The following is a 56,684-nucleotide window of genomic DNA, read 5'->3' as shown; positions in this document are numbered from 1 at the left end:
CCGATCGCCACCTTGATCCGTTCCGCCACCTCGCGGCGCTTGACCGACTTAAGGTTCTCCAGCTCTTCTTCCAGACGCTTCAACCCGTCCGGGGTAAGAATAACTTCTTTATCGCTCATCTAACCGATTCTCCTGTCGTCTGCATAATGAAAAACACCATAACTATATGCGTATCCGGGGGGATCAGAACCCTCTTCCTGCGCTCTTGTATCGTATCTTCAAATTTATACTGTGAAATTATATGGGAACCGTTACAAAATGTCAATGACAGGGTGTAAAGCGTTCCCGCATCCACGGCAGCAGCAGATAAGGTCGGTCAGACGGCGGATAATCCGGATTCTTCATAGGTGGCGTACTCGACAAAATCACTCAAAATCCGCACCATTTCGTCGCGCTTCGTCTCTTCCATAATCAGGTCTTTGACGCGGGCAGCGCCTTTCAGACCTTTCAGGTACCAGGCCAAATGCTTGCGCATTTCTCGCACGGCGACCGCTTCTCCCTTGAGCGCGATCAGCCGGTCCATATGCAGAATGGCAACCTCGATCTTCTCCTGCGGCGACGGGTCGGGCAAAAGCTCGCCGGTGCTCAGATACTGCACCGTCCGGTACAGCATCCACGGATTGCCGAGCGCGCCCCGGCCAATCATAACGCCGTCGCAGCCGGTCTGATCCAGCATCGCCCGGGCATCCTGCGGCGTCTGCACATCACCGTTGCCGATGACCGGAATCGATACGGCCTCCTTGGCCTGGCGGATGTAGCTCCAGTCAGCATGGCCCGTGTAGAGCTGTTCCCGCGTGCGTCCGTGCACGCTGATGGCCTGGCCCCCGGCCCGTTCCACGGCGCGGGCATTCTCGACCACATAGATATGCTCGCTGTCCCAGCCGATCCGCATCTTGACGGTAACCGGCTTCTCGACGGCGTCGACAACGGCCGACACCATTTCGTAGATTTTGCCGGGGTCCAGCAGCCAGCGGGCACCGGCATCGCATTTGGTTACCTTAGGCACCGGGCATCCCATATTAATGTCAATAATGTCGGCGTTGGTCTCTTTGTCCACGACCTTGGCCGCCTCGACCAGCGACTGGCGGTCGCCGCCAAAGATTTGCAGACTGAGCGGCTTCTCCCGGTCATCGACGAACAGCATTTCCCGGGTTCGCTTGTTGCCGTGCATGATCGCTTTGTCGCTGACCATCTCGGCGCACACCAGACCGGTGCCGAACTCTTTGGCGATCAGGCGGAACGCCGGATTGCAGACGCCCGCCATGGGAGCCAGCACCACCTGATTCTTCAATTCAATATCGCCGATTCTCAGCATTGGGGTTCCCTTCCTTCTAGTTGGACGACCTATCGGACAGTTCTTCCGCAGTTATATCCAATACAGTCGCAATTTTATTTAAAATTTGTTCTTCAAGGCGCCGGTTGCCCCGCTCTACAGCGCCAAGCAGCGCCAGAGAAATACCGGCCCGATCGGCCAGTTCCTGTTGGGTATATCCCTTCAGCTTGCGGAATGAACGAACCCTCAGCCCCACACGCTTGGTGTCCACAGTTCCATTCCATCCTTTCCGTCCAGCCCTTGCAATGCTCCCTGCACCAGGGCACGCAGGCCGGTGGAATCGTCCCCCGGTACAATGTCCGCCAGCGGTACCATAACAAAGGCCCGTTCCCACATCCGCGGGTGCGGCAGCGACAACAGCGGCGTGTTCATGCGCCGCCCTTCCATCCACAGCAGGTCCAGATCGAGTGTTCGCGGACCATTGACAATCTGACGAACCCGGCCGAGCCGGTTCTCTGTTCTCAGCAGGGTCTTCAGCAGTTCTTCCGGCTCCAGCGGGGTCCGCAGGGCGGCCGCCATATTGAGGAAGCGGGGCTGGTCCAGGTAGCCGACGGGTTCGGTCTCATAGACCCCCGATGCCCGCAGCACGGTTAGACCCTCTTCGGCATCGAGCAGAGCCAGCGCCTCGCGCAGGGTCCCCAACCGGTCGCCCAAATTGGCCCCTAAAGCAATATAAGCCTCTGACGGCTCAGAGGTGGACAATGACTTCATCATGATTCTCGCTTTCTCGTTCTCCGCAGTTCTACGGTAACGCCTTCGAAATGAATGTCGAACGGCGGATGCGGCTTGGTCACTCCGACCAGGACCGCAGCAACTTCAGTATACGTGTCCAGCAGTACGGATGCAATACGTTCGCCCAGCGCCTCGATCAGCTTAAAGGACTCGTTCTCTACGATCGACCGGACCCGCTCATGAATTTCGGCGTAATTGATCGTCAGCTCCAATTGATCGGTCCGGCCTGCCGGAGCCAAATCCAGATCGAGTTCCAGGTCTACATAGAAGCGCTGGCCCAGACGGCGCTCCTCTTCAAATACGCCGTGACGGCCGTAGTATTCCATGCGGTGCAGCTTCATTTTATCCAAGTTAAGTCGGCTCCCTTCCTGCTGTTCCCCTGTCTCTTCAGTGAATCTCCGGCCGGCCGGCATACAGCATCGCGTCGCACATGGCCACCGTCCGTTTGATCTGCCGCACATCATGAACGCGCACAATCTGGCAGCCTTGGGCAATGCCGAAGGCCACGGTGGCAGCCGTTCCCTCCACGACATCATCTGCCGGAAGGTCCAGGACGGTGCGGATGAACTTTTTGCGGGAAGTGCCCAGCAGCATCGGATAACCGAGCGCTCCCAGCGCGTCCAGCTTCGTCATGGCCTGCAGATTCTCCTCATAATTCTTGGCAAAGCCGATACCGGGGTCCAGAATGATGCGGTCGGGTTGAACCCCCGCGTCCAGCGCAAGCGTAATGCTCTCAGCCAGATCCGTCTTCATATCGGTCTCCAGATCGGTATAGTTCCGGTCCTTGCGGTTATGCGTCAAAATAATCGGGCAGCCCGCCTCGGCGGCCACCCGCGCCATCCCTTCGTCGGCCTTACAGCCCCATACATCGTTGATGATATGGGCCCCCGCCGCCAGCGCCTGCCGGGCAACTTCCGCTTTGTACGTATCCACCGACAGCGGAAGATGCGGAGCCGCCCGGTGAATTCGCTCCACAACCGGGATAACCCGCCTTAATTCCTCTTCCAAATCCACCGGCTCATGCCCCGGACGTGTCGATTCGCCGCCAATATCAATGATATCCGCTCCTTCTCCCGCCAGCCGAAGCGCCTGCTCCACCGCCAGATCAGGGTGGTCCCACAGTCCGCCGTCCGAGAAGGAATCGGGGGTTACATTCAGTATTCCCATAAGGAGGGTTCGCGTTCCCAGCTTAATCCGGGCCTGCCCCATTCTATAATCGCGTGCATATAGGTTCGGTCTCATGGCTTCTCTCCCGTCTCAAGGTTGTATCTTCGCTGCAGTTCAAGCGTGATGGGCCCGGGTGCGCCCCGGCCGATTGCCTTCCGTGTGCCGCCTGTCCATACGCCGGTAACCGGCGTAATTCCCTGCACCGACCCGGTTATGAACATCTCCTCCGCCATCATCAAATATTCGGCATCATATAATCCGGTCTCTGCCTCGATCCCGGCCTGCCCGGCCAGCTCCAGCACCATTTCCCGGGTAATGCCCGGTAGGATGCCGGCGGATACATCCGGCGTATAGAGCTTCCCCTCCCGGACCCAGAACACATTGCTGACCACTCCCTCCGCCACATGGCCGCCTTGGGTAAGCATCAGCCCTTCGGCTCCCGAAGAGGAGGCGGGATGGAGATTCAGTTCCCTTTTGCCGAGAATGCTGTTCATATAATGAAGGCTTTTCCGTCGGACAGGGGCCTCGGGGGTATTGCGCACCGTATGAAGCAGCACGGCGTCCCGCACCGGGACCGCCGGCGGGAGCGCCTTGGCGAACAGCACCCGGTTGGGATTACGGTAATCGCCGGAAGGCAGGCCGAGCAAATCCTCACCGGCGGTCACGGTATACCGGATATAGGCCTCCTCCAAGCCGTTGGCAGCCATGAGGCTCGCGATCCATTCTGCCAGTTGCCCGGCACCTCCCTGGTACGGAATTCCCAACTCGCGGCAGCCCGCCTCCAGACGCTTCAGATGGCGCTCCAGCAGAAAAGGCTTGCCCTTATAGGTGCGGAACGTCTCGAACAAGCCCATCCCGTACAAAAAGCCGTGATCCCTGACGGACACCACGGCCTCTTCAGCGGCGCAGACCGCGCCGTTCAAGCCTATAAAATTCATGCCGGCTCTCCGGCCGTACGCTTCAGGAAATTGCGCAGCATCGTATGCCCGTGATCGGTAACAATCGACTCCGGATGGAACTGAACGCCTTCGATCGGATATTCTTTGTGGCGCAGCCCCATGATTTCGCCTTCCGCCGTCTCTGCGGTAATCTCCAGGCAATCCGGCAGGCTCTCCCGCTCGACGATCAGCGAATGATAGCGGGTAGCCGTGAACGGCGATTCCATCCCTTCAAAAACGGACTCGCCGCGGTGAAGAATCGGCGAAGTCTTGCCGTGCATCAGCCTTGGGGCCCGGATGACCTTCCCGCCAAAAGCCTGTCCGATCGCCTGGTGGCCCAAGCAGACGCCGAAGATCGGAATCCGGCCTTTGAAATGCCGGATCAGATCGAGGCTGATACCGGCCTCGGTCGGCGTGCACGGTCCAGGCGAGATCAGGATGTGATCCGGCGCGAGCCGCTCGATCTCCTCCAAGGTGATCCCGTCGTTGCGGAACACCCGGACTTCCTGATTCAACTCGCCCAAATACTGCACGAGATTATAGGTAAATGAATCGTAGTTGTCGATGACCAGGATCATGCGCTTATCTCTCCTTCTTGTCCGCCGCTTAAGCATTTGTCCGTATACCCCTATTAAATTCCATAACGCTGCTGCAGTCAATCCAGTCCGGCGGAATCCGGTTTGCCTGTCAGTATACGGCATGGGACATGCTTTTGGGAACCCCGCGCAGCAATTTCCTTCCCATGCCATTCCCAAGCCTTTCCCATGCCTCCCCAAGCAAAAGCCCCTGCCGCCCATTGGCGGTCAGGGGCTTGCAAAGCCGTTCGGCAGCCGGAGATCCGGCCGCCACGGCGATAGCAGCAGTCTTAAGCTTCGAAGTTATACAGCGGCGTGCTGAGGTAGCGTTCGCCGTTGCTTGGAACGATGGCGACCACACGCTTGCCGGCGCCCAGTTCCTTAGCGACCTTAATCGCGGCAAAGATGGCAGCGCCGGAGGAAATACCGGACAAAATGCCTTCTTCCTTGGCAACGCGGCGAGCCGTCTCAAAGGCCTCGTCATTCTCGACATGAATAATCTCGTCGTAGACATTCTGGTTGAGAATATCCGGGATGAAGTTGGCGCCGATCCCCTGAATCTTGTGCGGGCCCGGCTTGCCGCCGGCCAGAATCGGCGAGGCTGCCGGTTCTACCGCATAGATCTTGATGTCCGGATAGTTCTCCTTCAGCACTTCACCCGCACCGGTAATGGTGCCGCCCGTTCCGATCCCCGCTACGAATGCATCAAGCTTGCCGTCCAGCGATTCGATCGCTTCCACGATTTCCGGTCCGGTAGTCTCCCGGTGAATCTTCAGGTTCGCCGGATTCTTGAACTGTTCGGCGATGAAATAGTCCGGGTTCTCCGCCAGAATCTGCTCCGCTTTCTTAACCGCACCGTTCATGCCTTCCGATCCCGGCGTCAGCACCAGCTCGGCGCCGTAAGCGCGCAGCAGGTTGCGGCGCTCAAGGCTCATCGTCTCAGGCATAACGATGATCACCTTGTAGCCCTTGGCCGCGGCTACCAGAGCGAGTCCGATTCCCGTATTCCCGGAGGTGGCTTCCACAATGGTGGCGCCCGGCTTCAGGCGGCCCGCCTTTTCTGCTTCTTCCACGATGCTGATCGCGATACGGTCCTTGACGCTGGAGCCGGGGTTCTGGTATTCCAGCTTCACATAAACTTCGGCAGCGCCTTCCGGCACCACACGGTTCAGGCGAACCAGGGGCGTGCCCCCGATCAGTTCCGTTACGCTGTTGACCACCTTGGCTGAAGACGAGCGTGTTACGTTGGACATAATCAAAAACCTCCTTGAAGGAATATGGGATCGTCTAACCGCTAACCTGCCGACGCTATTTCCGACTAAATCGGTAGGTTTTACTTTACCCTCATCTTATCAATCCTGATCGTCCTTGTCAACCGTCAGATCGGCACCGTATTTCTTTCTCAGCTCCGCTTCTGCATCGGCCAGCGCCGGCGCCTGTTCAAGCGCCAGTTCCTGACGAATCTGCCGGCGAATCTCCTCGTCCCCGAGCGTCTTCGGAACGGTGATATGATCGGTGCGGATGACCGCGAACCCGTCGTCCAGCGCCAGCGGACCCGCCATATCTCCGGGGTTCAGCGTCAGCGCTGTCTTCAGCAATTCCTTGGGCCAGAACGGGTCGTCCTCTTCAATCGTGCCCATTCGGCCGCCGTTCTGTCTGCTGTCCGGGTCGGTCGATAATTCCCGGGCCAGCGTCTCGAAATCCTCTCCCCGGTCGAGCCGGTTCAACACGTCTTCGGCGGCTGCATAATCATCCAGCTTAATCAGACTCAGCTCGATCTGCCGCTTCGGCCGGAACCGGTCCGCATTCTCCTGGAGATAATCCTCAATCTCCTGATCCGACACCACGATACCGGATGTTGCAACGGCCTGAAGCAGAAGCCGATAGCGGGTATCGGACCGAACTTCCTCCCGGGTCAGGCCCAGTTCACTTTTCATCTGCTGATAATACTGCTCTTCGGAGCCATATCCGGCCGCCGTCTGCCGCAGTTCCTGATCCACCTCTGCCTCGGATACTTCTACTCCCAGACGCTGTGCCTCCTGCTCGACTGCAATCCGGTTAACCATAGACAGCAGCACCTCGCTGCCATACCTGCGCCGAAGCTCATTCTGCCACTCCGCCTGCGTGATCCCGGTCCCGGCGACCCGGGCAACCACCTGGTTCCCGCCGCCGTCCGGCTCCTTCTGTCCGCTTCGCATCCACTCCCGGCCGAGCAGCGCTCCCAGCAGCAGCGCAACGACGGACAGGGCTGCCACCGCCTTGCGGAGCGCCCGTTCCTGTCTGGTCATTTCCCCGCACTCCCGATTTTACGATTTGGCTTGGTCCAGAATGTGCTGAAGCTGGCTCTTGTCGAATGTATAGGCTTCATTGCAAAAATGACAGACGACCTCCGCCTGCTCATCCTCCTCGATCAGCCGCTCCAGCTCATGCCGGCCCAGACTGATCAGCGTCTGCTCGACGCGCTCGCGGGAACACTGGCACACGAAGGAGATGGGCATCTCATCCAGCACCTCCGCATCCGGGCAGATGCGGCGCAGCATTTCCTCCGGCTCAAGTCCGGCATCCAGCAGGGACGTGACCGACGGCATCGCGGAGATCGCCTTCTCGATGGTGCCGATTTCATCATCGCTGAGCCCCGGAAGGAGCTGGATGATGAATCCGCCCGCCACCTGAACCCGGTTGTCCGGATTGACCAGCACGCCGAGTCCGACCGCCGAAGGCGTCTGCTCCGAAGCGGCAAAATAATACGTGAAGTCTTCCCCGAGCTCTCCCGAGACAATCGGAATGCTGCCCCGGTACGGCTCTTTCAGACCCAGGTCTTTAATGACATGGATGAATCCTTCTGTTCCGACCGCTCCGGCCACATCCAGCTTGCCCTTCGCGTTGGCCGGCAGGTGAACATGCGGGTTCTGAATCATCCCGCGCACTTCGCCCCGGGCATTGGACTCGGCGGTAATCTGCCCGACCGGTCCATCCCCTTTTACCTGAATATTCAGCTCTTCCCGGCCCTTCAGCATCGCGCCCATCATGGCAGCGGCCGTGACCGTGCGTCCCAGGGCGGCGGTAGCCGTCGGATACGTATCGTGGCGGCGCTGCAGTTCGTTGACGAGGCCGGTTGTACGTACGGCAAACGCACGGACTCTGCCTTGCATGGCGGTTCCGCGCACCAGCCGGTCGCTAGTATTGTTCATGGGTGCATGCTCCTTTTGTTAATAAAATATCGTGGTTCTGCCTTTATTGATTGCGTTCATAAATAAGGCGCAAGCCTTCCAGCGTCAGCATCGGATTGATCTCGTCGATACAGTCCGTCTCGTCCGCTATCAGCGGGGCCAAGCCGCCGGTGGCAATCACCTTCAGATCAGGCGCCTTCATCTCGGTCTTGATTCGTTTGACGATCCCTTCCACCTGTCCTGCATATCCGTAAATGATACCGGCCTGCATCGCATGAACCGTGTTGCGGCCGATGACCTTCTTCGGCTTCTCGAGCTCAATGCGCGGAAGCTTGGAGGCGCGCTGGTAGAGCGCTTCCGTCGCAATCCCGATCCCGGGGACAATCGCTCCGCCCAAATAGTTGGCTGAGGCGTCAATGCAGTCGAACGTAGTGGCTGTGCCAAAATCGACCACGACCAGCGGACATTGATACCGCTCGACAGCGGCTACCGCATTCACAATCCGGTCGGCTCCGACCTCGCGCGGGTTCTCATAACGCAAATTAAGGCCGGTCTTGATGCCTGGCCCCACAACAAGCGGTTCAATTCCGATATATTTGACGCACATATCGACGAACACCTGGACAATGGGCGGCACGACCGAGGAAATGATGACGCCCTCTACTTCTTTAACGGAAAGGCCGGACATCTGAAACAAATTATGAATCCGGATGCCGTATTCATCGGCGGTGGACTGCCGGTCCGTGCTCAGCCGGAAGTGATGAAGCAGCTCCTGCCGGCGGTAGACGCCGAGTACAATATTCGTATTTCCGATATCGACAACCAGCATCATGCCGGAGCCCCTCCCTTCTTCGCGTTCAGATCCAGACTGATGTCCAGACTGTTGAACGAGTAGGTCAGACGGCCGACGGAAATAATGTCCACACCCGATTCGGCGATCGAGCGCACCGTCTCCAGCGACACATTGCCGGACGCTTCCGTCTTGACCCTGGGGGCTGCGGCCTTGATCCGGGCGACCGCTTCACTCATCAGGGCGGGCGGCATATTGTCCAGCATAATAATGTCGGCTCCGGCCTCCAGCGCTTCCTGGACTTGATCCAGATTCTCGGTCTCCACCTCAATCGTCATCGTATGTGGAATATTCGCGCGGGCCCGGCTTACCGCCTGGGCAATGCCGCCCGCGCCCTTGATATGGTTATCCTTAATCATGACAGCGTCATACAGGCCGAACCGGTGATTGCCTCCGCCTCCGATACGGACCGCGTATTTCTCAAGCATCCGGTGCCCGGGAGTGGTCTTGCGGGTATCGACAAGCCGGGTCGGCAGTCCTTCGAGCGCCTGAACGAACATTTGGGTTCGCGTAGCGATACCCGAGAGCCGCTGCATGAGATTCAGCGCCAGCCGCTCTCCCGTCAGGATGGCATGGGTGCTGCCCTCAACCTCGGCGATGACCGTTCCCTTGGCAATAGACTGCCCATCTTGAACATGGGCCGTGAACGACAGGCCCGGATCGACGATCTCAAAGACCAGCTCGGCGATCGGCACGCCGCAGATTACCCCGTCCTCTTTGGCATGAATAATGCCCTTGGACTGATGGCCGGCCGGTATTGTCGTCCGCGTCGTCACATCGCCGGAACCGACATCCTCCTGGAGCCAACCTCTTATGGACTGAACCAATTCTTCATTATATCCGTTAAACATCATGCTTCGTTCTCCTCCACTATACCCAGCTCCCGAATCTGGAGCAGGTGCTTCCGCCAGCACACATCGTCCCGTTGGGCAAAATCTTCACGGTAATGAGCCCCGCGGCTCTCCTGGCGGGCCAATGCAGACTCCGTGATGAGCAGGCCGCAGGTCAGCATATTGGCGAACTCCAGATCTTCCGGCGTTGTCAGCCGGGAAGCAAAGATCGGAAGCTGCCGTTTCAGCTCTTCCAGCCCCTTCGTCAGCGTCTCTTCGCTGCGCCGCAGACCGACTTGGCGCACCATGACCTTCTGCAGCTTGAGCCGCCGTTCCACTACCGCTTGGGATGGATGCTCGCTGCGGCCTTCATCGCAGCCAGCACTCGGCAGCGCTTCTCCAAGACCGGGAAGACTGCAGATGCGGTCTACAATCCGGCGGCCGTATACAATGGCTTCGGACAGCGAATTGCTGGCCAGCCGGTTCGCGCCGTGTACGCCCGTCGAAGAGACCTCTCCACAGGCGAACAGACGCGGGATGCTGCTCTCGCCGTTCAGATCGGTCTTGATCCCGCCCATCATATAATGCGCAGCCGGAGCCACCGGAATCCAGTCTGTCGTAATATCGAGTCCATAGCCGATGCAGGTCCCGTATATGGTCGGGAACCGGTGCTTCACTTTCTCGGCCGATTCGTGGGTAATATCCAAATACACAAACGTCGATTTGGTCGCTTCCATCTCGTCAATAATGGCCCGGGCCACAATGTCGCGCGGAGCCAACTCCAGCAGCTCATGATAGCGTTCCATGAACCGCTCGCCGTGGATGTTGCGCAGAACGGCGCCCTCCCCCCGAACCGCCTCAGAGATCAGAAAGCGGGGAGCGCCCGGATAACTCAGCGCCGTCGGGTGGAATTGGATAAATTCCATGTCGCGGATGTGCGCGCCGGCGCGGTAGGCAATCGCTACCCCGTCTCCGGTCGCCACCTCCGGGTTGGTCGTATAGCGGTAGAGCTGGCCGGCCCCGCCGGAACACAGAATCGTCGCATCGCCTTGAAGAAACAGCCGGCTTCCGTTCGGCCGCTGAACCAGTGCGCCGCGGCATTCGCCGTCTTCGGTAATCAGGTCGATGACATAGTGATCGTCCCAGACTTCAATCCGGTCATGGTTCGCAATCTGCTCCGACAACGCGCGCACAATCTCGTAGCCGGTGGCGTCGCCGTTAGCATGCAGAATCCGGCGGTGACTGTGCGCCCCCTCCTGAGTCAACGCCAGCACGCCGTCTTCCTTATCGAACTTGGTCCCGAGCCGAATCAGCTCCTGCACGCCCTCGGGCCCTTCGTTTACCAGTACCTCGACCGCTTCCCGCGAACACAGCCCGGCACCGGCCATCAAGGTATCCTGCAAATGAAACTCCGGCGAGTCATCCTCGGCGATTACGGCGGCGATGCCGCCCTGGGCATACCGCGTATTGCTCTCCATCAGCGATTTCTTGGTCAGCATCACGACCTTGCGGTCTTCGGCGGCACGGATGGCCGTGAACAGGCCGGCAATGCCCGATCCGATAATGATGCAGTCCGTGCGGACCACCGGCAGTTCACGAAGATCAAAATCAACCAAATATTGTGGAATCATGAGACCGTTTCACCTGTTTCAACGAAAGAGTAGCGCATGCTACTTGACTTGTAGCATGCGCTCTAAGGAGATTCTGGCCTTGTCGGCGATGGCCTGAGGCACATAAATCTGCGGCTTCATGGTCTCCAGACATTTGACCAGCTTTTTGAGATTGTTGACCTTCATGTTCGGGCAGACCAGGAATTTGCTTGCAAAATGGAAGCTCTTGTCCGGACTGTCCTTGCGGAGCTGATAACCGGTCCCGTCCTCGGTTCCGACGATGAATTCCTTCCGGTCCGACCGGCGGCAGTAATCAATGATAGCGGTTGTGCTTCCGACAAAATCGCCCAGGGCGACCACTTCCGGCCGGCATTCCGGATGAACGACAAATTCCGCTTCCGGGTACTTGGCCTTCATCTCATAGACATCCTTGACCGTCAGCATATCATGCGTGTTGCAATAGCCTTCCCAAATAATCATCTTCTTGCCGGTCTTCTCCTGAACGTAGCGGCCCAGATTCTTGTCCGGTACCCAGATGATCTCTTCGGCATCAAGGGATTCGATTACCCGAACGGCATTGGCCGAGGTGCAGCAAATATCGGTCTCCGCCTTGATCTCTGCCGACGAGTTGATGTACGTAACCACCTTGGCGTTCGGATGCTGCGCCTTCAGCTTGCGCAATCCGTCCACATTGACCATATCGGCCATTGGGCAGCCGGCACGTTCGTCCGGGATCAGGACGGTCTTGTTCGGCGCCAGAATCTTGGCGCTCTCTCCCATAAAATGAACCCCGCAAAAGACGATGGTCTCGGCGTCCGTCTCGGCCGCCTTCTGAGCCAGCAGGAACGAGTCGCCCCGGAAATCGGCAACCTCCTGAATCTCATCGCGCTGATAATAATGCGCCAGAATAATGGCATTGCGTTCCTTCTTCAGCTGTTCGAGCCGCTCGCGCAGTTCCCGGTTCTGCTCCTGCTTGTGCTCCAGCGCCAGAGCTTCCAATTCTCGTATCCCCCTTATGTCTCACGGCCGACAGCCATGCTCTATGCCGCACACCCATGATCGTGAAATGAGTAACATAATCGCGCGCTGCATAGTCTCCGGCAATCACCGACGATTCCGCTTCCCGGAATCTTCATATTCAGTCATTGTTAATCACTAATGTACACAACGGATTCTGCTGTGTCAATGAAAGCGGACGGGGAGTTACAGCAAATTTTAAGTATCAGAAGAAGAACTCCGAGGCTGCCAAAATAAAAGAGACGGCCCCGCCGCAAGTAGCCTTGCGGTCGTAACCGTCTCTTGAATAATGAGCAGCGCCCTTAGCTCAACGGGCCGCCGCTGCCATTGCCGTTGCCGTCATTGCTTCCGCCATCCTGCGGGCGGGTCGGAATGTCCTTCGTCACATCGCCGCCCGGCGTTGACAGCGGTTCTTCCGATTTGCCCTGGATGCGCACGCGCACATCGCCGACGTTGTCGATGACGGGTTCACCTGTCTCCGGAGCCGTCTCGGCGGAGGCCTCATCCGGCTTGCCGTCTTCGGACAAGTAGCCCTGCTCGATCAGTTCACGGATCTGGTCGAGTTCGAGCGTCTCCTTCTCGAGCAGCGTGTTGGCAATCAGGTGCATCTCATTGGCATGCTCTTCGAGCAGCTTGCGGCAGCGTTCATAGCAATCATTGATGAAACGCTGCATTTCCTGATCAATCTCGTAGGCGATCGAATCGCTGTAGTTCTGCTCGTGGCCGATATCGCGGCCCAGGAATACCTGGCCCTGGCTGGTGCCGAACTGCATTGGTCCGAGCTTCTCGCTCATTCCGTACTCCATAATCATGGAGCGGACAATCCGCGTCGCCTGCTGGAAGTCGCTGTAAGCGCCGGTGCCGATCTCGCCGATGAACATTTCTTCGGCGACCCGGCCGCCGAGGAGGCCTGTCACTTTATCCAGCAATTCCTGCTTCGTTACCAGCATGCGGTCTTCCTTCGGCAGCATGATCACATATCCGCCGGCACGGCCGCGCGGGATGATCGTTACCTTGTGGACCATATCGGCATTCTCCAGGTAATAACCTGCGATGGTATGACCCGCTTCGTGGTAAGCCACGATGCGCTTCTCCCGGTCGCTGATCACCCGGCTCCGCTTCTCGGTGCCGACGATCACACGGTCGATGGCCTCGTCGACTTCACGCATGGTGATATCCTTGCGGTTCCGTCTGGCGGCCAAAAGAGCCGCTTCATTCAGGAGGTTCTCCAGATCCGCGCCGGTGAAGCCGGTTGTGCGCTTGGCGATGACGTCAAGCTTCACATCCTTGGTCAGCGGCTTGTTGCGGGAGTGAACCTTCAGCACCGCTTCGCGTCCTTTGACGTCCGGACGGTCTACTGTAATCTGACGGTCGAAGCGTCCCGGACGGAGCAGGGCAGGGTCGAGAATATCGGCGCGGTTCGTCGCCGCTACGATAATAATGCCTTCGTTGCCGCCGAAGCCGTCCATCTCAACGAGGAGCTGGTTCAGCGTTTGTTCGCGTTCATCGTGACCGCCGCCAAGTCCGGCGCCGCGCTGGCGGCCGACGGCGTCGATCTCGTCGATAAAGATAATGCAAGGCGCGTTCTTCTTGGCGTTCTCGAAGAGGTCGCGGACGCGGGATGCGCCGACCCCGACGAACATTTCCACGAAGTCCGAACCGGAAATGCTGAAGAAGGGAACGCCTGCCTCGCCGGCAACAGCGCGGGCAAGCAAGGTTTTACCGGTACCCGGAGGGCCTACGAGCAGAACGCCCTTCGGAATGCGCGCGCCCACGGCAGCAAATTTGCGGGGGTCTTTGAGGAACTCAACCACTTCCACAAGCTCCTGCTTCTCTTCGTCGGCCCCGGCAACATCCTCGAACGTGACCCGCTTCTTCTCTTCATTGTAGAGGCGGGCTTTGCTCTTGCCGAAATTCATGACCTTGCCGCCGCCGCCCTGCGCCTGGTTGAACAGGAAGAAGAACAGAATGAACATGATTACGAGCGGAATAATGGAGGAGAGGAACGTCAACCAGATGCTGTCGCCTTCCATCTTCTTCTGGGAATATTCCACGCCGTTCGCCTCGCTGGCGTCAACCAGCTCATTGAGAGCCGTATCAGTAGGAGGAATGTAGGTAGAGAAGTTCTCGGATTTGGCCCCTTCGGGCTTCTCCTTGTATTTGCCGGTTACCTGGAAGGCACCGTTCTCCGCCTGTACGGTCAAGGTCTTAACGTTGTTGTTCTTGATCTCCTGGCGAAGTTGGTCGTATCTAGGGAAATCGGCGGCTTCATTTCCGTTGCTGACAAACTGGACGATGCCCACCACGACTAAAAATAAAATCAAATAAAAACCAGAATTTCGGATGAACCGATTCATCCCCTACCTCCTCTCACAACACTTAAGTTATTGTACCATAGCCTGTCGGAGCACCTCAAATAGAGGAACTTCGGGAAAATGAGCCGGACATCCGGTCTGTCAATAGGCTATTTGGAGTAAATTTCCGGCTTCAGCACCCCGATGTAAGGGAGGTTCCGGTATTTCTCGGCGTAGTCCAAGCCATAGCCGACGATGAACTCGTCGGGAATGACGAAGCCGGTATAATCGGCTTCCAGCTTAACGGTGCGTCCCGCCGGCTTGTCGAACAGGGTAACAACTTCAATTGAAGCCGTTCCGCGGGCTTGCAGCAGCTCGATCAGATAACTCAGCGTCAGTCCGCTGTCGATGATGTCCTCGACGATCAGAACATCCCGGCCGCTGACCGGCACGTCGAGATCCTTGATGATCTTCACGACACCGGACGACTTGGTCTCGGCCCCGTAGCTGGAGACGGCCATGAAATCCATCTCTACCGGTACTGTAATGACTTTAACCAGATCGGCCATAAAAATAAACGCGCCTTTCAGCACGCAAATGACAAGGGGAGTCCGCCCCTCGTATTTGGCACTGAGCTCGGCGCCCAGTTGCTTGATCCGTTCCTGGATCTCCTCTTCGCTGATCAGCACTTCCTGAATGTCATTCTGCAACTTGCGTACCTCCTAAGGTAATCTTATGCTTGCAATCCGTCACTCCTGTCGGAGCGCGTCCGGCGCATCATTCCCTTCCTCCAGAGACAGAAAAAGGACCGCTGCCGTGTGCCGGCCAACGGCGGCGTGAGCCGATCGCCGGACGCCGGGAATCCAGAGAATCTGGCCCAGTGCGTCGCAGACAATCGGAATGCGATGGCGTTCGGAAGAAGGTATTTTATCATCAATGTAAATATCTTTAACCTTTTTGCTTCCGTTTAATCCCATGATTCGCATGGTATCTCCAGGCAGGCGTGACCGAACGGTCAGGGGAAATGCCAGACCCTCCAGATCAAACCCCGCCGTCAGGCGGTTGCCTTCAACCTTCCGAGATGCCCAATCTTCCCTCTGCAGCACCGCAGCTGCGAGACTTCGGCCGATCTCCGGAATTTCCAGCCGGGACACAGGCATCTCCATCTCGTATGTATAGCTGGTCTGCTTCCCGGAGGGAGCAGATGTGAAGACAATCGTATCATACTGCCGCTTACAGGTTACCCCGCCGCCCAGATCCAGATTCCAGACTGTCGGACGGGCCTGCAGCGCCCCTCGTCGGACCGCTTCAATCTTGGGAAAATCCACCGCCGACGTGTCCGCCGACAGATAATTTAATATTAGTTTAATCAAACGCCGTTGTAAAGCGGACGCCTCGCCGGCAAATGCGTGCCGGTCGAACGATATCCGTTCTCCTTCCCTGCGCACGATCCTGAAGTACAGCTTCTCGGCGCTTGCTTCCATATAATCATCTTCGGCTGCTGCGATCTCGGCCAGCTGGTTAAGCGACTGTCCAAGCCTCGGGCTGTACTTCTCCAGGAAGGGCAGAATCTCCAGCCGTACCGCATTGCGGACATACAGGCTCTGAAGATTGCTGGCATCCTCGGCAAAAGGAAACCCCTGCTCGCGGCAGACTCCGACAAGCTCCGCCTTCTGTATACGGAGAAGAGGCCGCAGCAGTTCCACTTTTTTGTACGGACGTCTCCACCGCATTCCCGCGAGACCGGTCGGACCGCTTCCCCGCAAAAGCCGCAGCAGCACCGTCTCCGCCTGGTCGTCGGCATGATGGCCAAGCGCGATGCCCGTGGCCCCGTGCCGTGCGGCCGCTTCCGCCAGAAAGGCATACCGCAGCTCCCGGGCGGTCCCCTCCGGTCCAAGACCGCTCTCTGCCAGATGGGCCGGCACATGAAGCTCTGCCGTCTCCAGCGGAAGTCCCAGCTCGTCCGCCATCTTGCGGACCAGCTCGGCTTCCGCTCTGGATTCTTCCCGAAATCCGTGATCGGCATGCGCGCAAATCAGGCTCAGAGGGAGCGAATGCAGGGAAATATGGCGAAGAACATGCAAAAGAGCCACAGAATCCGGCCCTCCGGATACTGCGACCACAATCCGGTCGTTCGCCTTCCACAGCCCATGCTCGCCCGCCGCTTCCTCTACGGCCCGCACCAGCCGGTTCCACTGCTCCATATCGGCCCATCCTCTCCGCCTGCACCCATAGCTTAAGATCTATCATACCGCGTCAGAACCCGGCCATCCAGTACAGAGTGGCAGCCAGCACCAGAAGCGACAGCACAAAGGCGCCGACCAGCCAGCCCGGCGTTGCAACCCGGTCGTGGCGCATCGCCTCTCTCCCGGCGCGATACACCCGGGTCTTCCAAGCTTCTCTGGCCTCGCGGGAACTCGGAAATCCGCCCTTCAGCGCAAGCTTGAGCCATGAGGACAGACCGCGGTCCGGTAGCCGGACGGCCAGCTTCAGCAAATCATCGACGCTCCGGGTCTGGGGAAGTCCGGCCGCCGCCGTCTTCAATCCCTGCTCATCAAGCAGCCGCAGACACAGCACCGCAAAAGCAAACAGATCATAGCCCTCGTCGGCGCTGCGGCTTCCGGCGTTCCAGAAGCCGCGGTCATGCCATTCCGTGAACTGTTTCACGCTCCGCCCCTTGGGGCCCGCCCCGCCGTAGTCGATCAGCTCGGCTTCGCCATAGTCGGAGACAACGATATTCTCGGGCTTCAGGTCCCCGAAGACAAACCCGCATTCGTGCAGCGTGCACAGCCGGTCGAGCAGCTTCAGTCCAATCAGCCCCAGCCAGCTGCGCCCTTTGCGTCTCAAAAAAACATGCGGCGGCGAACCCTGTACATACCGCATGACATAGAAAGGAAACCCGCCCTCCTGGTCATCGTCGGCTTCCAGCAAATAAGCCGGGCGGGAAGGCTTCTTCGCCCGGCCTCCGCGATGTTCGCGCGACTTCTCCCGCGACTGAAGCGACGTCAGGACATTGATCTCGGATTGCAGATCCAGCGTATCGTATCCGATCTTCAGCGCATACTTCTCCCGCCGGCCCTCGCGGTGCACCAAATATACGATTCCGTTGGCCCCCTTGCCGAGCAGCCGGTCCACGATATAGCGATTGCCGCGCCACTTGCCGACAATCGCCGTTCCCGGCGCCCAGGAGGGGCTAGACGAGATAGCCACCCGATCTTCGTTCCCCTTCCTCGTAATCCCCTGCAGCCCTTCGATCCATTGGTGCTTCCAGTGTACCATAACCGAAATGCCGAAGCACCCGGAAGATCGCCGGACCGGTCGGCGTTGCCCCCCTCATCCGCAGCCGGCCGAACAGGGAGCGAAGCTCCGACTTATCCGAGGTAAAGTCCTTATCGAGCGCTGCTTCTTCCCCGGCCGAACCGGGAAAATGAAAGACCGCAATCTCGCTAAGGCCGCCCCGCGCCTCCAGACTGAGCGCCAGATCGCGGATCGCCTCCTCGACGGCGGCCAGCTTCGGCTTCATGCTGGCGCTGGCGTCGATCAGCAGCGCGATACGGAGGGGAGCCGTCTCGCTCAGGTCGTCGACGACCTGAACCATCTCGGCGCGTTTTCCCGGGGGAAGCTCCTCGATCGAGGAATCTCCCAGCACCCTCCGCACTTCCCGGTTGACGGCCTGATGAATCGTCTCCACCACCGTCTTGCGGGTCATCATCTGCATGGTTCCCGCCAGTTGGGGCGTGCCGACGATCCGGCTCAGACCCCCGCCCGCCCTGGCGATGTCTTCAATCTCCCGGCTGCCCAGCTCGCCGATGGTCCCGTAATCAATCACCCCGATCACATTGACTGTAACGCCTTCCTGAAGCGCATGCGCCGCCGCCATCACCGGACTTTCCCCTACATTGGAGCATCCGTCGGTAATCAGCAAAATTTGATTCAGCATCCTCTTCCCCGCCTTTCCATTCTCTCTTCCTAGCATTTCCGCTGCCGAGAGATTTCAAACGCGGTGAAAGACCAAACAGAGAAAAGGTCAGCTGACCGTCCGCGGCCGTTCCATCCGCGACAGGCCAGGCATATGCAGCGTCGACCATTCCGGTTGATAATGGTCAAGCCGGCTGACCAGAATCGTCATATCATCATGGATCTCGCCGCCCGAATAGCGGATGACTTTCTCCAGCAGGCAATCGGCGATCTCCTGCGGATCGCTGCTGTCTATCTCCTGAATCAGCCGCTTCATCCAGATTTCCTTGTTGACGGCATACCCCGGCGCATCGTAGATGCCGTCGGTCATCAGGATGAGCAGATCGCCCGGATGAAGCTGCAGCGTAATCAGCTCAACTTCGATTTCCTGAATAATGCCGATGGGCAGATTACTCCCGCTGACCGGAATCACCTCGCTCCCCCGCTTGATGAAGCTCGGAGCGGACGCAATCTTCATGAATGTCGTCTGAGCCGAGTATTGATCAATCAACGCCATGTCCACCGTGGCATAGAACTCATCCGGGGAGCGGAGCAGCAGAATCGAGTTGACCGACTTCACCGCCAGCTTCTCGTCCATTCCCGATTGCAGCAGCTTCTCCAGCATGCCCAGCGCGGCGCTGCTCTCCATGCGGGCCCGCTCTCCGTTCCCCATGCCGTCGCTGACCGAGATGGCAAACGTTCCGTTGCCCAGCTCCACGGTGCTGAAGCTGTCGCCGGACAGAATATCCCCGTCTTTGGCCGCGCCGGCGATTCCGGTGGTGACTTCGTACGCCTTGGCCGACCCGAATACGACGGTGGACAGGCCCTGGCGGCTGTGAACGGCCGTCTCGCTCACAACGGCGACATTCTCGCCGAGGATGTCGGAGAGCAGCGGGGCAATCATTTTCCGGCATTCATCGAATCCCCGGTTGTAGGCATGGACCACCTCGATCTCGACCCGCCCCGGGTCCAGGCTAAGAATGTCTATCCCGTGAATCGACAGGCCGAGCCGCTCCAGCGCCTCGCGGATCTGCGCCTCCTGCCGGTACATCGCCTGCCCTTCGCGCTTGATCTCCCGGGCCAGATCCTCCATTACCTGCGACACGCCCGACAGCTGCTCGGCCACGAATTGGCGGCTGTCGTATATTTGCCGCTTCCAGCGCATATCATGCTGATAGAGGCTGTACTGGTTCTTCATCACCTCCAGCACCTCGCCCGTCCTGCCGCAGTGGCGGCTCCATTCGCCGGGCAGCTCGGACGCCGAAATCTCCGGCTTCTCTTCGACCTTGGTCATCATATCCGTCATATATTTATAAGTCTGATAAAATTTATGGTCCCAGCATTGGCCCCGCCGGCTGCATCCCGAGCAGAGCCCCTCGGTGACCGCGTTCATAAAATGCTCCATCTCCCGTTCGGTCGCTCCGGCTCCGGCCGCGTTCGGAATCTGTCCGAAGCTGCTGGAGAGCTGGCGGAAGACCTGGGAGAACTGCGTTACCCGCTCGGCGGTCAGATCGCGGACCCTTCGCGCATACTCATGCTGGGAACGGCTGTGATCGGCCGTACCCGGTACATACCGGGCAATCAGCCGGGTGATCGCCTTCGGCGTAGCCAGGAACAGCGCAATCGCCGCGCAGGTCTCCCAGGTGGAAGCCAGCATATCGCCCGGACCGGTAAAATAAACCGAGAGAATGCTCGAGCCGAGCAGCATCCCGAAGGCGACCGCCGCCTTCTTCCCGCTCTGGAGCATCCCGGCCAGCATTCCCGAGAAGGCAAGCAGGCTCATCTGGTAGATGGCTCCGATATCCGCCAGACTGAGAATCAGTCCGGTCACGACGCCGACCGAAGCCCCCAGAGGCGCACCGCCGGCCATGGCGAACAGCAGAATCAAATAACGGGACATGATATGCTCCAGCGACAAGCCGGCCACCGACCAGCCGACCAGCCCCGTCATCACGGAGGCCAGCATAATAATCAGGCAGAGAATCTCCTCGCTCTGAAGAGCGCGGCTCTTCTGGCGGTAGATCAGCACCGGGATAGCCTGAAGGAAGACAAGGGTCAGCACAAACGCCAGCAGGGAGTTCAGCGCCGTCATCATCAGCGGATACCAGGAGATGGAGGGCCCGATTACCGCCTGGAACAGTCCGACCATGAACGAGGCGACGAATACCATGAGAGGCGTATACGACAGCTCCACCCGCTGAAACGCCTCCAGTCCCCGGTGAAGAAGAACGAGCAGGGCGAGTTCGGCGGCGATGGACAGAACGCCCGGGAACGGCGTGAAGGCGCTGCCGATAAGAATGGCGGCGGCTACCGGCACGGCGGAGTCGCGCCGCATGAACAGGACAACGGCGAAGAAAGCGGCGGCGAAGGGCGACAGCTCGTCCAGAATCATCGCGCGGCCCAGCAGCAGGCCCATCACCGTCAGCAGAAGTGTCCATTTCCGCGTAATCAGCAGATTATACATTCGGCTGTTCCGTATCCGGCCGGACATCCCCGGCTGTATCGGCTCCGATTGCTCCTCGCTCTGCTCCGCTCTTGTCCATTCCGGAAATTGGATCACATTGCTCTTTCCCATCATTTTCCCAAGCACCACCCGTCTAAAGATTTGTGTTGCCATTATAAGACGGGCTACGGCGGAAAGTTTGTCAGAACAAGAGGGCCGCTTCCATGAAATTTCCGACAAAAACGCCCGGGCGCGGAGTTGGGCGCGCACCGGGGGCGATCCCTTGGCGGGCGGCCCCTTGAGCCTTGCCGGCCTGTGCCTGTTCCCCGGCTGTTCGCTCCCTCCAGGTCCAAGCATTCGCCAGCGGATGCCCCCGGCTTAGCGGGGATCGGACGGGATGCTGTCGCAAATTTTAAGAAGTCCGACAAAAAGGGACGACTCGGGTGAGCGGTGAGTCTTCCGAACGGGACCGATCCATGCGCAGATGTCCGCTACCCGAAGACGGGCAGGGGAAGGGGAGCGCGGGCCGGGAAATAAGGACATAAAAAAACCGCGGGAGCTGGCGCTCCTGCGGTTATGTTATGGATTTCAGACGCGCTTGGCCCCTCGGCCTCCGCGTTTGCCTTCAGTGTTCTTCTTGAGCGAAGACATGCGCTCTTCGCTGTCCTTGAGAAAACGGGACATTTTATCCTCGAATGAGGGCTTTCCGGCAGCCGGTTTGAAAGGACGTCCTCCCCGTTCACGGTTGTAGCCGCCTCCTCCTCCGCCACCACCGCCGAAACGGTCGCCGCCTCCGGGACGATCGAATCTTGGCGCTCTAGGCGGGCGAGCCTCGGACGCGGGCTTATCGACAGCCTGCTTAATGGAAAGTCCGATCTTGCCGTCTTTGTCCACATTGATCACCTTAACGGTCACTACATCATTGATCTTCAGATGATCGTTGACATCCTTGACGTAATTATCGGCGATTTCCGAGATATGAACGAGACCTGTGACACCTCCTGACAGATCCACAAATGCTCCGAAATGCGTGATGCCTGTCACCTTGCCTTCTAACTTGGTGCCCACTTCAATTGCCATAGAATAAAATGATCCTCCCTTAAAAATATGCCTGCGGTGATTTGATTATACAGGAAAGAGCAGGGCAAGGCAACAGAGTCAACTGCCCGTTTTGACCGTATTATTGCCCGTTATCTTCCACGCGAATCGGCACTTCGCCGGGCTTGTACATATTGTAGCGCTTGCGGGCAAGTTCGCCGATATACTCATTGTCGCCCAGGCGCGATACCTCGTACTTCAACTGATTCAGGGATTGGTCGGCCCCGGCCTTGGCTTCCTGCTTGCGGGCAAGCGCTCCGCTCTTGTCCGAGATGGCGGCGCTCTGCGCCACAAAGATATAGCCGGCCCAGGCAAAGAACAGCACGACTGTCGTCATCCACATGATCTTGCGTCTTCTCACTCCGGCCGTCTTGGCCGGAGGACGACTTGAGCTGACGGTTTCTTCGGTTGTGGCAAATCGGTTCATGCCGCTTCCACCCTCACTTTCAAGTTGCTTCGTCTATGTACCCTTAAGCGGCGCCCGGAGCCTCATTCCTTCGGCTCCGGCGGGTCCTTCGGCTTCCCGGAGAATCGGTTCCGGACGGAAGCAATCCAGGGAAGCGCTGCCAACCGCTCAGCGGCCGGCTTCAGATACCGCACCGGCAGTACCCACAGCGGCCGGGTCAGCCGCAGGAGGAATCGAAGCACGCCGCGAAGCACCCGCAGGACAAGCTTCAGCGTCCCGTACAGCACCCGCCACAATCCGAGCAGGGGCGTTCCGATCAGCACGGCCAACAGCTTGGCCAACATGCGGCCGCATCGCTGCACGGCCTGAATTAACATTACCACAAATCGCCGAATCGTAACACTGAAGATTAGAAAATAGAACCAGGCGCCCAGAAATAATCCCAGGAGCGCATAGAAGCGAAGCTGCCCCTGATTGCCGGCATAGAGAAGCCGGAAGACCAGAAGCGCTGCTCCCGCCCAGTATACGAGATCCAGCACGGCGTTCATCCAGGCGGGAAAGCGCAGCTTCCACGACAGTACCCGGTAACTGTCGTAGGCCAGTCCCAGCAGAATGCCGGCGAGGGCCATCAGGAGAAGCGTCGTCCATTGGACGGACAGATTCATTTGAACAGCTTGCCCAGAAGGCCCTTGGACTTGGTCTGGCTGCCGGGATCAAAATAGACGAGCGACTGCACGTTGCCTTCTAGCGAGAGCTGCCCGTTCTCCAGACTGAGATGCTTGATATGCAGATGAGTTCCCCGTATCGTCAGTCCCCCGAGCTCCGTCCGGAGCAGAAATTCCTCGCTGTCAAAGCTCTCCACGTTCTGTATCCCCGTCAGGTCAAGCTGCTTGCGGCTGCGCAGCTGCAGATCATGCTGCTTGGCCGGTCTGCCGGAATCTACCATGAATCATGCCCCCTTTCTTCTCGTTCTAATCTATGGCGGGCTTGTCGAGGTTAGAACAGAACGGGAACGGTGAATCCGCGTCGGCGAGCTTGAAGGCTGACGGAGCTGAGGCGAGCGACTTATCCAAAGCTGAGGAGAACGACTCATCCAAGCCTGTGCAAGGAGAGGCGGCCGACGGGGAAGCGGCTCTTCAGCGGATTGCCACAGCTCGTGGCAGCCCGCGGCAGTCTCAAGGCAGCGCCTTCCGCCGTGCTGAAGTTCTGAATGACAACAACCCCGCCGTCTGCTCTCCCGAGCGGACAACGGGGTTGTTCCGTGTAAGAACGCTATGCGGTTTCACCCGGCTAGGCTTCTCTGCACCGGCCGGTTCCGGCAAGCCGCGTGCGGCTGCTTACCAGTCCAGACCGGTGCTCTTGGGCAGCGGTTCTTCCCGAAGCAGTGTGTACATACCGGCCGCTTCATCCTTGCGGGTCGTCTCGACCAGCTTCTCTACACGGACGGTCACCAGCTTCTGGCCGAACTGCACCGTAATCTCGTCGCCGATCTTCACGGTGCTGCTGGGCTTCGATTCCTTGCCGTTGATCAGCACCCGGCCCTGCTCGGACACGTCTTTGGCCACGGTGCGGCGCTTGATCAGGCGGCTGACCTTCAGAAATTTATCCAGCCGCATTAGTTCACGGCTTCTTTAAGCTTGTTGCCGGCTTTGAATGCCGGAACCGTGGATTCCGGAATTTCAATGGTATCGCCGGTCTGCGGATTGCGTCCTGTCCGTCCAGAACGCTTGCGGGTCTCGAAAGTACCGAACCCGATGAGCTGCACTTTGTCGCCTTGGGCGAGCGCGCCGCTGATTTCGTCGAGGAAACCGTTCAGCACAACCTCTACGTCCTTCTTGGACAGACTGTGCTTCTCGGAAATACTGTTGATCAAATCGGTCTTGTTCATCGTTACACGTTCCTCCCGGTATTCGTGAAATTCAGAAACGGTGCGGATAGCCTGGGAGCCGGCACGCGCTTCATGCTTGTTGATATTCTGGATGGGCTTTCAAATTCCTGCCGCCTGCTGTCGATTTATTCAAAAAGGAGGCGAAAGGCCCCCCTCTAGCCTTCCTCCCGCTTCGCCTCCTGCCAGAGGGTCTCCATCTCCTCCAGGTTGCTGTCCTGCGGCGTCTTCCCCTGCTGGAGAAGACGCTTCTCGATATGGGCGAACCGCTGCAGAAATTTGCGGTTCGTCCGGCTGAGCGCCTCTTCCGGATCGGCGCCGATGAAGCGCGCGGCATTGACCGCCGCGAACAGAAGATCGCCGAGCTCCAGCGCCTGCTCCTCGGCAGGCATTCCCTCCGCTATGGCTTCCCGCAGCTCGTCCAGCTCTTCGGCGATCTTGTCCAGCACTTCGCCGACCGCTCCCCAGTCAAAGCCGACCTTGGCTGCCTTCTTCTGCAGCTTGTAGGCCTTCATCAGCGCCGGAAGATCGCGCGGCACGCCGCTTAGAGCGGACTGCTTCTCCGGCTCCAGGCCCTTGAGCCGTTTCTCCTCCGCCTTCATGCCTTCCCAGTTGCGGAGCGCCGCTTCGGCATCGGGCGCGTTCTCGCCGCCGAACACATGCGGATGGCGGAAGATCAGCTTGTCGTTCAAGCCCTGGATGACATCGTAGACATTGAAGATCCCGGTCTCTTCTTCCATTTGGGAATGAAGCAGAATCTGCAGCAGCAGATCGCCCAGCTCCTCCTTCATGTGCTCGGGATCGTCCTCGTCAATCGTCTCCAGCACCTCATAGGTCTCTTCAATGAGATTCTTGCGCAGCGATTCATGCGTCTGCTCCCGGTCCCAGGGGCAACCCTCGGGGCTTCGCAGAATCCCGACAATCTCGTGCAGACGCTCGAAGGTACGGCGGCGCAGCTGTTCCGAAGAATCGGCGGGAATATATATCAGCGACAGATTGCCGTATCCCTCCAGCCGGTCCAGCTCAAAGAGCGGGACCTTGACGATGGTTTCTTCCCCTTCTACGCCGAGCGCATGGCCGACCGTCACTTCATACTCGGCCGGGTACCGCTCCAGCAGACAGAGCTTCGCTTCCGAAGCCGTGAAGGAATCGTAGACCTGGCCGATCAGCGTGTGCAGCTCCGGCCGCACATGCGACGGCTGCATGCCCGTGGCGTCCAGAAGCTGAAAGCCCTCGATCGGATCGAAGCCAAGCCGGACAAAAGCTTCATCCAGGAAGCTCTCGCCGCCCAGAATCTCCAGTTCGATGCCTTCTTCCGGACAGCGCCGGCGCAGCTGCGATACGGCCGATTCCGCCACCATGGGATGGCCGGGAACCGCATACAGGATACGGTCGCCTTCAGCTCCCGCCTTGGCTGCCGCGATCAGGGCATCGGTAATGGCGGCGTATACCTCCGGAAAGGTCGGCAGCGACTCGTACAGCCCGTCGAAGGAGCGGCTCTCAACGCCCAGCTCCTCCAGCGCGGCCATAACCGGATGCTCCCGGGTACGGACATAGACAGCCGATGCGGACTGAAGCCGCTTGACGATGCCGAGCGTCAGCCGGTCCGGATTTCCGGAGCCGAGACCGACGATGGTCAGACTTGCACTCATCCTTTATCTCTCCTCTGGCCCGTGCGGGCCTGTCAAATTTCCAAGCTGCTCCCCACTCCTGCACCGGTCAGCGCATCAGCCGGCCGAACCGGTCGGCCAGCTTCGGCCCGAAGCCCGGGAGCCGGCGCAGCTCGCTCTCGGAGATCAGGCGCAGGCGGACAGCCAGCACGGCGAAGGCGGCCACGCCGGCCGCTACGCCGAGCAGCGTCTCCGCCAGCGCGCCCAGGCGGCCGCCGACGCCGGCCGCAGCCAGCGCCGCGCCGCCCCCGTAAGCGGCGGCGGCGGCGGCCAGGCCGAGGCCCGCGGCAAGTCCGGCGGGCCGAAGCAGCACGTCTGCGGGGCGAAGCCGCAGACCGGCGGCCTTGCGCAGCAGCAGCACGTTCAGCGCTGCGGCCAGCACCTGGGCGGCCACGCCGGCGACGGCCGCGCCGACAATGCCCTGCTGCGGAACCAGCAGCAGGTTGAGCGCCGCCTTCAGCGCGGCGGAGGCGAGCAGGTGCAGCGCGGGAGCGCGCACCTGGCCGAGCCCTTGCAGCAGCGCGGCGGCGATAATGCTCACCGTGCCGGCGGCGGCGGTGAGCCCGAGCAGCGCGATGACGGCCGTGCCGGAGCCGTCGCCGTAGAGCGCGCGGTTGATCGGCGCGGCCAGCACGGCCAGACCCGCAGCGGCGGCCAGGCCGAGCAGCCAGAACCAGCGCAGGGACAGCCGCGTCCGCGTCCGGATCTCCTCCAGGTCGCCCCGGTACTTGGATTCCGCCATGAACGGAATGAACAGCACCGACAGCGAGGTAGCCAGCATCGTCACCAGCTGGACGAGCGGCAGGCCGCGGTTATAGATGCCGAACTGGGCCATCGCCTCCGCTTCGCTCCGCCCTTCGGCGAGCAGCCGCGGCATGGTGAACACATCCACCAGATTGACGAGCGGCACGGCCAGACTGCCGAGCATGACGGGAATGCTGTAGAGCAGCATGGCCCGAAGCAGCCCGGAGGCTCCCGCCCGCGGCAGACGCTCCGCCCCCGCGGCCGCTTCGGCCAGCGCGGCTTCCGCTTCCCTTCTCTGCGGCTCCGACAGGCCCGGCACGGCCGCAGCCGTGCCTCCGTCTGCCGGTCCGGCCGGCTCTCCGTTCCCCGCCGTCTTCGGTTCCACCGGCCGCAGCTCCTCTGCGCTCTTCCGGTGCCGGCGCCAGAAGACCAGCATGACGCCCAGGCCGGCCAGTCCGCCGCCCGCCGAGCCCAGCATGGCTCCGGCTGCGATCTTGCCGCCGCCGGCACCCGCCCCGGTCAGATACAGCAGCAGGCCGACCATTACAGCCACCCGGGCGCTCTGTTCGATAATCTGGGAGAGGGCGGTCGGCGCCATGTTCTGGAGTCCCTGAAAATACCCCCGGAGCGCGCTCATGGCCGGAACGACGGCCATCGCCAGAGAAGCCGCCCGAATCGCCGGCACAATAGGAGAGCTTCCGACCCAGAGGGCGATCAGGGGCGCCCCGGCATAGGCGGCCGCACCCAGCACAAGTCCGGCCGCGCCCGACAGCAGCGCTCCCAGTCGGAGCACCGTCCGGGCTGTCGCAGAATCCCCCGCCGCAGCCGACTCGGCCACAAATTTCGAGATTCCGGTCGGCAGTCCGAGCATCGCGACGGTCAGGAGCAGCGAATAAATCGGGTTCACCGTATTATAAATGCCGAAGACGGCATCTCCGCCCAAATTCTGCAGCGGAATCTTCTGAAGAGTGCCGATCAGCTTCGAGAGCAGCGCCGCGGCGCTCAGCATGAACGCCCCTTCCAGCAGCTCCGAGCTTGTCGTGGATGATTTCATGTACGCTTCCGCCCTGCTTTCTCCTTGCTTATACCGTTCTTCATTATACCGTAGATTCCGCCGCGGCCAAAATAAAACCCGCCCTCTCTCCCGGCTTCTTGCCGCCGGGAAGAGAAAAGCGGGAGAACGTAAGACCTTTTACTGCTCCATCTGCTTGCCCAGAAAGGCGGCGGCCGTCTCGGCCATCTTGACTTCCATCTGCCCCATGTTGACCGATTCGTCCTTGCTCATCATCACGACGGAACCAATCGGGTCCCCGCCGGAGATGATCGGTGCGATCACGTAGGAAGACAGCTCCTCCGGGTGATCCTTGCCGATCTCATAGCTGCCGCTTCCCGTTTCCAGCACGGTTTTGCGGCTGTCCATGCATTTCTCCAGCAGCGGCCCGACCGGCTTCTCCAGATAATCCTTCTTGGAGCCGCCTGACAGAGCGATGAAGGTGTCACGATCGGTAATGAGGGTAATATGTCCGGTACTTTCAAACAAGGACTCCGCGTACTCCTTGGCGAAATCGCCGAGCTCGCCGATCGGGGAGTATTTCTTGAGAATGACCTCGCCGTCGCGGTCTACAAAAATTTCGAGCGGATCGCCTTCGCGGATGCGCAGCGTCCGTCTGATTTCTTTGGGAATGACCACCCGACCGAGGTCGTCGATGCGTCTAACGATACCAGTTGCCTTCATTTCACCTGTTGCCCCGCTTTCTAAGGAAGTATAGTGCCTATTGCTGCGCGGTGGGCTCAGAAGGCCTCCCACCCGGGTCGCTTTGAGTACTGACCATAGTATTCATCTGTTCCCAATTCCTTATACATCCCGGTACGCCCGGACGACAGGCATCCTGCCTGCGGGAACGCCAAAAAAACCCGGCGAAGACGGCAGAGCCGTTCCGCCGGGCCTGAATGGCCGTGGGATCAGAGAAGAAGGTTTTATTGCGCCGCCGGGCTTGCAGCCGGCGCTGCGCTTGCCGGAGCGGCCGATCCTGCCGGCGCTGCCGCAGGGGCCGATGCCGCCGGTGCGGCGGACGCTCCGGTCGCTGCCGAAGCGGAAGCCTTCGGCAGATTGATTTTCGTAATAATGCCATCCAGATCCTTCTCCAGGAAGCTCTGCACCTTCTCGGAGGACAGCGTGCTCTTGATCTGTTTCTTCTCGTCGTCGGTCAGCTTGTCGAATGTCTTCTCGGTGCGCGATTCCACCTTCATGATGTGGTAGCCGTAGGTCGTCTTGACCGGATCGCTGATCGTATTCAGCGGCAGCGTCAGCGCCGCCTGCTTGAATTCCTCGACATACGTGCCGAGTGCCTTGTTCTCATACAGCCCGCCGGTCTCCTTCGAACCGGTGTCGTCGGAGTATTCCTTCGCCACGGCAGCGAAGTCGGCGCCGCCGTCCAGCTTCGCCTTCACTTCCTTCGCCCGCTTCAGCGCATCGGCGTCCGTGCGTTCCTTATTGTTGCTGTCGGTGAAGCCGACCAGCACGTGGCGGACCGAAGCGACGGTGAAATCGCCCTTGTGTTCGTCAAAATACTTCTTCACATCGTCGTCGGTCACCTTGAGCCGCATATCCTGATAGACGGTCAGCACGCGGACCATATAATCGCGGACCTGCGATTCCGTCAGATTCTGTTCCTTCAGCGAGCTCTCATAGCTCTCGCCCATCCCGCTCTTGTAGGTCTTGATCTGGGTATCCGCCTGGGACTCCGCTTCCTTCTTCGCCTCATCCTTGGCTTGTCCCTGCAAATATTCAAAAGCAGCAAGCTGCTTAAGCAGTGTCTCTCTGAACACATCCATATCGAGGTACTGCGACTGATCCGGAGAGAGGAACTTCATCACATGAATGCTCGTGTCAAATTCATTCTGGGTCACTTTCCCGCCCTTGTAGGTCACCAGAACCGGACTGTTATCCGGTGCATCGGAACTGCTCGGAGCTGCGCCTGCAGAACTGTTCGGCGAGCTGCTCGCTGCCGCCTCGTTATCTTTATCATTGTCGCTGCAGCCGGCCAGCATGGAGAAAGAAAGCGCCGCGGCCATCGAGACCAGCAGAACCTTCCAGGATTTACGGTTACTTAAACGCATCATGTAGTTCTCCCTTCGGTTTGAAAGACGACTTGACCTCTTCGAGGAACCGCTCCAGCAGCTCCAGAAGACCGCGGTCGTCCAATCCTTTCGTTTTTACACGGATGATCGCCTTGTCACCCTTCTCAAATTGTACACGTCTTTCAAAAGAATTGCCAACCTTGGCCAGCCCGGCGGTGTCGAACGCCGCGATCCGGCCTTCGAAGAAGCTCAGCGACACCTCGTCTCCCCGGCGGCTGATCGTCTCCAGTCCGTAGACTCTTCCGTAAATCTTCAGCCGTGCTACCGACAAGAGGTTGACGACCGCCTCCGGCAGCTCTCCGAACCGGTCCAGGAGCTCGTCTTCCAGCTCCGCCGCTTCCTCGAACGTCGAGACGGCAGCCACCTTTTTGTAGATCTCGATCTTCTGCACGCTGTCATAGATATACTCGGACGGCAGATAGGCGTCGATCGACAGGTCGATGACGGTGCTGACCTCCTTGGCCGAGGTATCCTCCTCGCCGAGCATCGTGACCTTGCGCTTGCGGATCTCCTCCGCCAGCATCTGGGAGTACAAATCGAAGCCGACCGACGCGATGAAGCCGTGCTGCTCGGCTCCGAGCAGGTTGCCGGCTCCGCGGATCGAGAGGTCGCGCATCGCGATTTTGAAGCCGGAACCGAGCTCGGTGAACTCCTTGATCGACTGCAGGCGCTTCTCGGCCACTTCGGTTAACACCTTGTCGCGCTGATAGGTGAAATAGGCGTAGGCAATCCGGTTCGAGCGTCCGACCCGGCCCCGAAGCTGATAGAGCTGGGACAGCCCCATCTTGTCGGCGTCGTGGACGATGAGCGTATTGACGTTCGGAATGTCCACCCCGGTCTCGATAATGCTGGTGCTGACCAGCACATCGTACTCGCCGTCGAGAAAATCAAGAATTGTCTTCTCCAGCTCCGACTCCGACATCTGGCCGTGGCCCACGCCGACGCGCGCTTCAGGCACCAGCATGGAAATCTGCGCCGCCATCTCGTGGATACCCTGCACGCGATTGTAGAGATAGTAGACCTGTCCGCCCCGTGCCAGCTCCCGTTCAACGGCTTCCCGGACCAGGGTCTGGCTGTACTCGACCACATACGTCTGCACCGGGAACCGGTTCTCCGGCGGCGTCTCGATGACGGACAGATCGCGGACGCCCAGCATGGACATATGCAGCGTGCGCGGAATCGGCGTCGCCGTCAGGGTCAGCACATCGACATTCGTCTTCAGCTTCTTGAGCTTCTCCTTATGGGTCACACCAAAGCGCTGCTCCTCATCGACAATCAGCAGGCCGAGATCCTTGAACACCAGATCCTGCGACAGCAGGCGGTGCGTGCCGATCACGATATCGACCGTCCCCTGCTTGACGCCCTTGATGGTCTCGTTCTGCTCCTTGCGGCTGCGGAACCGGCTCAGCACCTGAATGTTGATCGGGTAGGAGCTGAAACGCTCGCGGAACGTCTCGTAGTGCTGCTGGGCCAGAATGGTCGTCGGAACGAGCACCGCCACCTGTTTGCCCTCAATCGCCGCCTTGAAGGCCGCACGGATCGCCACCTCGGTCTTGCCGTATCCGACATCGCCGCACAGCAGCCGGTCCATCGGCCGGTTCTGCTCCATGTCCTTCTTGATCTCTTCGATGGCCCGGACCTGGTCGCGCGTCTCCTCGTACGGGAACATCTCCTCGAATTCCTGCTGCTCCGGCGTATCCCGGTCAAAAGCGAAGCCCGGCGCGCTCTGGCGCTCGGCGTACAGCTTGATGAGATCGTCCGCAATATCCTGCACGGACGAACGGACTTTATTCGTGACACGGGTCCACTCGTTCCCGCCCAGCTTGTAGACCTTCGGCTCCTTATCCTCGGAGCCTACGTATTTCTGGATCAGATCAATCTGCTCGATCGGAACCGACAGCTTGTCTCCGCCCGCATACATGATATGCATGTAGTCGCGGTGAATGCCGCTGACCTCCAGCGTGCCGATGCCCATATACTTCCCGATGCCGTGGTTCTGGTGAACGACGTAATCGCCGATCTTCAGCTCGGTATAGCTCTTGATCCGTTCGGCATTGTCCACGTTCTTGGACAGCTTGCGCGCTTTGCGCTGCTTCTGGGAGAACAGCTCGCTCTCGGTGACAACCGCCAGATGAATCGACGGCAGCTCAAATCCGGAGCCGAGATTTCCCTGAAGAATCGTCGGCTCTTCAATGTCGTAATCGTCGAGCACCCGGCGGATGCGCTGAATCCGGTCTTCGCCGCCGGCCAGCATGATGACCTTCACGCCGGACTTGTGCCAGCGCTCCATCTCCGCCTTCAGCACGTTCATCTGGCCGTGGAAATCCTGCATGCCCCGGCTGATGAACCCCAGAATGTTCTGCGGCTGCACATGCGGAACCTGGCGGAGGAAGATCGACATGAAGAGGCTCTGGAACGGTCGCTTGTACATGACCGTATCGCTGTCAACCGACAGATGGAAGTCCGGCAGCGTCTTGCCGTTCTGAAGCAGATGCAGATTCCACTCGGATTCGTCGCGTTCCAGCTGCTTGGCCGTCTCCAGAAGCCGGGCCGGCTCGTCCAGAATGAGCAGCGTATCCTTCTGCATGTAGTCGTACATATGGAACCGCTCGGGATAGAGCAGCGCGATATACTTGTAGATCTCCTGAAAATGGGTTCCTTCCCGGAGGAACTCCATCTCGCGCCCGATCTCTTCGCGAAGCCGCTGCTTGGCCTGGCGGTCGGCTGTCTTCTCCAGCTGCTTCTCCAGCAGCACGGAGGCCCGGTCGGCCGCCTCGGCCAGCCGCTCCCGACTGGCAATAATCTCCTGGACCGGCTCGATAACGATGCTGCGCACCTTGTCGATGGAACGCTGATCGGCCGGATCGAACGTGCGGATGGAATCAATCTCGTCGTCGAACAGCTCCACCCGGTAGGCGAGCTCCGACGTCATCGGGTAGAAGTCGATGATGCCGCCGCGCAGACTCATCTCGCCGCGGTTCTCGACCCGTTCCACCCGCTCGTAGCCCATCCCGATCATGGACCGGAGGAACTCCTCCAAATTCAGCGTGCCCTCCTGGTCAATCGTAAGCCGGGCCTGCTCGAACACCTGCGGCGCCGGAAGGAGCCGCCGCACACCCGAATACGGAGCCACGACAATACCCCGGAAGCCTCTGGCGCACCGGTTCAGCACCTCGATCCGCTGGGCCAGCGTCTCCGGTCCGGATACGGCGGCTTCCGCCGCCACCAGCTCATTGGCCGGATAGAGCAGCACGCGGTCGGGGGATAGGATCTCTTGCAGATCATCCGCCATCTTCTGGGCGGAGAACATATTATGCGTAACCACCAGCAGCGGCCGTCCGGTCTCTTCATGCAGCGCAGCCAGCATAATCTGGCGGGCCGAGCCGGAGAGGCCAGAGACGAGCTGCTCCTTCATGCCCGCGGCCACACCCCGGGTCACCGACTGGAAATCGGAATCTTTGGAAAAAGCCTCAATAAGACCTTGTAGCAACAGGCGCACCTCTCTAACGGATCGCTGCCGAATGGGCAGCGCATATATAATAATGGATTAAACTGAAAAGAAGCCTCAGCTCACGACGCCAAGGCTTTGTCATTACGAATGGGATACAGGCGTACCGCTCTCATGCTTCACTGAAGCGGGCTGGACAGCAGGCTGAGCTCCGGATGATGCTCCAGAGCCTCCTTGCAATAATCGCAAGTAACCCTGACGGTAACCTCGCCCTCTGAATCATACGCTATTATATCCCTGCGCTCCGCGGGGGTCAAGGAATGAAGACCGAGCCTTGCCTCGCTGATTCTGCCGCCGTCGATGCTGCCCAGATAGGTCCGGCAGTGTCTGCACACATAATGTATAGCCATTGTTATGCCTCCTGAAGGAACAATATGCCTTCAGTATGCCCGGGGCGTCCCCGGCTTAGCCCTACTTCCGTCCCCGCTTCTACCCGTTGAATCTGGCCATCGTCTGTTCGAACGTATGATCCAGGCTGTACTCCAGCGCGTCGCAGGCCGATCCGATCATGGACGCCAGCGCCTCCGACTCTTTCTTCGGGAACGCGGACAGCACATAATCGACAATCGCGTAACCCGGCTCCGGACGGGAGATACCCATCCGAACGCGGTTGAAGGTCTGCGTGCCGGTATGCTGGATTATCGACTTAATACCGTTATGCCCGCCGGCGCTGCCTTGATACCGCAGCCGAATCCGGCCGATCTCGGTGTCCAGATCATCGTATACGACAATCAGGTCGTCCAGCGATACCTTGTAGTAATCCATATAGGCCCGGACCGATTCCCCCGACAGATTCATAAAGGTCATCGGCTTGATGAGCACCGTCTTGACGCCGCCGATGACGCCTTCGCCGATCGATGCCTTGCATTTGTTCTGGTTAAAGGCAATGCCGTGTCTGGCCGCCAGCTCGTCCAGCGCCATGAACCCGACGTTATGCCGGGTTCTGGCATATTGGGTGCCGGGATTGCCAAGTCCCACAATCCATTTCATTTTGGTCGATTCCCTCTCTTTTTGGTACAATACTATACACAGACCGCGTGATCTTTAAACGCGATTCCACCAAAAGACGGGTGATCCCATGCAGCAAGGCGAGAAACTGAGTCACCACCGCCAATTTCAGTATCATCTCCAGCATGCCATACCGGTCGAGGTGACCTGCAACGGCGTCCATGTGGACATCGGCGTTCTCACCGCCGTCGATGCCCACTTTGCCGAACTGCAGGGTACGCTGTACAGCCGCACCCGCTTCACCTTCATCTCCCGGCCCGGGTATTAGAGACGCCCGGGCCAGAGAGACCGGCAAGGCCCCATACGCCGACAAGGGTTACATCTCCCCCACGGGAGGTGTAACCCTTTTGGGTTGCGCCGGCAGCAGCCGGTTTATTCAATCTCGAACAACTTGCTGATCGAGAGTTCTTCGTGAACGCGGATAATGGCTTCGCCCAGCAGAGGCGCCACGGACAGCACCTTCAGCTTCGATGTCGGATTCTCATTGCGAATTGGAATCGTATCCGTCACGACGACTTCCTTGATCGGAGAGTTCTCCAGCCGCTCATGTGCCGGTCCGGACAGAACCGCATGCGTACAGCAGGCGTATACTTCCTTCACTCCGCCTTCCATCAGCGCATTCGCTCCGAGAACAATCGTGCCGGCCGTGTCGATGATGTCATCGATCAGAATGGCCGTCTTGCCTTCAATATGACCGATGATGTTCATGACCTCGCTGACGTTCGGTTCCGGGCGGCGCTTGTCGATAATCGCCAGCGGCGCATTCAGGAAGTCGGCCAGCTTGCGGGCGCGAACTACGCCGCCGTGGTCCGGCGATACGATAACCGGATTCTGGATCTGCTTCGAGCGGAAATACTGCGCCAGAATCGGCACGCCCAGCATATGATCGACCGGAATATTGAAGAAGCCCTGGATCTGCATGGCATGCAGGTCCATGGTAATGACACGGTGCGCGCCGGCTCTCTCGATCAAATCCGCGACCAGCTTGGCCGTAATCGGATCGCGCGAACGGGCCTTGCGGTCCTGGCGGGCATAGCCGTAATACGGAATCACCACATTGATGCTCTTCGCGGAAGCCCGCTTCAGGGCATCGATCATCACCAGCATTTCCATCAGATTGTCATTGACCGGGGCACAGGTCGACTGAACAATGTAGACATGGCAGCCGCGCACGCTCTCCGACAGCTTGACCTGAATCTCCCCGTCGCTGAAGCTGGTGGTGTGCGACTCGCCCATCGGAATGCCGATATAATCGGCGATTTGATGGGCAAGCTTCGGATTGGAGTTGCAGGTGAAGATCTTCAATTTGGAATCAAGATAAGCCATAAAAGTTAAACCCTCCGTGACGGTTCATAAATTTATTACACCCTGTGCGCCATGATCCTGTTCGCTCAAATGATCCTTAGGACGGATGGGACTGCCGGGACTGTTCCTTCTTCGCCTTCGCGCGGGAGCGGATCTTGTCCGCATAACCCGGCTTGTTCTCCTGCCGCTGTCTGGCGATGGCCAGATCGTTCTCCGATACGGAGCGGGTAATGGTCGATCCGGCTACCACATAAGCGCCCTTGCCGACCTTGACCGGCGCGATCAGGTTGACGTTGCTGCCGATGAAAGCTTCATCCTCAATCTCGGTGAGCGCCTTGTTGAACCCGTCGTAATTGACGGTTATGGCTCCGCAGCCGACATTGACGTTCTTGCCGACGGAAGCGTCGCCGATGTAGCTCAGATGCGACACCTTGGAGCCGTCTCCGATCGTCGCCTTCTTGATCTCGACGAAGTCTCCGATCTTCACATCCTCGCCGAGCACGCTGCCTGGCCGCAAATAGGCAAAAGGCCCAACGGTTGTCCGTGCGCCGACTTCCGCCTGATTCAGCACGGAATGCTTGATCTGCGCCCCGTCTGCAATCACGCTGTCTTCAATTTCCGCGGAAGGACCGATGATGCAGTCTTCCCCGATTACGGTTCTGCCCTTCAGCAGAGTGCCGGGATAAAGTACCGTGTCCGAGCCGATGACGACGTCGGCGCCGATATAGGTCGATTCCGGATCAATAATGCTGACGCCGCCAAGCATATGGCGTTTTACAATGCGCTGACGCATCACCGCCTCGGCCTCGGACAGCGCTACCCGGTCATTGACGCCGATGGACTCGGCTGCGTCCGTCGTCTGATAGGCCAGCACCCGGTCTCCCTGGTTGCGCAAAATGCCGATCACATCGGTCAGGTAGTATTCCTGCTGGGCATTCTCGTTGGTCACCTGATCCAAAGCGGCGAATAACTTCTTATTATCGAAGCAATAAATGCCTGTATTGATCTCCTGGATGGCGGCTTCCTCCGGCGTGGCGTCCTTCTGCTCGACAATGCCCAGCAGTTCCCCGCTCTCTCCCCGAATAATGCGTCCCAGTCCCGACGGATCTTCCATCACGGCGGTCAGAATCGTAGCGGACGCTCCTTCCCGCTCATGCAGCGCCATCAGCGCTACCAGCGTTTCCGGCGTAATCAGCGGCGTATCGCCGTAAGCTACAATGGTCGTGCCCTCTTCCGCAGCAATCCGTTCGGCCGCCTGCTTCACCGCATGACCTGTACCGAGCTGCCGATCCTGCAGCACATACTCGGCGGAATTGCCCAAATAAGCCTGAACGGCTTCTGCTCCGTGCCCGACCACGACGATGCTGCGCTCGCAGCCGGTCGCCTTGACCGTATCCAACACGTGTCCTACCATCGGCTTACCGCATACGGGATGCAGCACTTTGTACAACTTGGATTTCATGCGCTTGCCCTGTCCCGCAGCAAGAACAACAGCCATTCTCTTCAAGAATGCCAACCTCCTACTTCTTGAACTCCATACTGAATATACTTCATTCCAGGCAAAAAGAAAAGGGAACCATAAGCTGGTTCCCTTTTCTTCGAACCCCAATAGCGAAGAGTTATGCCCCCTCTTCAATGACTTCCTCTTCCGTTGCAGCGCGTTCATATTCGGCCAGAACAGCCGACTGGATCTTCTCCCGCGTTCCCGAGGAAATCGGATGCGCGATGTCGCGGAATTCGCCGTCCGGCGTACGCTTGCTGGGCATAGCAACAAACATACCGTTGTTACCGTCGATGACGCGAATGTCATGAACAACAAACTCGTTGTCGATGGTAATGGATGCGATCGCCTTCATTCTCCCTTCGGAGTTGACGCGGCGGAGTCTTACATCCGTAATTTGCATGTGTGTGTTCACCACCTTTTTCCATCAGAGACTTGGGTGTAATATTCCACACTGCTGGGCGAATTCCTTCTTTTTGGTTCCATAAAATGCCTGTAAAAGCAGATTATTTTTGGCTATCCAACGTTTCCGACATCGTTCTCCACGGCTCCCCATCTTTCCCCAAGCTTTCGTCACAACCCGCTACTGGGCGCGTCCGGCAAAGTAATTCCCGGGATGGGCCGAAATGATGCGCTCTCTCGCGTCCACCTCGCCGAGAGATACCAGCGACACATAATCATGCAGCAGCCGGTCCTTGACATCGGCAACTTCCGATTCCACCAGTACGCCGACTCCGGCCACCTGGGCCCCGAACTCGCCGAGCAGATCGACCATCCCGCGAATCGTACCGCCCATCTTCATGAAGTCATCCACAATCAGCACCTTCGATTTCTCGCGCAGGGCGCGGCGGGACAGCGACATGGTATGGATACTCTTATGGGAGCCCGATACATAATTGATGCTGACCGCAGACCCTTCCGTTACCTTATGGTCCCGGCGCACCAGAATGACCGGCAGCCCGAGCTGGCCTGCGGTAGCGTAGGCGAGCGGAATTCCCTTCGTCTCCACCGTCATCACGGCATCTATCTCGACTCCGTAAAAAGCGGTGGCGATCAGCTTGCCGGCCTTCTCCATTATGGCGGGCTGTCCGAGCAGATCGGACATATAGAGATAGCCTCCGGGCAGAATCCGGTCACTCTGCTCCAGCATCTGGCACAGCTCCGCAATAAAGGACGACGCTTCGTCGGCAGGCATCCGGGGAATGAACTTGACGCCTCCGGCGGCGCCGGCCAGCGTCTGCAGCTCGCCCATGCCCTCGCCTTCAAATACTTCCTTGATGATCGCCAGATCCTCGCTGATCGACGATTTGGCCGACCCGTACCGGTCGGCGAACAGAGAGAGCGGCAGCAGCTCGTGCGGCTTCTCCAGCAGAAAATGAGTCATGTCCACCAAGCGTTGGCTTCGTTTTAATTTCTTCAACGGAAAGCTCCTTGTCAAAACCGAATATTATAGAGAGAATATACCACTTTTGTACGGCTTTGCACAAGGCAGGCGCTTTCGGTCAAGAGAGCGACCGTACCGCGTATACTTCCTTGCAGAAGCCGCGCAGTCCGTTATAGATGCGCGCCACCTTGGACGGACGCGACACCAGGCCGAACACGGTCGGTCCGCTGCCCGACATCAGCACTCCGTCCGCCCCGAGGCGGATCATCGCTTCCTTGATGCGCCGCACCTCCGGATGCCAGGGCAATGTGACATCCTCCAGCACATTCCCGAGCCCGCTGCAGACGGCGCGGAAATCGCCCGCTTCAATCGCGGCCTGCATCGCCGCCGCAGACGGATGATGCTCGATGGCGCCCGCCCGCAGACGGCCGTAGACTTCCGCCGTCGAGACATTGATCGGCGGCTTGGCCAGCACCACCCAGCAGGGCGGCGGGTTCGGGATCGGCGTCAGCTGCTCGCCCCGCCCTGTCGCCAGGGCGGTCCCTCCGCTGACGCAGAACGGCACATCGGAGCCGAGCTCGGCTCCGAGCCGCTGCAGTTCCGCCTCGGCGATTCCGAGGTTCCAGAGGCGGTTCAGCCCGCGCAGCGTAGCCGCGGCGTCGCTGCTGCCCCCGGCCAGCCCTGCGGCGACCGGAATTTTTTTATCCAGATGAATATGTACGCCGGCCTTGACGCCGTAACGGTCCTTCACCAGTCTTGCCGCCTGGAACGCCAGATTCTTCTCGTCCAGCGGAATGTACCCGGCCTGGCTTGAGATAATGATCGTTCCCTGTCTCAGCTCCGACAGCTCCAGCCGGTCCGCGAGATCGACCATCGTCATGATCATCTCGACTTCATGGAAGCCGTCCGGGCGCTTGCGCAGCACATCGAGCATCAGGTTGATTTTGGCCGGTGCTTTTTCATAGATTCTCAAGGCGTTCACCTTCTCTTCGTAGTTCCCACTCCAAACAGCTTAACATATTATAGGGGAATCCGGTGGCCAAGTCCATTCCATGAGATCCGTCCGGGAAGAGGCGCGCGAACAGGGCCGTCCCTTTAAGGAACCGCCCTGCCCTCCTGTAGAACGTCTACGACCGGCGCGCCGCCTGTTCGGCAAGCTCAATCGCCCGCTTCACCATGTTGCCGGCATCGGCGGCTCGAATTCCGCCCCAGCCTTCGCGCTGAACCGTGTCATAGAACCCCAGTTCCTTCGCCAGCTCCGTCTTCAGCTCTTCCGACATTACACCGCGTCTTCTTCGGCTCATGTTCTGCCCTCCTGCTGTAGATCTGGGATGAAGTATTGCACTCTTAGTGTGCCTGAACCGGCTCCCGATTATCCGGCAATCAAAAGCGGCCCCTCTGCCAGCGCAGCGGGACCGCTTGTGGAAAGCTAAATCACTTCTTCCCCGCAGACCGTGATTTCCACGGATTCCGTCAGGACGTCGGTATAGCTGTAAGATACACGCTTGAACGACTGCTGCTCGTCCAGCTTGACAATAAATACAGAAGGGTACGTTTCTTCCAGGACACCCGTGCGTTCCACGGTTTTACGGCGACCACCATTTGCTCTCAGCGTAATCTTGGATCCGACATGAGCTTCGAGATTCCGTTTGATTTCCAATAGCGTGTTATTAGCCATTGCCTGACGACCACCTCTTTCCTTGTCCATTATACCTCATCTTCAAGATAAATGTCAAGGTAAACCCATAATTATAGGGGATGCTTATTGGTGTTGTCAACGGGTTTTTTTGCTAAAAAAGAGAAGAATTAGCGACAGTCGCTGCCTCTTCTCTCTCCTTCTGCCAGCTGCCGAAGACCGCCTCTTCAGACTGCCGACGGCGTTACTTTCAGCGTTGCCAGATTGCTGAGTCTCGGCATTCCGATCCGGAAGCTTCCGCGGGTCTCAATACCGCCCACGCCCTGGCTGCCGCTGATGGTATGATGCAGCACATCGTTCAGGTTCACCGTCTCGCGTATGGACGTCACCGCCGCCTTGGCCGCAATATAGACGGGGTCGAGCGCATGGATGAGGACGCGTGCCGGGGAGGAAGCAAAATTCGCGCCTGCTCCCAGCAGGGCTTCAAAATGCGATTGGCAGGCGCCCGCCACTACCGTCAGCGCATCGTAATGCCGCTCATACTCCCGGGCTACCCGGATCGCGGCTACGAAATTCTGCGAGTTCTTGTAGCTGCCAAGACTGTACAGGTCGTACGTGTGCGGCGGCTTCAGCACGCCGTCATGCCCGGTAATCACCACAATGTCCGGACGCACGCGCGGCAGCAGCCGGTACAGCGTATCGGCCATCGCCGCTTCCGGCACATGGTGACCCTCCGCCGGGATGCGAAGCTGTTCGTAGAGACTCAGGCTTTTGCTTAAGTAAGCCCGGTCTCCGTCCAGATGAAGCACCTTGCCCGGAACTTCAAAATAGCCATGATCCGCAGCTCCCGGAATCCAAGAGCCCGAACTGCCGGGGCCTGACGGCCGAAGCCCATCCTGCCGTTCCTTCTGCAGAAGCGACAGCGACTCGACCGCCTTGATGCGGGCCCGATGCCCCAGCTCCGTCTCCTCGGCCTCGCGGGCGGGCAGCAGATCGTCGACCGGCGCGTCCGCCAGAAGCCGGAACTCGGTCCCCTTGATGATGGCCTGATTCCGCTGAATCTGCTCCACGCGGAATGTGATGTCGGCCCCATACGATTTGCGGACGACCAGATCTCCCAAATTCATCAGAACATCACCTCTACCCCATCGTATGGGCAAGTGCGGGGGATGGTTCTGCCTATCTTCAAAATTATCGCCGCTAGGCTACGCCCGCGGCCAGCAGCACATCGCTCAGGCGGGCGAACTCCTCCAGGCTGAGCGTCTCCCCCCGGCGGGAAGGCTCGATCCCGGCCTCCGCCAGAAGCTCCTCCAGCCGCTCCCGCCCTTCCTTCGCAAAATAGCGGGCCTTGAGGTTGTTCGCAATCGTCTTGCGCCGTTGGGTGAACGACGCCTGCACGACGCCGAAGAAATGCTGCTCGTCCTGCACTTCCACCGGCGGCGTCTCTCTGACCTTCAGCCGGATTACGGCCGATTCCACATTCGGCTGGGGAATGAAGACAGTATGGGGAACCGTACAGATGAGCTCAGGCTCGCTGTAATACTGAACGGCAATGCTCAGACTTCCGTAGTCCTTGCCGCCGGGCGAAGCCGCCATGCGCTCTGCCACTTCCTTCTGGATCATGACAACAATATTCTTGAGCGGCAGCTTCTCCTCCAGCAGCTTCATCAGAATGGGTGTCGTCACATAATAGGGCAGGTTAGCCACGACGCTCACTCCCTGGACGGAAGCAAAGTCTTCCTCGAACAGCGCCTTCAGGTCTACCTTCAGCACGTCGTCATTTCGCACCTTTACGTGCGGGTGCGGCGCCAGCACCTCCTCCAGAATCGGAATGAGCCGGCGGTCGATTTCGACCGCCGTTACCGCTCCGGCCTGGTCCGCCAGACGCTCCGTCAGAGCGCCGATGCCGGGGCCGATCTCAAGGGCGCCGTCCTCCTTGGTCAGCTCGGCGGCGCCGACGATTTTGTCCAGAATGTTCCGGTCAATCAGAAAGTTCTGGCCGAGGCTCTTCTTGAAGGAGAAACCGTGCCGCGCAATAATCTCTTTCGTCCGCTTGGGGGACGAAACCTCTTCTCTGCCGTTCATGCCCTGTTGTCCTCCCTGCTTGTCTCCATCCGTTCCACCTGCTCCAGCGCCCCGGCGAATTCCGCCGGCGTGATGCCGAACATCGCCAGCCGCTTGTAGAGCTGCTTGCCGTTGCAGTATCCGATGCCCAGCGCATTGCCGAGAGCCATCCGGCGCTCCGCCGCTCTGGGGTGCACGATCAGGCCGGCATCCAGAAGGTCATCCATCCCGATCTGGGGCGGCGCGCCCTCAAAGGACGTATGCACCCGCGACAGCGCGTGGCGAATGGCTTCGGGCGAGGCGTTCTCCACTCCGATGTCGCCGCGCCGCGTCGCTTCGGCTTCCGGAATAAAGGCGTGCTTGCAGCCCGGAACCTTGGACGACACGATCTTGCGGATGCGTTCACCGGCATGGTCAGGGTCGGTCAGAATAATCACGCCGCGCCGCTCCATCGCCAGCCGAATCCGGGAAATGACCGCCGGCCCAACCGCAGAGCCTCCGGTCTCAATTGTGTCCGCCTTGACGGCCCGCTTGACCGCCACCGTGTCGCTTCGGCCTTCCACCACTATGACTTCTTTGATCATCATCTATCAGGCATCCCTTATTGATAAAAAGTTATAGCCTCCCGCAACTTCCCGCGGAATAAATCCGTCGGATATAACAAAAAGAAGGGTTCGCTCCCCTTCTTTTTGGCTAAAGAATTGTATAGGCGAGAGCTTAACTCACTATAGCGTAAGTCCCGCTTTTTTGCAAAAACCGTCCCACCTCACTGCCGTCAGTTCAGCTCGGGTTTGACCGGTCCGATCACATACACCGTACGTGACTTGCGTCCGAAATTCCGTGCATGGCTCAATGAATCGTAGTAGACGTCGATCTTGTTGCCTTTGATGGCACCGCCCGTATCCTCTGCGCGGCGGAATCCCAGACCTTCAATGTACACCCACCAGCCAATCGGAATGATATTCGGATCGACCGCAATGGTCCGTCCCTCGGTTACCCGCGTCCCCGAAGCCGTCCGTGTGCCAATGCCCGGCTCTTCGGAAGAGTAGGCCGTCATGGAGACATTCTTGATTACCCGTTTATAATCGAAATTCACGCCGGATTTCTTGGCCGTTCCTCCGCTTGAGGTAGTTTTGGCCTTGGTTGTGGTGGCTTTGGCTTTGGCAGCGACAGCTGGCTTGGGAATCGGCTTCGCCTTGGTGCCGACGGCAATAACTTTGTCTTTCGTTACCGTCTGAACCTCTTTGCCGACCATGACCATCGAAGCGAGCTGACCATCCTGATAGGTCTTCTCGATATGCTGGATCATGACTCCCGGTTTGCCTGCTTGTGCCACACGCACGTCACCCACATAGAGGGAAGGGTCCGCCGTCTTGATGACCCGGAACGGCAAGTTCTGCGTCCGCTGCACGACTTGCTTCGTGATACGGACGACCTTGACATCCAGACGATTGGCGGAAATTGCGGTGTCGGTCGAAGGAAATACTTTGTCATGCTCGCCCAGGTTTACCCCGAGCTTGGTTAATGCGGTGCCGAGGTGATCCTCGGTCGTATATACGGTCTTCGTCTTGCCGCCTTCGGTCAGGCTGATCTGATGCGCCCGGTCGATGGCGATACGGTCACCGTTCTTCAATTCGTCGCTTACCGAGGCCGACAATTGGTCATGCGGCGATACCGTAATTCCGGCTTCCGCCAGAATGTCGCCAAGAAGCGTCTTGCGCGTCTCCAGCGTCCGGATCTCTCCGTCGACAACAACTGTAATTTGCTTAATGCTGCTGCCGCCGGTCAAGAACACGATCAACAGCACCACCGCGGCAGATGCGGCTCCTGCGAGCAGCAGGATGCGAATATGGCTCTGAATCCATTGTACTGCGTTCGGCCTGCTGGATGTCTGCGAATCATGGGTCATCTCTGGTTGAATTGCGCCCATACTCTCCATCCTCCTTGCATAGCTTCCGGCCGCGAACTTCTCTCTTTGATGACTGTCACGGCGTTCGCGTGAAGCTACATGAGATTGTCACAGGATACGCGGTAGATCAGAAGCATGCGTCTCCCGTTCACCGATCGGCTGCCCGGCACTCGTATTTATCCGGCGGATACTGTAAAAATTCAAACAAAAAAAGCCTGGAAAGAGACTCTAACAGAGGACTCTTCCGTGGCTTTTCCAAGGCCGGATCAGGGACTTGTGCACGAGGTTTCCTCTCTTACTTGCGCTTACGGGGTTAGCTGTCGGGTTCGGACGAAAGAGAGACGCCCTATCTCAGGTCATCCGCTCATGGCGAATGCCCTCAAATTCACCCCAAAGACCACGAAAAGAAATCAAATACTGTTCTGCAGACGCGTCCGACGATGGCTTATGTACGACCGGGATACGGCAGATCAATATCGGTTCCCCCGTTCTCCGTGACGGAGACTCAGCGAGACGATCGGTGAATCAACGGCTGACCAGCAGCTCGTTGTACTGAAAAGATGATATCCTGTTTTAATGCAGATTGTAAAGCGCACTTCAACCACGTTTACAAACATAAAAGGTTAAATATTTGTAATAAACAGTGGTTTCTTCGTTAAAAAAGTTTAATCCTTCGAGAATGCTCCCTTTTTCACCCCTTTTCCTCCGGATTTCGCTGGATACCAAATCGTTCCAGCGCGTTCGCATACGTTTTTTTAGCTAATTCTTCCAAATGTAAGCCCTTTATTTCAGCCGCCGCTTCTGCCACCAACCTGACATGAGCACTCTCATTCCGCTTACCGCGGAAGGGGTGAGGCGTCAGATAGGGGGAGTCCGTTTCGATCAGCAGCCGGTCCATCGGCGTCTCCTTCAAGACCTCTTTCGGAACCCTTGCATTCTTGAATGTAACCGGTCCCCCAAAAGACAAGTGGAAGCCCATGTGAAGGCATTGTTTGGCCGTCTCCCAGCTCCCCGAGAAGGAGTGCATGACGCCGCCAACCTCCGATGCTTTTTCCTCGCGGAGAATTTTAACAATATCCTCATGGGCATCGCGATTATGGATGACAATCGGCATGTTCAATTCCCGGGCCAGTCCGATCTGACGGCGTAAAAGCGCCTGCTGCACATCCTTCGGCGATGTATCCCAATAATAATCCAGCCCGATTTCGCCGATAGCGACGACTTTGGGATGGGCGCATAGGGAAGCGATCCATTCCAGGTCGCCTTCGCGGAAATCAATGGCATCCACCGGATGCCAGCCTATGGCGGCATAAATGCTGTCATACTTCTCGGTCAGGCTCATCGTGGTCGGGATGGTCTCACGGTTGAAGCCGATATTGATCATTCGGGTGACCCCGGATTCGAAGGCCCGGGCTATAGTCTCCTCCCGGTCGCCGTCGAACTGCGGCGCATCCAGATGGGTATGCGTGTCGAATAATTCCATGGGTTCAGGCTCCTCTCCTTCTGTCTACAATCGTTCAAATATGGCGCGCACATTCCCGGGAAGATGCGGGAGCAGTGGCATGAGCTTATCTTGCGGGACATATAAATGATAGCGGCCCCGGTGAATGCCGCTGATCGAGCGGACAATATCCGATACTTCCGAAATTTCACGCAGCCGTTCCTGGCGGTCCAGCAGCAAAATCTGCTTCCCGTGAAAGCCCTCTCCGGGACGGAATACATCATAGGGCAGATCGGTAGGGAAATCAATTTCCAGGTCATATTCCGGGTGAAGTCCCGCTTCCCGGAAGCAGCGGCGAATCTCGTCGATTGTCTCCATATCCAGACTTTCCATTTCTACATACTTATACAATCTACGGTGGATGAACCGGTTACAGAGATCGCTTAGCAGCTCATCCTTCTCCCGGGTCCACTGCATAAAGGCCGTCTGTACCAGCGCTTCATCCAGCAGCAAATACTGCCGGACACTGATTTCATCCTCGAATAAATCGGACAACGGTTCAATCATGAAGCGAAACGGGTAACCATTCGTATACAGTTCTTTCGCCCGGCGAAAAATTTGGCGCAGAATAATCTCCGAGCTTCGGGTGACCGGATGAAAGTACACCTGCCAGTACATCTGATAGCGGGACATTAAATAATCCTCGATCGCATGCATCCCGGACTCCTTCACTACAACGCGACCGTTGTAAGGCCGCAGCACCCGGAGAATCCGGTCGATGTCAATCGTACCGTAATTAACCCCTGTATAGTAGGCGTCCCGAAGCAAATAATCCATCCGGTCTGCATCCAGTGGACTGGAGACCAGATTGACCACAATGTCATGTTCATAGGTTTTGCAGATGACGGACGCGACCTTTTGCGGAAAATCGGGGCTTACCTCCCGCAGAATCTCTGTAATGGCTGTATCCTCCTGAATAATCCGGCAGGTCCAATCTTCGTGGTTCATTTCAAAAGCTTCTTCTATAGAATGAGAGAATGGCCCATGCCCGAGATCATGGAGCAGCGCCGCGCAGAGCGTGACCAGACGTTCCTCGGGAATCCAGTCGCCGTAACCGGCGCGCTCGAACTGCGAGATAATGCGGCGGGTAATTTCATAGACACCCAGCGAGTGGGAGAAGCGGCTATGTTCCGCGCCATGAAAAGTCAGATAAGTCGTTCCAAGCTGACGAATGCGGCGCAGACGCTGGAACTCCGGAGTATTGATCAATCGCCAGATCACCGTATCCTGGACATGGATATAATTGTGAACCGGATCTTTAAATACCTTTTCTTCCGTAAGCGGTCGAGTCATACGCGATCCCTCCCTAAAAATAACAAATATAATGTCGTAAAATGTCGAATAATAGCATGTTTAATCATTTCCAATTCGACAATTCAATATCCCAGTCCTTCTTGCTCTCAACCCTTCCAGTACCGCCATTTCAAAAAGAACAACCTTCCAAAAAAATTCGCCCGCTGAACTCGGGTTGACTGTTCTGGGAATGCTTGGTATTATAAGGTACACAAAACAGAGAAGATTGTCGAACGCTGACACTTTTTGATGACTATTTGAGAGGAGCAAGATTGGATATGATGAAATCAACTGGGATTGTTAGAAAAGTAGATGAATTGGGACGGGTCGTTATTCCGATTGAACTGCGCCGCACCCTGGGCATCGGCGAGAAGGACGCCCTTGAAATTTATGTAGACGGCGAACGGATCATGCTGAAGAAATATGAGCCGGCCTGCATCTTCTGCGGCAACGCCGAGAACGTTACGTATTTTAAAGGAAAAATTGTCTGTCATGAATGTATTTCTGCCATTCCTGCCCCTGTGACAAATTAAACGAAATCCGTTATAATAGAATCCATACTACTGTTAATTCTAACCTTTTTAATATCTCCTTGACCCTCCGCCCTAAGCGGAGGGTATTTTTTATTCCTCTTCTTACTGTTCATTCAGCAGTGCATTGTAGATGTCCCGCTTGGCAACCCCTCGATCAGAAGCGGTCTTCTTCATCGCCTCTTTGCGCTCCATGCCTTGCGCTTCATAATGAGCCACATGTTCGGCCGTCGTCAAGCTCTGCCACCATGCTGCCTCTGCTTCCGCAGCGGCCTCGGCGCTCTCCCCCTCAATTACAAGCACATATTCCCCCAGAGGGGGGTGCTCGCTCAGCCATTCCAGACACTCTTCAAGCGTCCCGCGGACAAACTCCTCGTAACGTTTGGTCAGCTCCCGCGCCAGCGCTGCCCGCCGATTGCCGAAGGCTTCCAGCATGAGTGCCAGCGTCTTGCCGACCCGATGGGGAGACTCGTAGAACAGCAGGGTTCCTTGGGCGGACCTCAATCCGGATAAGATCTTCAGAATATCCTTGCGTTCGCGCGGAAGAAAGCCCATAAAGGTAAAGCTGTCTGTCGGAAGCCCGGATGCAATCAGCGCCGACAAGGCGGCGTTCGCTCCGGGTACGGGAACCACCGGAATTCCGGCTTCGACGGCAAGCTGTACCAATTCCGCCCCAGGGTCGGAAATTGCCGGCAGACCGGCATCGCTGACGAGTGCCAAATTTTTACCTTCTATTATATATCGAATCAGTTCAGGTCCGCTTGCCGCTTTATTGTGCTCATGGTAGCTGAACAGCAGCGACGGTGTAATCTCAAAATGGCTGAGCAGCTTCCGCGTCTGCCGGGTATCCTCGGCGGCGATAATGTCGCATTCCTTCAGCATCCGAACAGCCCGGTAGGTCATATCCTCCAGATTGCCGATCGGTGTAGCGACAAGATACAGCGTACCGGTCCCCTGCACGCTCTGCTGGAAGCTGCTCTGAATCTGTATCGTCATGACAGTCCCTCTTTTGTCCCGAAATAAATATCCTGAATCTCCGGTGTATACCGGTTGTCTTCATTATAAACAATGAGCGGGGGCTTCAATCGCACCTCCGGCTTGCCGTCCCGAATGGCCTCGATCAGGACCATATTGGCTTCCAGCGACGCACGCGGGTGTACAAACCGGACAATCTTGGGTTCCAGCCGGTACTGCCGCATCAGACTGACGATATCCGCCAGCCGCTGCGGCTTATGAACCATCGCCACCTTGCCGCCGGTGCGGACCAGCCGGACACAAGCCTGGATCACTTCCTCCAGCGTACAGCCCAGCTCATGCCTTGCCATCGCCTGATGCCGGTTCAGCTTCAGATCGCTGCCGTTGAGCGGCATATAGGGAGGATTGACCGTTATGGCGTCGTAGACGCCGTAACCGGCAGTCTGGTGGAATTCCCGCAGATCGCCTTCATGAATCATAACCCGATCTTCCAGCCCGTTCAATTTTACACTCCGGCGGGCCATTCCAGCCAATCGGGGCTGGATTTCAACACCTTCAATGGAGGCGTTCGTCCGCGTGGTGAGCAGGATCGGAATTACCCCGTTCCCCGTACACAGATCCAGTACCCGCCCCCTCGGCGGAAGAGAAGCGAACCGGGCCAGCAGCACCGCATCCATCGAGAAGCTGAACACCTCGTCGCTCTGAATGATTCTCAGGTTATGGCTGAGCAGATCGTCGATGCGCTCCGTCTCCAGCAGCGGGACTTCCGGTTGTATGGAATCCATAGTCTCTCTCCTTCAAAAAAAACCGTAGGCGGCAATCCCCTACGGTTCAAATGTTCTTATTTATTGAGAAAAGCCAAACAGAACAGGCAGTCTCCTTCGGTACGCAGATGGCCGAAATAGACGTTGCAGATATGGAACCCTTCATTATAGAGTCTGGCCAGATTGTCATAGCCTTCTCCAACCACCTCATCGGCCTTCTCTCCGGCACCCGCCGGATGGCTCTTCGGCTCGATTCCCCCGTCGGCATGATCCGGCGGAGCTTCACGCAGCAGAATCTTGCGAAGCTGCTCGTTCTCGAGGCTAAGAAGCTGGTTGCTCTCCATCAGTTCCTTGACGGATTGCCGCCACTCCCCAAGGCTGGTCCGCATACGGTCCATTTGATCTTCCATTTCCTGAATGTGTGCAAAAATATCGAATATATTGTGTTTATCCAAGTCTCCACCCCGAAGGTATCTTTATGGTTTACTTGACAACAACATCATCCATGGAAAGTTCCTTGACTTTGCCGATCTCGAACAGCTGAACATGAAGCGTCCGTTTGCCGGCATTGATACCGACAACCTTCCCTTCGCCCAGCGGACTGATGACCAGTTTGCCCACGGCAGGCATTTCTTCCTTAACGCTCTCGTAGTTATCATGCTCAAATTTCAGGCAGCACATCAGCCTTCCGCAGAGTCCGGAAATCTTCGTCGGGTTCAGCGACAGATTCTGATCTTTCGCCATCTTGATGGATACGGGTTCAAAATCCCCCAGCCAGGACGAGCAGCACAGCACACGCCCGCACGGTCCGAGTCCGCCCAGCATCTTCGACTCGTCGCGGACGCCAATCTGGCGAAGCTCAATCCGGGTACGGAAGATGCTGGCCAGATCCTTGACCAGTTCCCGGAAGTCCACACGCCCTTCGGCGGTGAAATAAAAAATAATCTTGTTGCGGTCAAACGTAAATTCGACATCCACCAGCTTCATCTTCAGCCCGTGATCGCGAATCTTGTTCAGGCAGGTGGCAAATGCGTCCTTTGCAGCCTGTTTGTTCTCTTCCACAACGCGCGCATCGGCATCGCCGGCGATCCGCATGACCTTCTTCAACGGAAGAACAACATCCGTCTCCTGCACTTCTTTCTTCCCAATAACAACCTTGCCGTACTCGACTCCCCGCGCTGTCTCAACGATGACGCAGTGATCGCGCTCCACCGGCAGATCCATGGGGTCAAAATAATATATTTTACCCGCTTTTTTGAAGCGGACACCTACTACGCTGTACACAAAAAAACTAACCTCCCTTGTATGCCGGCAGGGCCGGCAAGTCCGCTCCCTGATGATTCGTGACTGTATTTCTTGCCCGCAAACCGTTGGCATCCGGGGAAGACCTTATACCGGAGGATAAATCCGCTGCCTAATGACGCTCCAGTTGAATCAGGAATTGTTCCAGAGTCAGTTGGGAATTGGCGTTAGAACGCAGTTTTTTCTTGCTCTCAGCGGCGTATTCCATATAGGATGCCCACTCGCCGGGGGTTCGCAATCGGGCCTGAGACGAAATCACGTCCAATTGATCGATAAATACGATAGCCTCGTGTTTCCGGTACAGGAAATACAGCATATCCTTGAACCATAGGTGGAACATACTGAATAATACGTCCAGATGTTCTCCAAGCCCTGTCTTCTGCAGTCTCGAGCCGGCGGTCGCCACCGCCGAAGTTCCTCTGCCAAAAGACTCCTTTGCTAATTGTAACACTAGATTTCTCATTTCTGCAAACCAATTCTGCTCTAGCAGAGCCTTACAGCCATCGACTCCCGAGCTTAGAGAAACGGCGCAACGGGCCAAGGGACCCGTCCACCCCTCCTCTGCCAGAATCTGCAACATGATCTCCGGCGCAAGCGGCGAGAACGGAACCGTCTGCGCCCGCGATAGGATGGTCGGCAGCAGCGCCCGGCTGTTGTCCGACAACAGAATCGCCACAGCGGGAGCCGGCGGCTCTTCCAGGAACTTCAGCAGACTGTTGGCCGCCTGAACCGTCATCGTATCCGCCTGGTCAATGATATAGACCTTCGGATGATCTCCCTCCGACCGATACGAAAAAATCCGCTGAAGATCGCGGATCTGTTCAATCTTGATATGGCTGCCGTCCGGTACCACCATCTTTAAATCCGGATGATTGCCATGCTCGACTTTGCGGCACTCCAGGCAGGCTCCGCAGGCATCATCGGTCTTCTCTGTACAAAAAAGCGCCTGGGCAAACGTCAACGCCGTCTTCATCTGCCCGCTGCCGCCCGGTCCCGTGAACAAGTACGCATGGCTGACCGTGTTCCGGCGCAGGGCATTCTGAAGCATCGTCTTCGCCCGCTCCTGGCCCCGTATATCTCCAAAAGCCATGATGTCCTCCTCCACAATCTATACTAAAACGTCAGATTAATCAGCATACCGCGGATTTCGCCAACTTTGCCCAGAAGCTCAATACGCCCCTGCTCGCTCTCCAGCAGCTCATCGGCCATGGCCAGCAGCGCCTCATCAATCTCTTCCAGCAGCTTATACTGCTTGCCCCGGCCTCTGCGGTCCCAGCCTTTCTTGTCCCTCAAGGCAACGCCGCGCCGTGCGGTCTCCTCCAGAAACCGCTTGACCATTGCCCGGTAAATCGCCAGCTCCCGGACGGTCATCGACTTGGAGAGACGGTCCCCCTGGGTCCGGATCTCCTGCAGCTGACGGGTCAGCTCATCGCGCGAAGCCTGTTGTCCCTGCTGTTGAAAGACATCGGAGAAATTCTTCTGTTGAACCGGCTTCCCCGCCGATTCACCGACCGACAGCTCCCCTTTGATGGGGCGGAAATTCGGGTTGATCTTCACGGTTGATTCACCGCCTCTATATAAAATGAAGAATATGAATTCCCTGCTCATCTACCGCTTAACCGCCGCTGCCGAAGGTCTTCCGGCAGCGGCTCTTTTGCAGCTTCTAGTAATGCTCGAACCGGTCTACCGGCATCACGAATACCGTCGCGCCTCCGACCTGAACCTCAACCGGAAGCGGCAAGTAGGAATCTGTCGTGCCGCTCATCGGCGTCACCGGAGTCACGAGCTGCTCGCGAACCTTGCAGCTGTTGCGGATTACGTTCAGCACGGCCTCCACCTGTCCGTCATCGACCCCGATCATGAATGTCGTATTCCCTGCGCGAAGGAAGCCGCCGGTACTGGCCAGCTTCGTTGCCCGAAAATTCGCCTTGACCAGTTCGCTCGACAGCCGGTTGCTGTCCTTATCCTGAATAATGGCAATAATCAGTTTCATCGAACGTTCCTCCTTGTGATTTGACCTTTAACCGGTTAGCTTACTCTTATTTTTATTCGTCGCCCCGGTCTATAAATCCTTTAGAATCCGATCTTCCAGCGTCCGGATCAATTCCTGCTCGACCACGGCCACCGGGCGGTTCGCATCCAGCGTCACGATCCGTTCCGGATGCTTCTTGGCCAGCAGAAGGTACCCTTCTCTTACCCGCTTATGGAAGGCCAGACTCTCGAGATCCAGCCGGTTCACCTCTCGCTGTCCGCTGGCATTGATACGGGCAAGTCCATCTTCAGGGGGAATATCGAGATATACCGTCAGATCCGGCGTACGTCCGCCTGTAGCGAACTGATTGATTGCCTCGACCTCATCCATTCCAAGCCCTCTGGCATGTCCCTGATAGACCAGACTGCTGTCGACAAAACGGTCGCATAGTACCATCAGTCCGTCCTTCAGCGCCGGTTCTACCCGCTCTGCCAGGTGCTGCGCGCGCGAGGCGGCATACAGGAGCGCTTCCGTTCTTGCATCCATGGCGGTGTGCTCCGGGTTCAGAATAATACTGCGGATCTTCTCCGCGATCTCAATTCCGCCCGGCTCTCTCGTAATCAGATAAGGCAGCGAACGGCCCTGCAAATAGGCAGCCATTCTTCCGATTACAGTGGTTTTGCCCGCCCCGTCTCCGCCCTCAATCGTAATAAAAAGTCCCTGATGTCTCAATGTTCCGACTCACGCCTCTCTTCGGTATACCTGTATCGTTCCGGTCTTCGTGGATTCCGCTCCTTGGAACCTGGCCCCTGCCGTCTGCAGCGCCTTCAGCCGCTCCGCCGTCTCCCTGCGAATGACCTCTCCGGGATAGAGCAGCGGTATGCCGGGCGGATAGGGAATGATCATCTCCGCGGCTCTTCTTCCCGCACACTCTTCGAACGGAACATGCTCTGTATCCTGCGGGCGCACCGGCGCCAGAGAGAAATGAACCGGCTCTGAGAAGCCGGAAGCAGAAATGTTCCACGTGGAAAAATCCCCGGGGAGATGGTCTCCGTCTCTCTCCCTTCCCGGATCAGCAGGAGCTTCACGGTCGATTTCTCGTAGCGCATCCAGCAGACGCGCCATCTCCTCGGCCCGCGATCCCAGGCTTAGCGCCAGGATGACATAGCGGTCATCGCTCATTTCCGGCACGAAGCCCTTGGCTTCAAGCCGCGCCTGCAGCTCGAACCCGCCCAGTACGCCGCAACCGTCATGAATGACGGCCTTGAACGGGTCCTGGGCTGTATATCCTGCCCCGGCTCCGCACGGGGCGGTCGCTTCCCCCGGGGAATCGCTGTCCCCGGGGCTGCGGTCCTCCTGCTGCGCCGGCAGCAGGAGCGGAAAGCGCGGCAGCTCCGCCAGGCCGCGCCGGAGCCTATCCACGGCGGCCAGCCCCGCCGTGAAGGCTTCCTCGCGCCGGACATGCAGCTCCCGGCGCGCCAGATCGAGTGAAGCCATCAGCGGATACGATGGGCTGGAGCTCTGAATCATGGCGAGCCGCTGCCGCAGCAGCGCGCGGTCGAGCCTTGGCCCCTGAACATGGAGCATTGCTCCCATGGTCATCGCGGCCAGCATCTTGTGCGTGGACTGGACGACACCGTCCGCGCCGGCCTGCAGCGCACCCCGCGGCAGCGCCGGGTGCAGCCCGTAATGCGCCCCGTGGGCTTCATCCACCAGCAGCGGCACACCGTGCTCGTGGCAGACTTCCGCCAGGGGCGCGAGATCCCCTCCCATGCCATAGTAATTTGGCATGGTCACCAGGACGGCGGCGGCCTCCGGGTAGGCCGCCAGAGCCCTGCGCACCGTTTCAGCCCCCGGTGCAACCGCCAGCCCGCTGGCCGGATCAAGCTGCGGGTCCAGAAAGACGCCCCGCGCCCCGGCCAGCATCAGCCCGTGGAGGACTGACTTATGAACGTTTCGCTGGAGCAGCAGCAGCTTGCCAGGCTGATCGCATACCGTCAGAATCAGCCCGAGATTACCGGCCGTGCTTCCTCCTACCAGCAGGAAACTCTCTTCCGCCCCGAAGCAATCCGCAGCCAGTTCCTGCGCCTCGCGGATGACCCCTTCCGGATGATGCAGATCATCGCTGCCTGTAATCTCCGTCAAATCGACCTTCAAGATATCCCTCAAGAATCCTGCTGCTTCAGAGGAATAGACAGCCCCGTCTTTATGTCCGGGAACATGCAGAGATACATCTTTCCTTCGCGCGTACGCTTCCATCATCTCATAGATCGGTGCCCGTTCATGCCTGCGACTCATCCTTGCCTTCTTCCCTCCAGCTCTTATAGCTTCATTTTAACGCATAACAGGCAGATTTGTCGCTTTTTCCGTCTTCCATTGTAAAAAGGCTCCGCTCCCCTATGGAAACGAAGCCCTTTCTATTCCCTTGGATCCGCTGCCGCCTCATGCATTCTTTTGCAATCCAATCTTCTTCATCCGTCCGATAAAAAAGCGGTACTTGGCATCCTCTGTCTCCGTCCGCACCATTTCCGCTTCACAATCCTCACATATAAAATGGGAGACGATGCGAATTCCTTGCTCCTTCTCCTGTCCGCAAATAATGCAGGTACAGTCCTTCTCCATTTCCATAGCCATCCCACCTTGACTCTTTTAGAATCAGTATGATACACTCCCTAGTATTTTAAACCCGGTTGCTAGTCTTTTTACGCCTTTTTTTATTCTACGCCCATTTTATGCCGGGCCGCTTGCCCCCGTGAACCTCTCATTTAAGATTTTATCCATTCTGGCCGATAGAAGGGTTATGAGAACTGCGACAGGGAGGTTCAAATGCTTGGTTAGAACGAAGGATACCGACAAATCCGCCGCTACTTACTACCACTACAAACTGATTAAGAAAATGACGGTGCCCCGCCCCGCGCTGCTTGTCTTTCAGTGGGCTCCACTCCTTTTTGCAGTGGCAGAGACTTTCACACTATCCGTGTTCAGCGTTGTCTATTGCATGATCGCCCTGCCGGTTGTGCTCTGGATCCATTATGTAATTGCCCGGTCCGTTCTGCTGATTGCCGGATATCCCGTCCGAAAGCGGTGGAGATTCACCCTGAATCTACCTTGGGTCGGTTATATGCCCGAACAGTATGCGCCTTATCGACTGTTTCGTGCCGCCCAGCTCCACACCTTCTGGATTGGCTTCGCGGTAACCGCCATGTTCATCGTATGGACGCCCCCAGCCTTCACCGTATCCCTGGCATTAATTCATTTATGGATTCTCGGTCCGCGCTTCTATATCCTGCTGCGCTTCGGTTGGAGACGTCAGGATGATATGCTGAAATTTGGGCCAGCCGAAGCGGCATGTTATTCACCGTAACCCATGAGATTCTAAAACAGACAGGGCGGTTCACCAGCCAATGAATGGCTATGAACCGCCCTATTGTGATTAAGGAGCTCCGATCTCCAGGACTGCCTCCTTCTTTTCTTTGGGAACCATCACGATAAAATAACCATTATGCAGCGTTAAGTGAATGATTCGCCCTTCCTTCATAAAGGTATAGGAAGAGTCTGATCCGCTCTGCTCCTTCTGATCATTCTGCTCCTCCTCTTGCCATCCCCACGCCTCTATCTCCTTGTAATAAGGGTCCGGTATCGGCTTCTCGCCTTTAAGTCCCGGCAGCGAATAACGTACATAATCCATCGCGGCATTTGTCGTGGTACGGTCGGATGAATTGGCTTCTTTGGGAACGGGAAAAGATTTCTCATTCTGCGCGCCCTCATAAGTTTTCCAAGAAGGCTGGTTGGAACCGCATGCGCTCAACCAGATAACGGACAGGCATAGAATCAGGAGTATTCTTACCCTGACAAGTGCTCTCATTTCCGGCTTCCCTCCTTGCTTCACCATGTATCCAAGGATACATGCGGCTCTGGATTGTCTGCTCTTTGAGTAGTTCATGAGTCACTGCTCATTGTGCATATAGATTGCATACTTTCATTATACTTGTAACTTAAGACCTGTCGGTGACAAAAATGTCACTCAAAACACAGGCCGTTAGCCTCGGTTTCACAACAAAAAACCACCGCCGAAAGATCGGCAGTGGTTATCTATGCTTGGCGGCGTCCTACTCTCCCAGGACCCTTCGGTCCAAGTACCATCGGCGCTGGAGGGCTTAACGGTCGTGTTC

61 protein-coding genes, 1 rRNA gene and 1 riboswitch (1 of these 63 running past the window's edge) are annotated in these 56,684 nt (G+C 57.9%); of the genes, 3 read left to right on the top strand and 59 right to left on the bottom strand.

All coding sequences use genetic code 11. The features are described 5' to 3' along the window. The 34 genes from greA to pth all read right to left on the bottom strand — a co-directional run. Nucleotides 1–119 carry the beginning of a transcription elongation factor GreA gene (gene greA / locus RBI05_RS17135; RefSeq protein WP_150458680.1) on the bottom strand. Its footprint begins 361 nt before the window's first position, so the window shows 119 of its 480 coding nt (coding positions 1–119); its start codon is at nt 117–119; the stop codon falls past the left edge of the window. A 197-nt stretch (nt 120–316) separates the two neighbouring features. Further along, nucleotides 317–1,315: a tRNA dihydrouridine synthase DusB gene (gene dusB / locus RBI05_RS17130; protein WP_150458679.1), complete on the bottom strand. Its 999-nt coding sequence runs from the start codon at nt 1,313–1,315 to the stop codon at nt 317–319. A gap of 16 nt (nt 1,316–1,331) precedes the next feature. Further along, nucleotides 1,332–1,544 (bottom strand): helix-turn-helix domain-containing protein, encoded by a 213-nt coding sequence (locus RBI05_RS17125; RefSeq protein ID WP_310551946.1) that lies wholly within the window; start codon nt 1,542–1,544, stop codon nt 1,332–1,334. Further along, entirely contained in the window at nt 1,520–2,044 is a 525-nt protein-coding gene (gene folK, locus RBI05_RS17120; protein ID WP_310551949.1) for a 2-amino-4-hydroxy-6-hydroxymethyldihydropteridine diphosphokinase, read from the bottom strand. The genes RBI05_RS17125 and folK overlap by 25 nt, the downstream gene beginning before the upstream one ends. Continuing rightward, nucleotides 2,044–2,415, bottom strand: a complete 372-nt coding sequence (gene folB / locus RBI05_RS17115; RefSeq protein WP_150458677.1) for a dihydroneopterin aldolase — start codon at nt 2,413–2,415, stop codon at nt 2,044–2,046. Before folB ends, folK begins: the two co-directional genes overlap by 1 nt. Before the next feature lie 37 nt (nt 2,416–2,452). Further along, complete coding sequence (folP, locus tag RBI05_RS17110) at nt 2,453–3,307, bottom strand: dihydropteroate synthase (RefSeq protein ID WP_310551945.1); 855 nt, start codon at nt 3,305–3,307, stop codon at nt 2,453–2,455. After that, nucleotides 3,304–4,170, bottom strand: coding sequence for an aminotransferase class IV (locus RBI05_RS17105; protein WP_310551944.1), 867 nt, complete (start codon nt 4,168–4,170; stop codon nt 3,304–3,306). Before RBI05_RS17105 ends, folP begins: the two co-directional genes overlap by 4 nt. Then, the gene (pabA, locus tag RBI05_RS17100) at nt 4,167–4,748 is read right to left on the bottom strand and encodes an aminodeoxychorismate/anthranilate synthase component II (protein ID WP_310551943.1); all 582 of its coding nucleotides are present in this window, start codon (nt 4,746–4,748) and stop codon (nt 4,167–4,169) included. The genes RBI05_RS17105 and pabA overlap by 4 nt, the downstream gene beginning before the upstream one ends. A 287-nt stretch (nt 4,749–5,035) precedes the next feature. After that, the gene (gene cysK, locus RBI05_RS17095; protein WP_150458673.1) at nt 5,036–5,998 is read right to left on the bottom strand and encodes a cysteine synthase A; all 963 of its coding nucleotides are present in this window, start codon (nt 5,996–5,998) and stop codon (nt 5,036–5,038) included. Nucleotides 5,999–6,097: 99 nt separating this feature from the next. Further along, entirely contained in the window at nt 6,098–7,033 is a 936-nt protein-coding gene (locus RBI05_RS17090; protein WP_310551942.1) for a SurA N-terminal domain-containing protein, read from the bottom strand. 18 nt (nt 7,034–7,051) lie between these two features. After that, nucleotides 7,052–7,936: an Hsp33 family molecular chaperone HslO gene (gene hslO, locus RBI05_RS17085; RefSeq protein ID WP_310551941.1), complete on the bottom strand. Its 885-nt coding sequence runs from the start codon at nt 7,934–7,936 to the stop codon at nt 7,052–7,054. A 43-nt stretch (nt 7,937–7,979) separates the two neighbouring features. Continuing rightward, on the bottom strand, nt 7,980–8,747 hold the full coding sequence (locus RBI05_RS17080; RefSeq protein ID WP_150458670.1) for a type III pantothenate kinase: 768 nt from the start codon (nt 8,745–8,747) through the stop codon (nt 7,980–7,982). Continuing rightward, a complete protein-coding gene (nadC, locus tag RBI05_RS17075) occupies nt 8,744–9,619 on the bottom strand; it encodes a carboxylating nicotinate-nucleotide diphosphorylase (protein WP_310551940.1) in 876 nt (291 codons plus the stop codon). The genes RBI05_RS17080 and nadC overlap by 4 nt, the downstream gene beginning before the upstream one ends. After that, nucleotides 9,616–11,226 (bottom strand): L-aspartate oxidase, encoded by a 1,611-nt coding sequence (gene nadB / locus RBI05_RS17070; RefSeq protein WP_310551939.1) that lies wholly within the window; start codon nt 11,224–11,226, stop codon nt 9,616–9,618. Before nadB ends, nadC begins: the two co-directional genes overlap by 4 nt. A 39-nt stretch (nt 11,227–11,265) precedes the next feature. Further along, nucleotides 11,266–12,204 carry a quinolinate synthase NadA gene (nadA, locus tag RBI05_RS17065; RefSeq protein ID WP_150458667.1) on the bottom strand — a complete coding sequence of 313 codons (939 nt, stop codon included), beginning with the start codon at nt 12,202–12,204 and terminating at the stop codon, nt 11,266–11,268. Between the two features lie 320 nt (nt 12,205–12,524). Next, entirely contained in the window at nt 12,525–14,579 is a 2,055-nt protein-coding gene (gene ftsH / locus RBI05_RS17060; RefSeq protein WP_150458666.1) for an ATP-dependent zinc metalloprotease FtsH, read from the bottom strand. 107 nt (nt 14,580–14,686) lie between these two features. Then, nucleotides 14,687–15,226 carry a hypoxanthine phosphoribosyltransferase gene (gene hpt / locus RBI05_RS17055; protein ID WP_150458665.1) on the bottom strand — a complete coding sequence of 180 codons (540 nt, stop codon included), beginning with the start codon at nt 15,224–15,226 and terminating at the stop codon, nt 14,687–14,689. 39 nt (nt 15,227–15,265) lie between these two features. Beyond that, nucleotides 15,266–16,720, bottom strand: a complete 1,455-nt coding sequence (gene tilS / locus RBI05_RS17050) for a tRNA lysidine(34) synthetase TilS (protein WP_310551938.1) — start codon at nt 16,718–16,720, stop codon at nt 15,266–15,268. Between the two features lie 52 nt (nt 16,721–16,772). Next, a complete protein-coding gene (locus RBI05_RS17045; protein WP_150458663.1) occupies nt 16,773–17,726 on the bottom strand; it encodes a serine/threonine-protein kinase in 954 nt (317 codons plus the stop codon). Then, nucleotides 17,710–18,453 (bottom strand): hypothetical protein, encoded by a 744-nt coding sequence (locus tag RBI05_RS17040; protein WP_310551948.1) that lies wholly within the window; start codon nt 18,451–18,453, stop codon nt 17,710–17,712. Before RBI05_RS17040 ends, RBI05_RS17045 begins: the two co-directional genes overlap by 17 nt. Nucleotides 18,454–18,543: 90 nt before the next feature. Next, nucleotides 18,544–21,051, bottom strand: a complete 2,508-nt coding sequence (gene spoIIE, locus RBI05_RS17035; RefSeq protein ID WP_310551937.1) for a stage II sporulation protein E — start codon at nt 21,049–21,051, stop codon at nt 18,544–18,546. A gap of 453 nt (nt 21,052–21,504) precedes the next feature. Next, nucleotides 21,505–21,996 (bottom strand): S1 domain-containing RNA-binding protein, encoded by a 492-nt coding sequence (locus RBI05_RS17030; RefSeq protein WP_150458661.1) that lies wholly within the window; start codon nt 21,994–21,996, stop codon nt 21,505–21,507. Nucleotides 21,997–22,096: 100 nt separating this feature from the next. Then, a complete protein-coding gene (locus RBI05_RS17025; RefSeq protein WP_150458660.1) occupies nt 22,097–22,441 on the bottom strand; it encodes an FtsB family cell division protein in 345 nt (114 codons plus the stop codon). 62 nt (nt 22,442–22,503) lie between these two features. Then, the gene (yabQ, locus tag RBI05_RS17020; protein ID WP_310551936.1) at nt 22,504–23,085 is read right to left on the bottom strand and encodes a spore cortex biosynthesis protein YabQ; all 582 of its coding nucleotides are present in this window, start codon (nt 23,083–23,085) and stop codon (nt 22,504–22,506) included. Next, nucleotides 23,082–23,366, bottom strand: a complete 285-nt coding sequence (gene yabP, locus RBI05_RS17015) for a sporulation protein YabP (RefSeq protein WP_310551935.1) — start codon at nt 23,364–23,366, stop codon at nt 23,082–23,084. The genes yabQ and yabP overlap by 4 nt, the downstream gene beginning before the upstream one ends. A 391-nt stretch (nt 23,367–23,757) precedes the next feature. Continuing rightward, nucleotides 23,758–24,036: an RNA-binding S4 domain-containing protein gene (locus RBI05_RS17010; protein ID WP_150458657.1), complete on the bottom strand. Its 279-nt coding sequence runs from the start codon at nt 24,034–24,036 to the stop codon at nt 23,758–23,760. Continuing rightward, entirely contained in the window at nt 24,036–24,308 is a 273-nt protein-coding gene (locus RBI05_RS17005) for an HU family DNA-binding protein (RefSeq protein ID WP_150458656.1), read from the bottom strand. Before RBI05_RS17005 ends, RBI05_RS17010 begins: the two co-directional genes overlap by 1 nt. 155 nt (nt 24,309–24,463) lie before the next feature. Next, nucleotides 24,464–25,957, bottom strand: a complete 1,494-nt coding sequence (gene yabN / locus RBI05_RS17000) for a bifunctional methyltransferase/pyrophosphohydrolase YabN (RefSeq protein ID WP_310551934.1) — start codon at nt 25,955–25,957, stop codon at nt 24,464–24,466. Nucleotides 25,958–26,024: 67 nt separating this feature from the next. Continuing rightward, nucleotides 26,025–27,773, bottom strand: a complete 1,749-nt coding sequence (locus RBI05_RS16995; protein ID WP_310551933.1) for a polysaccharide biosynthesis protein — start codon at nt 27,771–27,773, stop codon at nt 26,025–26,027. A 138-nt stretch (nt 27,774–27,911) separates the two neighbouring features. After that, nucleotides 27,912–28,454 carry a stage V sporulation protein T gene (gene spoVT, locus RBI05_RS16990; RefSeq protein ID WP_310551932.1) on the bottom strand — a complete coding sequence of 181 codons (543 nt, stop codon included), beginning with the start codon at nt 28,452–28,454 and terminating at the stop codon, nt 27,912–27,914. A gap of 242 nt (nt 28,455–28,696) precedes the next feature. Then, nucleotides 28,697–29,842 carry a peptidylprolyl isomerase gene (locus tag RBI05_RS16985; protein ID WP_310551931.1) on the bottom strand — a complete coding sequence of 382 codons (1,146 nt, stop codon included), beginning with the start codon at nt 29,840–29,842 and terminating at the stop codon, nt 28,697–28,699. Then, nucleotides 29,826–33,350 carry a transcription-repair coupling factor gene (mfd, locus tag RBI05_RS16980; RefSeq protein WP_310551930.1) on the bottom strand — a complete coding sequence of 1,175 codons (3,525 nt, stop codon included), beginning with the start codon at nt 33,348–33,350 and terminating at the stop codon, nt 29,826–29,828. Before mfd ends, RBI05_RS16985 begins: the two co-directional genes overlap by 17 nt. Before the next feature lie 137 nt (nt 33,351–33,487). Then, nucleotides 33,488–33,718: an anti-sigma-F factor Fin family protein gene (locus tag RBI05_RS16975; protein WP_150458651.1), complete on the bottom strand. Its 231-nt coding sequence runs from the start codon at nt 33,716–33,718 to the stop codon at nt 33,488–33,490. Nucleotides 33,719–33,797: 79 nt separating this feature from the next. Continuing rightward, nucleotides 33,798–34,358 (bottom strand): aminoacyl-tRNA hydrolase, encoded by a 561-nt coding sequence (gene pth / locus RBI05_RS16970; RefSeq protein WP_310551929.1) that lies wholly within the window; start codon nt 34,356–34,358, stop codon nt 33,798–33,800. 88 nt (nt 34,359–34,446) lie between these two features. On the opposite strand from pth, the gene RBI05_RS16965 reads away from it, so the two are divergent. After that, complete coding sequence (locus RBI05_RS16965; protein WP_150458649.1) at nt 34,447–34,644, top strand: hypothetical protein; 198 nt, start codon at nt 34,447–34,449, stop codon at nt 34,642–34,644. A gap of 104 nt (nt 34,645–34,748) precedes the next feature. On the opposite strand, the gene RBI05_RS16960 is transcribed toward RBI05_RS16965, so the two are convergent. The 13 genes from RBI05_RS16960 to RBI05_RS16900 form a co-directional block, all read right to left on the bottom strand. Next, entirely contained in the window at nt 34,749–35,702 is a 954-nt protein-coding gene (locus tag RBI05_RS16960; RefSeq protein WP_150458648.1) for a ribose-phosphate diphosphokinase, read from the bottom strand. Between the two features lie 76 nt (nt 35,703–35,778). Further along, on the bottom strand, nt 35,779–37,188 hold the full coding sequence (glmU, locus tag RBI05_RS16955) for a bifunctional UDP-N-acetylglucosamine diphosphorylase/glucosamine-1-phosphate N-acetyltransferase GlmU (RefSeq protein ID WP_150458647.1): 1,410 nt from the start codon (nt 37,186–37,188) through the stop codon (nt 35,779–35,781). Nucleotides 37,189–37,300: 112 nt separating this feature from the next. Further along, nucleotides 37,301–37,585 carry a septation regulator SpoVG gene (gene spoVG / locus RBI05_RS16950; RefSeq protein WP_006207419.1) on the bottom strand — a complete coding sequence of 95 codons (285 nt, stop codon included), beginning with the start codon at nt 37,583–37,585 and terminating at the stop codon, nt 37,301–37,303. A 180-nt stretch (nt 37,586–37,765) separates the two neighbouring features. Further along, the gene (gene purR, locus RBI05_RS16945; RefSeq protein WP_150458646.1) at nt 37,766–38,602 is read right to left on the bottom strand and encodes a pur operon repressor; all 837 of its coding nucleotides are present in this window, start codon (nt 38,600–38,602) and stop codon (nt 37,766–37,768) included. An 82-nt stretch (nt 38,603–38,684) separates the two neighbouring features. Next, nucleotides 38,685–39,539, bottom strand: coding sequence for a 4-(cytidine 5'-diphospho)-2-C-methyl-D-erythritol kinase (gene ispE / locus RBI05_RS16940; protein ID WP_310551928.1), 855 nt, complete (start codon nt 39,537–39,539; stop codon nt 38,685–38,687). Between the two features lie 154 nt (nt 39,540–39,693). Beyond that, the gene (locus RBI05_RS16935; RefSeq protein ID WP_150458644.1) at nt 39,694–39,870 is read right to left on the bottom strand and encodes a small, acid-soluble spore protein, alpha/beta type; all 177 of its coding nucleotides are present in this window, start codon (nt 39,868–39,870) and stop codon (nt 39,694–39,696) included. A 125-nt stretch (nt 39,871–39,995) separates the two neighbouring features. Then, on the bottom strand, nt 39,996–40,244 hold the full coding sequence (gene veg, locus RBI05_RS16930) for a biofilm formation stimulator Veg (protein WP_150458682.1): 249 nt from the start codon (nt 40,242–40,244) through the stop codon (nt 39,996–39,998). 185 nt (nt 40,245–40,429) lie between these two features. Next, nucleotides 40,430–41,329, bottom strand: a complete 900-nt coding sequence (gene yabG / locus RBI05_RS16925; RefSeq protein ID WP_310551927.1) for a sporulation peptidase YabG — start codon at nt 41,327–41,329, stop codon at nt 40,430–40,432. A 73-nt stretch (nt 41,330–41,402) separates the two neighbouring features. Beyond that, nucleotides 41,403–42,287: a 16S rRNA (adenine(1518)-N(6)/adenine(1519)-N(6))-dimethyltransferase RsmA gene (rsmA, locus tag RBI05_RS16920; protein WP_150458642.1), complete on the bottom strand. Its 885-nt coding sequence runs from the start codon at nt 42,285–42,287 to the stop codon at nt 41,403–41,405. Then, a complete protein-coding gene (gene rnmV / locus RBI05_RS16915; protein ID WP_310551947.1) occupies nt 42,284–42,850 on the bottom strand; it encodes a ribonuclease M5 in 567 nt (188 codons plus the stop codon). The genes rsmA and rnmV overlap by 4 nt, the downstream gene beginning before the upstream one ends. A 191-nt stretch (nt 42,851–43,041) precedes the next feature. Further along, nucleotides 43,042–44,196 (bottom strand): ubiquitin-like domain-containing protein, encoded by a 1,155-nt coding sequence (locus RBI05_RS16910; protein WP_310551926.1) that lies wholly within the window; start codon nt 44,194–44,196, stop codon nt 43,042–43,044. A gap of 266 nt (nt 44,197–44,462) precedes the next feature. Beyond that, nucleotides 44,463–44,696: riboswitch (cyclic di-AMP (ydaO/yuaA leader) on the bottom strand. A 170-nt stretch (nt 44,697–44,866) separates the two neighbouring features. After that, on the bottom strand, nt 44,867–45,658 hold the full coding sequence (locus RBI05_RS16905) for a TatD family hydrolase (protein WP_310551925.1): 792 nt from the start codon (nt 45,656–45,658) through the stop codon (nt 44,867–44,869). Nucleotides 45,659–45,682: 24 nt separating this feature from the next. Further along, a complete protein-coding gene (locus RBI05_RS16900) occupies nt 45,683–46,969 on the bottom strand; it encodes an HD domain-containing protein (protein WP_150458639.1) in 1,287 nt (428 codons plus the stop codon). 278 nt (nt 46,970–47,247) lie between these two features. On the opposite strand from RBI05_RS16900, the gene RBI05_RS16895 reads away from it, so the two are divergent. Next, nucleotides 47,248–47,502: an AbrB/MazE/SpoVT family DNA-binding domain-containing protein gene (locus RBI05_RS16895; RefSeq protein WP_025332575.1), complete on the top strand. Its 255-nt coding sequence runs from the start codon at nt 47,248–47,250 to the stop codon at nt 47,500–47,502. 102 nt (nt 47,503–47,604) lie between these two features. On the opposite strand, the gene rsmI is transcribed toward RBI05_RS16895, so the two are convergent. From rsmI to RBI05_RS16845, 10 genes are all read right to left on the bottom strand, one after another. Further along, nucleotides 47,605–48,495, bottom strand: coding sequence for a 16S rRNA (cytidine(1402)-2'-O)-methyltransferase (gene rsmI / locus RBI05_RS16890; protein WP_310551924.1), 891 nt, complete (start codon nt 48,493–48,495; stop codon nt 47,605–47,607). Further along, complete coding sequence (locus RBI05_RS16885) at nt 48,492–49,259, bottom strand: tRNA1(Val) (adenine(37)-N6)-methyltransferase (protein ID WP_310551923.1); 768 nt, start codon at nt 49,257–49,259, stop codon at nt 48,492–48,494. Before RBI05_RS16885 ends, rsmI begins: the two co-directional genes overlap by 4 nt. Nucleotides 49,260–49,315: 56 nt before the next feature. After that, a complete protein-coding gene (locus tag RBI05_RS16880; RefSeq protein WP_150458636.1) occupies nt 49,316–49,693 on the bottom strand; it encodes an initiation-control protein YabA in 378 nt (125 codons plus the stop codon). A 28-nt stretch (nt 49,694–49,721) separates the two neighbouring features. Then, on the bottom strand, nt 49,722–50,522 hold the full coding sequence (locus RBI05_RS16875; RefSeq protein ID WP_310551922.1) for a PSP1 domain-containing protein: 801 nt from the start codon (nt 50,520–50,522) through the stop codon (nt 49,722–49,724). A 130-nt stretch (nt 50,523–50,652) separates the two neighbouring features. Continuing rightward, entirely contained in the window at nt 50,653–51,630 is a 978-nt protein-coding gene (gene holB, locus RBI05_RS16870) for a DNA polymerase III subunit delta' (RefSeq protein WP_310551921.1), read from the bottom strand. Nucleotides 51,631–51,653: 23 nt separating this feature from the next. Continuing rightward, nucleotides 51,654–52,097 carry a YaaR family protein gene (locus RBI05_RS16865; RefSeq protein WP_150458633.1) on the bottom strand — a complete coding sequence of 148 codons (444 nt, stop codon included), beginning with the start codon at nt 52,095–52,097 and terminating at the stop codon, nt 51,654–51,656. Nucleotides 52,098–52,203: 106 nt separating this feature from the next. Next, nucleotides 52,204–52,533 (bottom strand): cyclic-di-AMP receptor, encoded by a 330-nt coding sequence (locus RBI05_RS16860; RefSeq protein ID WP_150458632.1) that lies wholly within the window; start codon nt 52,531–52,533, stop codon nt 52,204–52,206. A 69-nt stretch (nt 52,534–52,602) separates the two neighbouring features. Next, the gene (gene tmk / locus RBI05_RS16855; protein ID WP_310551920.1) at nt 52,603–53,244 is read right to left on the bottom strand and encodes a dTMP kinase; all 642 of its coding nucleotides are present in this window, start codon (nt 53,242–53,244) and stop codon (nt 52,603–52,605) included. A gap of 9 nt (nt 53,245–53,253) precedes the next feature. Next, entirely contained in the window at nt 53,254–54,810 is a 1,557-nt protein-coding gene (locus RBI05_RS16850; protein ID WP_310551919.1) for an aminotransferase class I/II-fold pyridoxal phosphate-dependent enzyme, read from the bottom strand. Nucleotides 54,811–54,954: 144 nt separating this feature from the next. Then, on the bottom strand, nt 54,955–55,140 hold the full coding sequence (locus tag RBI05_RS16845; RefSeq protein ID WP_150458629.1) for a sigma factor G inhibitor Gin: 186 nt from the start codon (nt 55,138–55,140) through the stop codon (nt 54,955–54,957). A 202-nt stretch (nt 55,141–55,342) separates the two neighbouring features. Between RBI05_RS16845 and RBI05_RS16840 the strand changes: the two genes are divergently transcribed. Next, complete coding sequence (locus RBI05_RS16840; protein ID WP_310551918.1) at nt 55,343–55,876, top strand: hypothetical protein; 534 nt, start codon at nt 55,343–55,345, stop codon at nt 55,874–55,876. Between the two features lie 69 nt (nt 55,877–55,945). Here the strand turns inward: RBI05_RS16840 and RBI05_RS16835 are convergent, their stop codons facing one another. Next, nucleotides 55,946–56,377: a hypothetical protein gene (locus RBI05_RS16835; protein WP_310551917.1), complete on the bottom strand. Its 432-nt coding sequence runs from the start codon at nt 56,375–56,377 to the stop codon at nt 55,946–55,948. A gap of 231 nt (nt 56,378–56,608) precedes the next feature. Beyond that, nucleotides 56,609–56,684, bottom strand: a 5S ribosomal RNA gene (rrf, locus tag RBI05_RS19350); the annotation flags it as partial.

Source organism: Paenibacillus glufosinatiresistens, assembly GCF_031470375.1.
GTDB classification, from domain to species: Bacteria; Bacillota; Bacilli; order Paenibacillales; family Paenibacillaceae; genus Paenibacillus_AQ; species Paenibacillus_AQ glufosinatiresistens.
Note: the sequence above shows the minus strand (reverse complement) of the source record. Positions and strands in the feature narration are given on the sequence as shown.

Excerpts from the sequence above, each read along its gene's own strand:
- dusB (WP_150458679.1), bottom strand. The coding sequence starts at position 1,315 with ATGCTGAGAATCGGCGATATTGAATTGAAGAATCAGGTGGTGCTGGCT.
- folK (WP_310551949.1), bottom strand. The coding sequence starts at position 2,044 with ATGAAGTCATTGTCCACCTCTGAGCCGTCAGAGGCTTATATTGCTTTA.
- folP (WP_310551945.1), bottom strand. The coding sequence starts at position 3,307 with ATGAGACCGAACCTATATGCACGCGATTATAGAATGGGGCAGGCCCGG.
- RBI05_RS17105 (WP_310551944.1), bottom strand. The coding sequence starts at position 4,170 with ATGAATTTTATAGGCTTGAACGGCGCGGTCTGCGCCGCTGAAGAGGCC.
- pabA (WP_310551943.1), bottom strand. The coding sequence starts at position 4,748 with ATGATCCTGGTCATCGACAACTACGATTCATTTACCTATAATCTCGTG.
- cysK (WP_150458673.1), bottom strand. The coding sequence starts at position 5,998 with ATGTCCAACGTAACACGCTCGTCTTCAGCCAAGGTGGTCAACAGCGTA.
- RBI05_RS17090 (WP_310551942.1), bottom strand. The coding sequence starts at position 7,033 with ATGACCAGACAGGAACGGGCGCTCCGCAAGGCGGTGGCAGCCCTGTCC.
- hslO (WP_310551941.1), bottom strand. The coding sequence starts at position 7,936 with ATGAACAATACTAGCGACCGGCTGGTGCGCGGAACCGCCATGCAAGGC.
- RBI05_RS17080 (WP_150458670.1), bottom strand. The coding sequence starts at position 8,747 with ATGATGCTGGTTGTCGATATCGGAAATACGAATATTGTACTCGGCGTC.
- nadC (WP_310551940.1), bottom strand. The coding sequence starts at position 9,619 with ATGATGTTTAACGGATATAATGAAGAATTGGTTCAGTCCATAAGAGGT.
- nadB (WP_310551939.1), bottom strand. The coding sequence starts at position 11,226 with ATGATTCCACAATATTTGGTTGATTTTGATCTTCGTGAACTGCCGGTG.
- ftsH (WP_150458666.1), bottom strand. The coding sequence starts at position 14,579 with ATGAATCGGTTCATCCGAAATTCTGGTTTTTATTTGATTTTATTTTTA.
- tilS (WP_310551938.1), bottom strand. The coding sequence starts at position 16,720 with ATGGAGCAGTGGAACCGGCTGGTGCGGGCCGTAGAGGAAGCGGCGGGC.
- spoIIE (WP_310551937.1), bottom strand. The coding sequence starts at position 21,051 with ATGATGGGAAAGAGCAATGTGATCCAATTTCCGGAATGGACAAGAGCG.
- RBI05_RS17030 (WP_150458661.1), bottom strand. The coding sequence starts at position 21,996 with ATGGCAATTGAAGTGGGCACCAAGTTAGAAGGCAAGGTGACAGGCATC.
- RBI05_RS17025 (WP_150458660.1), bottom strand. The coding sequence starts at position 22,441 with ATGAACCGATTTGCCACAACCGAAGAAACCGTCAGCTCAAGTCGTCCT.
- yabQ (WP_310551936.1), bottom strand. The coding sequence starts at position 23,085 with ATGAATCTGTCCGTCCAATGGACGACGCTTCTCCTGATGGCCCTCGCC.
- yabP (WP_310551935.1), bottom strand. The coding sequence starts at position 23,366 with ATGGTAGATTCCGGCAGACCGGCCAAGCAGCATGATCTGCAGCTGCGC.
- RBI05_RS17010 (WP_150458657.1), bottom strand. The coding sequence starts at position 24,036 with ATGCGGCTGGATAAATTTCTGAAGGTCAGCCGCCTGATCAAGCGCCGC.
- RBI05_RS17005 (WP_150458656.1), bottom strand. The coding sequence starts at position 24,308 with ATGAACAAGACCGATTTGATCAACAGTATTTCCGAGAAGCACAGTCTG.
- yabN (WP_310551934.1), bottom strand. The coding sequence starts at position 25,957 with ATGAGTGCAAGTCTGACCATCGTCGGTCTCGGCTCCGGAAATCCGGAC.
- RBI05_RS16995 (WP_310551933.1), bottom strand. The coding sequence starts at position 27,773 with ATGAAATCATCCACGACAAGCTCGGAGCTGCTGGAAGGGGCGTTCATG.
- spoVT (WP_310551932.1), bottom strand. The coding sequence starts at position 28,454 with ATGAAGGCAACTGGTATCGTTAGACGCATCGACGACCTCGGTCGGGTG.
- RBI05_RS16985 (WP_310551931.1), bottom strand. The coding sequence starts at position 29,842 with ATGATGCGTTTAAGTAACCGTAAATCCTGGAAGGTTCTGCTGGTCTCG.
- RBI05_RS16975 (WP_150458651.1), bottom strand. The coding sequence starts at position 33,718 with ATGGCTATACATTATGTGTGCAGACACTGCCGGACCTATCTGGGCAGC.
- pth (WP_310551929.1), bottom strand. The coding sequence starts at position 34,358 with ATGAAATGGATTGTGGGACTTGGCAATCCCGGCACCCAATATGCCAGA.
- RBI05_RS16965 (WP_150458649.1), top strand. The coding sequence starts at position 34,447 with ATGCAGCAAGGCGAGAAACTGAGTCACCACCGCCAATTTCAGTATCAT.
- RBI05_RS16960 (WP_150458648.1), bottom strand. The coding sequence starts at position 35,702 with ATGGCTTATCTTGATTCCAAATTGAAGATCTTCACCTGCAACTCCAAT.
- spoVG (WP_006207419.1), bottom strand. The coding sequence starts at position 37,585 with ATGCAAATTACGGATGTAAGACTCCGCCGCGTCAACTCCGAAGGGAGA.
- RBI05_RS16935 (WP_150458644.1), bottom strand. The coding sequence starts at position 39,870 with ATGAGCCGAAGAAGACGCGGTGTAATGTCGGAAGAGCTGAAGACGGAG.
- veg (WP_150458682.1), bottom strand. The coding sequence starts at position 40,244 with ATGGCTAATAACACGCTATTGGAAATCAAACGGAATCTCGAAGCTCAT.
- yabG (WP_310551927.1), bottom strand. The coding sequence starts at position 41,329 with ATGAATTTGGGAGATCTGGTCGTCCGCAAATCGTATGGGGCCGACATC.
- rsmA (WP_150458642.1), bottom strand. The coding sequence starts at position 42,287 with ATGAACGGCAGAGAAGAGGTTTCGTCCCCCAAGCGGACGAAAGAGATT.
- rnmV (WP_310551947.1), bottom strand. The coding sequence starts at position 42,850 with ATGATCAAAGAAGTCATAGTGGTGGAAGGCCGAAGCGACACGGTGGCG.
- RBI05_RS16910 (WP_310551926.1), bottom strand. The coding sequence starts at position 44,196 with ATGGGCGCAATTCAACCAGAGATGACCCATGATTCGCAGACATCCAGC.
- RBI05_RS16905 (WP_310551925.1), bottom strand. The coding sequence starts at position 45,658 with ATGGAATTATTCGACACGCATACCCATCTGGATGCGCCGCAGTTCGAC.
- RBI05_RS16900 (WP_150458639.1), bottom strand. The coding sequence starts at position 46,969 with ATGACTCGACCGCTTACGGAAGAAAAGGTATTTAAAGATCCGGTTCAC.
- RBI05_RS16895 (WP_025332575.1), top strand. The coding sequence starts at position 47,248 with ATGATGAAATCAACTGGGATTGTTAGAAAAGTAGATGAATTGGGACGG.
- rsmI (WP_310551924.1), bottom strand. The coding sequence starts at position 48,495 with ATGACGATACAGATTCAGAGCAGCTTCCAGCAGAGCGTGCAGGGGACC.
- RBI05_RS16885 (WP_310551923.1), bottom strand. The coding sequence starts at position 49,259 with ATGGATTCCATACAACCGGAAGTCCCGCTGCTGGAGACGGAGCGCATC.
- holB (WP_310551921.1), bottom strand. The coding sequence starts at position 51,630 with ATGGCTTTTGGAGATATACGGGGCCAGGAGCGGGCGAAGACGATGCTT.
- RBI05_RS16860 (WP_150458632.1), bottom strand. The coding sequence starts at position 52,533 with ATGAAACTGATTATTGCCATTATTCAGGATAAGGACAGCAACCGGCTG.
- RBI05_RS16850 (WP_310551919.1), bottom strand. The coding sequence starts at position 54,810 with ATGAGTCGCAGGCATGAACGGGCACCGATCTATGAGATGATGGAAGCG.
- RBI05_RS16845 (WP_150458629.1), bottom strand. The coding sequence starts at position 55,140 with ATGGAAATGGAGAAGGACTGTACCTGCATTATTTGCGGACAGGAGAAG.
- RBI05_RS16835 (WP_310551917.1), bottom strand. The coding sequence starts at position 56,377 with ATGAGAGCACTTGTCAGGGTAAGAATACTCCTGATTCTATGCCTGTCC.